Raw genomic sequence first — 57,671 nt, forward strand, 5'->3', positions numbered from 1 at the left:
TGTATACTTATTAAGTTATTTTTTTGGATCCCGCGGTCAAGCCACGGGATGACACTGATAAGGCATAACACAAATGTGGTAAAAATATAACATTTATTAAAACTTTATAAAAAAACTATAGCGATGCTTGTAATTATATACAATGTATAGTATGCTCAGCTCGTAGTTTAGAAACTATTGAAACACAATATTAGGTTATTTCCTTATCAAATGTGGGATATCTTGACTCACGTTTGATAAGTTTGTTTTAATACTAGGTACTAAATTTTAACTTAAATATAGGACAAAAATTATGGCTCAAAAACCAAATTTTCTAAAAAAATTAATTTCCGCAGGGTTGGTAACTGCTTCTACAGCTACCATAGTAGCCAGTTTTGCAGGTTCAGCTATGGGTGCTGCTATACAGCAGAATAGAATAACAAACAGAGCTGCTACAACTGTTGATGGTGTGGGATTTGACCAAAATGCCGCTCCTGCAGATGTTGCAGTTGCTCTAAATGCAGTTATTACTGCTAATGCTAATAATGGTATTACTTTAAATACTCCAGCCGGTAGTTTTAACGGTTTGCTTTTAAATACTGCAAACAATTTAGTAGTGACAGTGGGTGAAGATACTACCTTAGGATTTATCACTCGTGCTGTTAATAACGTTAACTCCTTTAACCTTACGCTTAATGCCGGTAAAACTCTTACTATAACAGGTCAAGGTATTACTAATGCACAAGCTGCTGCTACACAAAATGCTAAAAATGTTGTTGTACAATTTAATAATGGTGCTGCTATTGACAATAATGATCTTAAAGGTGTAGGAAGAATAGACTTCCATGCTGCGGCTTCTACATTAGTATTTAATTTAGCAAATCCTACAACTCAAGAAGCTCCTCTTATACTTGGAGATAATACTGAAATAGTTAATGGTGGTAACGGTACGTTAAATGTTACTAAGGGATTTATTCAAGTTTCAAATAAAAGTTTTGCTACTGTTAAGGCAATTAATATCGCTGACGGTCAAGGTATCATGTTCAATACTGATGCTAATAATGCTAATGCTTTAAATTTACAAGCAGGTGGTACTACTATTAATTTTAATGGAACAGACGGTACGGGTAGATTAGTATTATTGAGTAAGAATGCTGCTGCTACCAACTTTAACGTTACAGGAAGTTTAGGCGATAATCTAAAAGGTATTATCGAATTTAACACTGTTGCAGTAGACGGTCAACTTATAGCTAATGCAGGCCCTGCTAATGCAGTAATAGGTACTAATAATGGCGCAGGTAGAGCTGCAGGATTTGTTGTTAGCGTAGATAATGGTAAGGTAGCAACAATCGATGGACAAGTTTATGCTAAAGACATGGTTATACAAAGTGTTAATGCAGCTGGACAAGTAAATTTTAGACACATAGTTGACGTTGGTACAGACGGTACTACTGCCTTTAAAACAGCAGCTTCTAAAGTTACAATAACCGAAAACTCAAACTTTGGTACTACTGATTTCGGTAATCTTGCAGCACAGATTGAAGTTCCTAATAATATGACCCTTACCGGTAATTTTACAGGTGATGCTAGCAATCCCGGTAACACTGCAGGTGTGATAACTTTTAATGCTAACGGTATTTTAGCAAGTGCTAGTGCAGATGCAAATGTTGCCGTGACAAATAATATTACAGCAATTGAAGCATCAGGTGCCGGAGTTGTCGAATTATCAGGAACACATGCTGCCGAGTTACGTTTAGGAAATGCCGGTTCTGTCTTTAAACTTGCTGACGGTACAGTTATAAACGGTAAAGTTAACCAAACTGCTCCTGTCGGCGGTGCTCTTGCAGCCGGTGCTATTACCTTAGACGGTAGTGCTACAATTACCGGCGATATAGGGAACGCTGGCGGTGCTGCTGCGTTACAAGGCATTACTTTAGCTAACGATGCTACAAAAACATTAACACTTGGTGGAGCAAATATTATCGGTGCTAATGGTGGGACAATTGCTTTCCAAGCTAACGGTGGTACTATTAAATTAACAAGCACTCAAAATAATATTGTAGTTGCTTTTGATTTAGCTATAACTACTGATCAAACAGGCGTTGTTGATGCGAGTAGCCTAACAAATGCTCAAACTTTAACTATTAACGGTAAAATCGGTACTATTGGAGTTAATAATAAAACTCTTGGACAATTTAATATTGGCTCAAGTAAAACAGTTTTAAGTGACGGTAATGTTGCTATTAACGAGTTAGTTATTGGAAATAACGGTGCAGTACAATTCGCTCATAATACTTATTTAATAACAAGAACTACAAATGCTGCCGGTCAAGGTAAAATAATATTTAATCCTATTGTAAATAATAGTACAATTCTTGCAGCCGGTACAAATTTAGGTAGTGCTACAAATCCACTTGCAGAAATTAATTTTGGATCTAAAGGGGCTAATGTTGATACTGTATTAAATGTTGGTAAAGGTGTAAATTTATATGCTACTAATATTACTACTACCGATGCTAACGTAGGTTCTTTCGTCTTTAATGCCGGTGGAACAAATATAGTAAGCGGTACAGTCGGTGGACAGCAAGGTAATAAGTTTAATACTGTAGAATTAGGTAACGGTACTACTGTTAAGTTCTTAGGTAATGCAACATTTAACGGTAACACTACAATTGCAGCTAATTCTACCTTACAAATCGGTGGTAACTATACTGCAGACTTTGTTGCATCTGCCGATGGTACCGGTATAGTAGAATTCGTTAACACCAGTCCTATTAACGTAACATTAAACAAACAAGTTGCACCTGTTAATGCTTTAAAACAAATAACGGTTTCTGGTCCCGGTAACGTAGTGATTAATGAGATAGGTAATGCAGGTAATTATCATGGTGCTGTGACTGATACGATTGCTTTTGAAAATTCAAGTTTAGATGCAGTTGTATTCTTACCTAGAGGCATTCCATTCAATGATGCAGGCAACACAATGCCTTTAACAATTAAAAGTACCGTAGGTAATAAAACAGCTAAAGGTTTTGCTGTTCCTAGCGTGATTGTTTTAGGTGTTGATAGTGTCATCGCTGACGGTCAAGTAATCGGTGATCAAGATAATATCGTAGGTCTAGGTCTTGGAAGCGATAACGGCATAATCGTTAATGCTACTACATTATATGCAGGTATCGGTACTGTAAACAATAATCAAGGTACTGTCACACTTAGCGGTGGTGTTCCTAATACCCCTGGTACAGTTTATGGCTTAGGCACAGGTATTGGCCATTCAAAGTTCAAGCAAGTAACGTTTACTACAGACTATAACAACTTAGGTAATATTATTGCAACTAACGCAACAATTAATGACGGTGTAACTGTTACTACAGGCGGTATAGCCGGAACAGGTTTTGACGGTAAAATTACTCTTGGAAGTGTTAACGGTAACGGTAATGTAAGATTTGTTGACGGTATGTTGTCTAATTCTACAAGTATGATTGGTACTACTAAAGCTAATAATGGTACTGTAACTTATTTAGGTAATGCATTCGTTGGTAATATAGGTGATTCAGATACTCCTGTAGCTTCTGTTAGATTTACAGGTAGTGATAGTGGTGCAGGATTACAAGGAAATATTTATTCACAAGTCATAGACTTTGGTACTTATAGCTTAGGTATTTTAAATTCTAATGTAATTTTAGGCGGCGGTACTACTGCTATTAACGGTAAAATCAGTCTTCTTACAAATACTTTAACATTTGCAAGTGGTACTTCAACATGGGGAAACAATACTTCTATTGAAACTACTTTAACATTAGCAAACGATAATATAGGTCACATCGTTATCTTGGAAGGTGCGCAAGTTAATGCAACAACCACAGGAACTACAACCATTAAAGTACAAGATAATGCCAATGCAAATTTCAGTGGTACACAAACTTATACTTTAATCCAAGGTGGTGCTAGATTTAACGGTACTTTAGGAGGTCCCAACTTTGCTGTAACCGGAAGTAATCGTTTCGTAAATTACGGTTTAATACGTGCTGCTAACCAAGATTATGTAATAACACGTACTAACAATGCAGAAAACGTAGTTACTAATGATATCGCAAATAGTCCGTTTGGAGTTGCACCGGGTGTAGGTCAGAACGTTACAACATTTGTAAATGCAACTAATACTGCAGCATATAATAATCTTCTTTTAGCTAAAAATAGTGCTAATGCTGCTAACTTTGTTGGAGCTATCGTTACCGATACAAGTGCGGCCATAACTAATGCACAATTAGATGTAGCTAAAGATATCCAAGCTCAACTTGGTAACAGATTAGGTGCTCTTAGATATTTAGGTACTCCTGAAACTGCTGAAATGGCTGGACCTGAAGCTGGAGCAATACCGGCTGCGGTTGCTGCAGGTGACGAGGCTGTTGATAATGTAGCTTACGGTATATGGGCAAAACCTTTTTATACTGATGCACATCAAAGTAAGAAAGGTGGTTTAGCTGGTTATAAAGCTAAAACCACCGGTGTCGTAATCGGTTTAGATACGCTAGCTAACGATAACTTAATGATCGGTGCTGCTATCGGTATCACTAAAACTGATATAAAACACCAAGATTATAAGAAAGGTGATAAAACCGACGTTAACGGCTTCTCATTCTCTCTATATGGTGCCCAGCAGCTTGTTAAGAACTTCTTTGCTCAAGGTAGTGCAATATTTAGCTTAAACCAAGTGAAGAACAAAAGTCAGCGTTACTTCTTCGATGCTAACGGTAATATGAGCAAGCAAATTGCTGCCGGTCATTACGATAACATGACATTCGGTGGTAACTTAACAGTCGGTTATGATTACAATGCAATGCAAGGTGTGTTAGTAACTCCAATGGCAGGACTTAGCTACTTAAAGTCTTCTGACGAAAACTACAAAGAAACCGGTACAACAGTTGCAAATAAGCAAGTTAACAGCAAGTTTAGCGATAGAACCGATTTAATAGTAGGTGCTAAAGTAGCCGGCAGTACTATGAACATAACTGATCTTGCGGTATATCCGGAAGTTCACGCTTTTGTGGTTCACAAAGTAACCGGTAGGTTATCTAAAACTCAGTCTGTATTAGACGGACAAGTTACTCCGTGTATCAGCCAGCCTGACAGAACCGCTAAAACATCTTATAATTTAGGTTTAAGTGCAAGCATAAGATCTGATGCTAAGATGGAGTACGGAATCGGTTACGATGCTCAGATTGCAAGTAAATATACTGCACATCAAGGTACTCTAAAAGTCCGTGTAAACTTCTAATCGCTCCCGATTAGCAAGTTTATAAGTTCCTCAAGAAAAAAAGCCCTCTTTGAAAAAAGGGGGGTTTTGTTTGTTCTTTCTTCCCGCCTACATGCCTTGTTGCATGGCTCAAAACCTATTACATCCCCGTGTAGGGCAGGGATCCAGAAAAAAGCGAGACAAATCGAGCTTTTAATTTTATAAACTTATTGTGTATAATCTTTAAGTTACTGGAGTCCTGCTTTCGCGGGAAGGACATAAACGAGCCATACAACAACCCTCCGCCTATGTGAGAATGACATCACCTACTTTTTCCACCCCGTGCAATACCTTCACTAACCTCAAACTTTATTGACTTCTAGTCGAAAAGATATAAATTTTTACAGCTAAGAATTTAATATTAATAAATATTATGAAAAAAATATATATTAGTGATTATTATGCTTCTAATAAGCGGAAGTATATTTGCTCAAAGTCAAATATCCAATTTAGTTGTACCGGTTAGCTATTTTATAAAGCATGTATCCCAATTGGAAAAACTAAAGGAAAATCTTAATAAATATAAGCAATCTAGTGTAGTAGGGGTAAGCGGTATGGGTAAAACGCAGCTTGCTAGAATGTACGCTTATGAAAATAAAGATAACTATAACATAATTTGGTTGATTGATTGTAATCTAAATATAGAGCCGCAATTACTCACATTATATAAAACTATTAATACCGAGGTAAAATCACCGGTGATTTCAGAAGATATGGCAGTGATGAAGAAAGATTTAATGGTTTATCTAGTAAGTAAAGATAAATGGTTATTGGTGTTTGATAATTTAAAAATAGGCGAGAATAAGAAAATAGAGGATTTTATTAATTGGGAGTATAAAGGTAATATTATATTTTGTACCCAAGACGATGAATTATTATCTAACATAATCAAAGCAAACGCTTTCACTAAGCCGGAAGCTGCATTACTTGCAAAAAATATATTGGAAAATAAAAATCTGGAATTAATAAATTGTTTGACTCAAGCATTTGGAGGTTATCCGATTCTCATAGTTCAAGGAGCACAAATATTAAATCAAATACAAGGTTTAAATTTAGAGAAATACAAGAAAAGATAAAAGCCTCTAAGGATAAAATTGAGCTAAATATAAAACTTGTTAGCAATGAATTAAAGCCTAGTGCCAAGAGATTACTAGATGGGATAGCATTGCTTAATAATCAAAGTGTTTCAAAAGAATTATTAAATTCTATTATTGAAGATAAGCATAGTCTAGATGATGATATTTATCAGTTTTCTAAATTTGCTTTGATCTCTAATATTGAACCTAATGAAGTTAATCCAATATTTGAAATGTATGATGGAAAAAATATTACAAATAAATGGAGATAAAGGAAATAAAGAATATCTTAAACGTAGTGTTACTAATCTTTTAAATTCTATACCTAAAAGTTTAGTAAAGGGGCGTATTTTTAGAAATGCTAAAACTATATCGGATTAATTACAAAAAATGCAGAAAAATACGATATATCGATATATAAAATTTTAGAGTTATAAATTTATTAATACAATATGCTAGTTCTTCCGATTTATATAACTCACAAAAATTAGTAAATTGGTTTGATAAAAACGATCAAAAAGGTAAATTTAAATTATGGACAATGAATAATGAAGAAAAATTTGCTTATGCTGCTTAGGACGCATAGGGTGGTATTATAGAACTTGGTCAGATTCTAAAAAAGCAATTGAATAGATACGAAAGCTAAGCAGGTATTTGATGAAGTGAAAGTATATGATTCCATAAAATGTAATGTAGTTTTCGGTTCGGCTATATCCAATATTCAGCTAGGAAATCTAGAAGAAGCAGAAAAAAATATCCAAATGATGGAAGATATGTTCAATCAAAATCTAGTAGATCAAACTGACATAGCAACTATATATTATGCAAAAGCGAAATTTTATTTAATATCCAAGGTAAAAATTATGAAGCATTAAGAAGAATTGACGATACTATAAATGCTTGTATCGAAAACGGGATGAAACCTCAAGATTTATTTCTTACCGGTTCATATCTCATTAAATTAGATGTATTAAATAATCTTAAGAAACATCAGGAAGCTCTTTCTTTATTAGAATAAGTATATGATATGAATAAGTCGAGTAAAAAAGAGGAAAATCAAGTATTTGGACGAATTTTTACCCAAAAATCAAGAGCAAAACTAGGTTTAGGTGATGTTACCGAAGCTCTAGAATAAAAAAGCTAAAGCAATTTTTCTTAATGATCCAACTAGACCTAACAAAGAGATTATTATATCACCGGATATAGATTTGGTAAAAACGTTTGTTGTTGAAGGGGATGCACTAGTGTTACTTAATCAAAATGAGGAGGCGGTAGATACTTATGCTACTGCTGAAAATATATATTGGAATAATTACAAAGAAAATATGAAAAATGTGTATGAAATAAGTAATATGTATTTTGCAGCCGCTAAAGCTAGTTGTACTTTACCTAAGAAATTTTGGTATGAAAAATTCCGTAATAATAAGATAGAACAATTCGGTACTGATCATCCGAATAGTATTAAAATTTTAAACCTTAAATGTGATGGTTCAAATTAGCTAGAATTTTTTCTGATTAGTGCAATAAAAAAACCGGACGCGGTAAGAATAATTCCAAGCCAAACAAAGCTTATCGTTGGCTTGTAATATATTTTAGCATGGATTATATCGCCGTCTATATTACTTAAAACTGCGTAAAGATCATATAATAAGTAAGAGTATATATCACTTTCTTGCGATAAACTCTTTTCAACTATATAAAGTCTATTTTCCGGCTTTAATATAGTTATATTACGGCTATTATCCTCAAGCCAAAATTCAGCGATTTGTCTATAATAATTTTTACCTTGAGCAAACTTAATATTTTGCAATGTTACTTTAAATTCGTTAAATGTTTTACTTGTTCCTACTCTACCGGTAAAATCCATTTCACTTTGTAATAATGTATTCATAGTAATACTAAAACTAATTAGTGCAAAACCAAAATGCCCAAGGATCATACTAGCGTTACTTGCTTTAAGTCTATTTCTACAATAATTAGTTTTAATCAAAAGATAATGAATATTATGAAGCATAAGAAATATAGATGCGATTATAGTTAAAATCGATATAACACTAAATGTTACTTTTAATGATATTAAATAAGTAATTATTAGAGATAATATTAGAATTATAATATGTTTTTTAATAGAGCTTCTGGTAGTAAATAATCCTATGGTACCAAGAATAGGGATAACGAATATAATAAAATTATTAACAAAAAATGTTTCACTAATAATAATAGATTTATCGTCGAATAAAGAGTAAATTGGCGGATAAAGTGTGGCAGCTATTAGCACAATAAGGCTAAGAAGGAGGAATATATTACCGAGGAGTATGGAATTTCCACAATTCGTCATTGCGAAGCCACGAAAGTGGCTGTGGCAATCTCGGTTAGTTTCCTGAGATTGCTTCGTCAATGCTAATGCATTTCCTCGCAATGATGTGGTAGTATACCACCCAATACTACCAATCCCCATAATCAAAAATATCCCAAGCAAGTATATTCCTCTCTCAGGTGAGAATGCAAAAGAGTGAATTGAGGTAATAAAACCGGAACGTACTAAAAAAGCACTAAATATTACTAATAAAAAAGTAATGATGGATAAAATTACTGTCCAGTTTTGCATACGTCTGGTTTTTGTTGTTACAATTATAGAATGATGGAGCATAATTCCGGATAACCAAGGAAATAGTGAAATATTTTCTACCGGATCAAAAAACCAAAATCCGCCCCAGCCGAGTTCTCTATATGCCCACCAAGAACCAAGGCTAATTCCTATGGTAGTAAATAAGATACCGATATTGGAAAATATTTTGAGAAGTCTTATGTCATTAATGGATTCCCGCTTTCGCGGGAATGACATAAGTGGGTATGAGAATGACATAGAGGCACAAACAATAGTAAACGGTACTACATAGCTAACATAGCCTAAATAAAGCAGAGGAGGATGGATGCTCAAAGCAATATCTTGTAGCATCGGGTTTAAGCCTAACCCTTCTTTAGGAACAAAAGAAAACACGTTAAAAGGATTGGAGGTAAAGTAAATAAAGCTGCTAAAAAATAATTGTATGGCTGATAGAATAATAATAGATAAAAATTTAAGACGGTTATCTTTAAGTAAAAATATATAACAGCAACTAACGATTTGTAATAAACAAAACCATAATAACATTGAGCCTTCGTGGCTCGACCAACTACCGGCTATTTTATATATTAAAGGTTTTAAAGTACTGGAATTTAAGAAAACATTTTGTAGTGCAAAGTCAGAGATAATAAAAGCATAGACTAGTGTAAAAAAGGCAAGTATAGTACATGAGGCAGCTATGTAGAAGGGGCAAGTAGTAATGAGGTAGTTGTCATTCCCGCGAAAGCGGCAATCCAGTCTATAAAATAGAGATTTTTTATGGATTCCTGCTTTCGCAGGGATGACATAAAAGACAAAAGACAAACCGATAACCGACAAGTACATCGTTGTTAGCAGTAAAAAATTACCGATTTCACTCACTGCTTATTGTTGCCTCGGTAGTAGGTAATACGGTAATTTTTACGCTATCAATCTTATTGGCAATTTTCTTTAAAATAATTACCTTTAAATTAAAGATTTCAATTACTTCCCCTTGATTTGGAATTCTAGCAATTTTATGGATTATTAATCCTGCTATAGTGTTTGCATCTTCATCCGATAAATTCCAATCAAGTTCTCGGTTAATATCTCTAATAGTCGTAGTTCCTTTTATAATGAACTCGGTATTAGACTTCTTGATAATTTCATTATTAAGTCTATCATGTTCATCAGTAATGGGTCCTACGATTTCTTCTATAACATCTTCAAGAGTAATAATACCTAGTAGAGTACCATACTCATCTACGACACAAGCAAAATGATTATTACGTTCTCTAAATGCATGTAGCTGGTCTACTACAAGTGCATTCTCAGGGATAAACCAAGGTGGGGTTAGAAGTTTATTAATATCAACTTTTTTTGCATCATTATTATTTTCGTATAATGCTTTAAGCAAATCTTTTAGATTGAGAATCCCTATTATATTATCTCTATTATCTTGCCACAAAGGTATACGTGTATGAGCACCCGATAATAAAGTTTTAATTATCACTTCATGAGGTAGGTCGATATTAAGGGCTATAATACTACTTCTGTGAGTCATAATTTCCGATACCGTCATATTACGTATATCTAATATCCCGCCGAGCATATTACGATCAGATTTATAAACTCCGCCTTCTTGATGGTAATGCTCAATCACGCTTCTTACTTCTTCTGTTCCTGATATTTGAGGATTTAAATTAATACGAAATATGAAGCAAAATATTTTTGTAATGTAATCAAGAGCAATATTAATAGGTTTGAAAAGCTTTAAAAATATTACAATAGTTGAAGCCATTTTTAATGCTAATTGTTCAGGTTTAGCAACGGCTATTGCTTTCGGTACTACTTCGGCAAAAACAATAATTATAAAAGCCATAACGCCGGAAGCAACAATAGGTCCATTGTCTCCAAGAAAGCTAATAAAGAGCGTAGTAGCAATAGTGGTACAAACAGTATTGATTAAACTATTACCTATTAATAAAGTTCCTATGACCTTTTCTTTTTTCTTAAGAACCTCTAAAATTGTTTTAGCACGCTTATTACCGGCGATTTTAAGCTTATGAATCTTCCCTGGGGAAGAAGCGGTAATAGCAGTTTCGGTAGCGGCAAATAAAGCAGATAAGGCGATCATTATTATAATAACGATCACAAGTATGATAGTCATTCTTTGTTAAAATATAAATTAACTATAAATAATTATATTAGTAATTATAGATTTTGCCTAATGTTTTTTTGTTATCAACGACTCCTTTCAGTATCTTTTGTTTTTCGGCTGTTAATAAGATTGTGAAATTTGTTATTTGTAGATGATGTCTTGCGTGATTCGTGTCCAATCGCTATTGCTTGTTGCTGTATTAATAATGTATTAGCTTGAGTTTTCCTTAAATTTATACCTTGGTCTTTAGATTCTTCAGTAGTTAGAATTTTTTGCCCTTTAGAGAGTTTGATTGCACTATCGCATACGAAAACTCCGCAATCATATACATTTTCTTGTTGTTTGGTATTTAGGTCTGTTATTTTTGCATCGGGATAAATTTCGGTAATATATTCTGTTACTTTTGGTCGAGATTCCAATGGCTCACCATAGGGATCATTATACATAAAGTTTATATTACCTTTATCATCTTTACTAGCCATTAAGAGTAACCAATGTTTATGTCCTGTATTTAGTGGTATAATTGCAGGCTTATTATCTAGTATTAAATCCTCTACTGTAACACGAAGAGTATCTTTTAGTATTTCCGGCTCTTCTAAAGAGGCATGATGAAATATAGAGAACATATTCTTATCTATATTTGCTTCCAATATATTTTTTATATCATCTTCAGTGTATAAATAAGTAGGTTGTTTTATATTTCCTGTATTATAAACACCAACTTGATCTTCAGTATTTATAACCAGTGATGATTTTTTTTCAGGTATCTGCTGTTTTGGCTCTATTACTGGTTTGGCTAATTGTTGTTCTGCTTTTAGAGATTCCTTATACATTTCCTGTGGAATTCCTAATTTTTCCCATGGTTTTTGATTATTAGCGGGAGCTTGCTGTTGTGGTGGATTTATAGAAGATGCAACAGTGGTTAGTGGTTCTTCTGTTATTGTCGGTTTTGCTTCCGTAGTTGGAGTTGTTGATTCGTGAGTTTTAGGTTCTTCTTTTTTGCCGAATATTGCTTCTTTAAAACTAGTTATTATATCTTTAAAATAGTTAAAAATTCTTTTAAAAAAAACTTGTGGTTGGTTTGCTTTTGGAGGTTCATATGATATTGTTTGTTCTACTTGTATATCCTTAGGTCTATCATTCATAACTTTCTTTGTATTAATAAAATTAAAGTCAATAGGATTTACCTCAGTTTTACCTAAATCTTTTTGAAATTGCCTAGATATTTGTGATACATATTTTTTTAAGTTTTCAGCAGCATTATTTGCATCTTTTAAGATTTCATTAATTTCGAGTTTCAATCCGTAAATTTGATCTTCAGAGGTAATACCGAATTTAGCAGTGATAAGATTTGTTGCTTCGTCTGCAGAAAGAGGCCAAGTTTCTATAATCACTCTACCGTCTTGATTTTTAGCGTTTTTTATTATTTTATCTAGCTTTTCTTTATCAGGTATTGTACTGGAAAGTAATTGATCAATTTTACGATCAGATACAAGATTGTTAAAAACAGATGTTACTAAACTTATATCCGTAATTGTAGTGGCTTTATCTTTTGGTACTATACCATCGGCTATAGATAAATTTTGATCTGCTTCATTTGTAAAAAAAACATGATCAACTTTTTTCATAATTTGCTTCCAATAAGCTTCTAGTTCAGAATTTTGGGGTAATGAATTATATTGATCAAAAGTAATAGTAGTTTTTATATTTAAATTTTGTAAATTAATTAAATCTTGTACCTTAAAAATGGGTTGTATATTATTGTTATTAAGTTGAATATTAAAAATCGGTGTTTTGCCCTTTTTGTGGGATTCTTGTAAGATCTCCGAAAAAATACGTTCTTTATCGGGTATATGTGATGCTTTATTAACTTCTAGCCGGATAATAGGCAGTTTATTTTGAGTTTCCTGCTTGTTTATTTTCTCTAATATCCGATCTTCATCTCCAAGTAAAAGAGTAAATATAATAGGTTCAGCCATTACTAACCTTTATTAAAAAAATATTGGGTTCTGTGAAAATTTCTAATTGATTTGCTATTTTAAGATATTTTTTAGCAAAAATTATAAGGTTTTTGAAGGAATAGTTATTCATATTTCAAAAAAATCTTATAATTTGCAGCAAAAAAGAGCCAAAATTAAATCTTTTTAGAAATCTTCACAGAACCTACATATAATTATTAGAATTTTTTAGCTTTAAATCAAGCTATATTTAATAATCTGTGCTTTAGCTTATATAATTTATCCATTTTATGTGCTAATTCATGGTTATGTGTTACCATAATAATAGCGGTATTTTGTTCTCTTGCTACTTTTAAAAATAAATTAAATACTTCATTTGTAGTTTTGGGATCTAAATTACCTGTCGGTTCATCTGCTAAAATAATTTTCGGCTTATTAATTAAGCTCCGAGCTATAGCGACCCGTTGTTGTTCTCCTCCCGATAATTCTCCAGGCATATTATAGAGTTTTTTCCCAAGCCCTAAATCATCTAATATCTTTGTTGCATCTTCTATTGCTTTTTTTTGATCAAGACCACTAATAAGCCTTGGCATAATAACATTTTCAAGAGCGGTAAAATCTTTAAGTAAGTGATGTTGTTGATAGATAAAACCTAAATAATGAAGACGAATGAGATGATATTTTTGATACTTGCTATTTGGTATGATGACTTGACCTTTTGTAGGTTTATCAAGCAAGCTGGCAATATGTAGTAAAGTTGATTTGCCGCTACCTGAAGAACCTATTATAGCGATTAATTCACCTTCATTAACCGTTAGATTAAGATCATCTAGTACTCTAACAATAGTTTTGCCTTGGCTGTAATGTTTTGAGATATTTTTTAAAATGAGGACTGTATTATTCATATCTTAGGGCATCCACGGGATTTAATTTTGAGGCTCTATAAGAAGGATAAATTGTCGCAAGAAAACACAATATTATAGATAAAGAGGTAATTAAAATAATATCCTCAGCTCTTACTTTTGAAGGTAAACTATAAAGAAAATAAATAGCTGCCTCGAAAATTTTAGTACCGGTTATACGCTCCAAATAATTCTTGATAGTTTGAATATTATAAGAAAAGGTAATACCAAGGATTACACCTAGTGTTGTGCCAAGTAATCCTATAAACATTCCGTTATAGATAAAAATAAGCATTATTTGCTTAGTGCTTGCTCCCATAGTTCTAAGAATTGCAATATCTGAAGTTTTATCTTTAACAAGCATAAATAAGCTTGAAATAATATTAAATGCGGCAACCGTAATAATTAAAGATAGAATAGTAAACATAGCCGTACGCTCAACAGCAAGAGCACTTAAAAATTGTGAATTTAAGGTTTGCCAATTAAATACATATAGGGTTGGACCTAAGAGTGATTGTATTTTATGTGAATATGTGAGAGCTTTATCGGGATCTAGACTATTAATTTCGATTAAATTAATATCGTTGCCGAGAGATAAGAAATTTTGTGCTGCGGTAAGCGGCATTAATATCGTTGTCAAATCATAATCATACATACCGCTATTGAAAATTGCTATAACTTTAAATTCTTTTGATCTTGGCATACTGCCAAAGGTGGTAGAAACTGAATTCGGTGAAATTAATCTAATCTTATCCCCAACGGTTACGCCTAAATTGCTTGCTAATTGTTCTCCGAGTGCTATTACGTTTTTGCCGTGAAAATTATCAAAACTACCAAAATTTACATTTTTAAAAATTTCATTTCTTACACTTAGATCCTTTAATTTCATACCTTTAACAAGCACACCGCTATTATTACTTTTACCAAGAGCCAAAGCTTGACCGTGAGCAATGAATGTTACATGTTTTACATAATCTTGTTTTAGGAGTTTGGCTTTAATCTCTTCATAGTTATCAATACTACCACCTTGCCGATTTATCACTATATCCCCATTTAAGCCGATAATATTTTTAGTAAGCTCTATATGAAAACCGTTCATAACGGACATGACTACTATCAATGCTGCAACGCCGATCATGACGCCCACTAAAGAAAAGGCAGAAATAATAGAAACAAACTTTTCGTTTTTCTTAGCTCTAAAATATCTGAAAGCTATCTTGAAGATAAAATTGTTATTGATCATTTGTTTATTTTTTCTTACATCCGTTTCTAGGTTATTCCTGTGTGAATCAGCTTTTTTGTCATTATGAACAGCCGTAGGCTGCGTGGCAATCTTATGAAATAATAACAAATTCCTGAGATTGTTTCGTCAACACTTACAGTTTTTCCTCGCAATGACGACACAATTGATTACATAAAGACATCTACAGGTTACTAGAAATCTCAAAGACTTTATCATACTTAAATAATTTAGGTAATGTTACTAACCCAAATAGCGTAACACTGGATATAGTAATGCCAAGAGGAGTAAAAGTACCGTTATATAAAAATCCTACTAATTGCAGCCCAAATGCCGTTAAAATCAATCTAGCCACAGTGAAAATAGCCGTCATACGAGCTTTACCGTCCGGAATAGCTTCTAAAAGCAATGGCCATAATATGTTAATCGGATATATCACGCCAAGAGATAATAATAAAGTAACTATTGTTATGGTTAAAGGATTATTAATATTATATACAACTAATATGCTATTGCCTAGTAGGAATAGTATTATAAATATAACTCCAAAATAGAAGCAATTTTTAATACCGAATTTTTTAAAGCAATAACCGCTTGAAAAGCTCATAATTGAGAATAGAGCTGCCATTGCTCCTTGATAAAGTCCGAAATATTCTAAAGTTACACCTAAATCTTGCATATATAAAATAGGAGCAATCCCAATAAATATCCAATATCCTTGTGCAAGAAATATCATTGTAAGTATATAATATATAGCTTTTGGCGATTTGAAGATAGGTATATATTCTTTTAAAGAAATACGTATTTTTTTATTAACTTCTCTTTTTGGAATAAATAATATACCAAGAATTAGGCTGATCAAACCTACTATAAGCAACAAAACAAAATTGCCACGCCAGCCCCAAAATAAATTGACGTAGCTACCTATAACCGGTGCTATTGCCATAGAAAGGGCAATAGTGCCGTTTAAAATGCCCATGAATCTTTGCTGTTCTTGTACCGAATAAATATCGGCAAGAACAATATATACTAGCACTGCAACCGATGATATCCCGCATCCTTGCAAAAATCTTCCAAATAATATAGCTGCATAATTATTTGCAAATACACAAAATAAACTACCAAGATTAAAAATCAGTAAACCGAGTATAATAATCGGTCTGCGTCCGTACCTATCTCCTAAATTACCGACTATAAGCGAAGTAATACAATAAGCAGTTAGATTAACACCAAGTAGTAACTCTGTCATAAAAGTTGAAAGGTTGAATGTATCTTGTATTTCAGGAAAACTTGGAATGAATAAATCTATTTCCGCTCCAGCGAGTATTTCCATGATGATTACGGTAATAATTAATTTCATAAGTAATTGTTAGTTTGAGGTTATTTTAGCAAAGTATTATTGAAGCCGAAAGCCTTGCGCGATGTCATCCCTGCGAGGCATTGTTGTATAGATACCAAGTCGTCACTGCGAGCGAACGTTAGTGAGCATGGCAATCTCAGGAATTCTTCCCAAGATTGCTTCATCAATTTACTATTGTAAATTTTCTCGCAATGATGGAAAAACCGATCCACGCAACAACATTTTTGCGGGAATGACATAAATAAGGACGCAGGAATGGCAGCAAAGCCACACAACAAATTAGCTTTCTATAGTCTTATAGCTTACAATAATTAGTGTATTGTTTTACTAAAGAAATAATAAATGAATATTTATGCTCGTCTAGCAATTTTTTATTTATCAGGAGTATATACATGACACGATAACAGGAAGACTGAAAGGAAGTGCAAGCAGAAACTTTTAGTAATATATGTTAAGAATAATGATTCCTAACATGTGGGACTATTAACAAAAATTTTAAAGCTAATTAAATTTATTTTTACTGCAAATTATAAGGCTTTTTTAAAATAGGATTAACTATTCCTTCAAAACTCTTATTAATTTTCGCTAAAAATTCTTTTTAATTATCAATTAAAATTATTTTGTTAACAGTCCCCTATCAATTTTAAAAATTAATTAAAATATTACTGATTAATTCCTAAAGCTTGTTTTTGAGTATCGGTAGTATTCTCCATTACCCACTTTTGGACATCAGGATTTAACATATTATACTGATCTGCTGTTAAACTAGCAACCCAAGCTTGTTGATCGTCAGTACTCATAGCTTGTATTTGGGTTGTTGTAACTGAAGCTGGGGCAGGCATTTGCATTGATGAAGCAAATACTGAGCTCGCGAAAGTTAGAATTAATAAAATCTTTAATAAATTTTTCATTTTGTAAACCTTTTTTGTTTTGTAATTACAATTATAACAAAGCCACGGCAGCTTTCAAGCTAAATTATATTAAACATTTAAATTTTTTATACTAAGGAACTTTTATTGTAACAAATATATCAATTATATACTTTATTGTCATTCCCGCGAAAGCGGGAATCCAGTAACAAGCGTTCAGTATCATACCGTGGCTTGACCACGGGATCTTGTGTCACAGATTATGCCCTAAGATACCACGCTCAAGTCGTGGTATGACATTAAGGTTGACTGGATTCCTGCTTTCGCAGGAATGACATACCCCTTTATATTGTTAACTGCTCTCTGCAAATATTTCGATAAATTTCTGAGTTTTTAGATAAATCATTATGTGATCCTTCAGCGACTACTCCTCCTTTATCTATTACTAAAATATAATCAGCTGATTCTATACTACTAATTCGATGGGCAATTGATATAATAATGTTCCCTCTCATTATTTTTTTTATAGACTCTAGTAATTTCTGTTCGCTCATCGTATCTAAAGCACTCATTGCCTCATCAAGAAGCAAAATTTGCGGCATGCGTAGTAATGCTCTAGCAATAGCTATTCTTTGTTTCTGTCCTCCTGATAATCTAACCCCTCTTTCACCGATTTTAGCATTTATACCGTCATGAAGTTTAGCAGCAAATTCTTCTATTCCTGTAATTTTTATTATCTCATTTATTTCGTCGTCGCTTGCTTCATTATTACCGAATATAATATTTGATTTTATAGTGCCGGAAAAAATGCTAGCCTCTTGAGGAACATAGGCAATTAATTTACGAATTGCAGCAGGATTTAAAAGAGTTATATCTTGATTGTTAATAAGGATAGTGCCGTTTTCTTGCCGGTAAAAACGCAGCAGTAACTGTATCACAGTGCTTTTTCCTGCACCTGATCTACCTACAATACCAAGAAACTTATTGGCATTTATCTTCAAAGACATATTATTAATAATCCTTAAATTAGGTCTTGAATGATAGGTAAAATCAACATTTTTGAATTCTATCGAGATTGGATCGGAATTATTTAATTCTAAATAATTATTATGTGCTATAGGTGTCTTATCTATAATTGTAATTATTCTCTCAAGGGCTGTAACAGGTAAATGCATTTCGCTTAGTAGCTCAAAAATACCGCCACAGCTAACTCCGGCGATAATCGCATAATAAATAAACGAGATAATTTGTCCCGCAGATAAATGACCTTTCACTATATCTGAAGCTCCGATCCAAACGACTAAAGTAATCGCAAGAAATATAACGGCTATTGAAATCGCAAAGAATAAAGCACGAATTTTTAAACGGGTTTTGCAGTATATTAAATAGTTTTGTAATTTAGTGTCAAAATCGGCAATTTTGTTTATTTGATGGTTAAAAGCATAAATAGCTCTAATATTATTAAAAGTTTCATCAATATCCGATGCTAAAAGTGACTTAGATTCTAGAGCTTTTTTAGATAAAACCTTAACATGCTTGCCGAATTTAATTAAAGGAATTAATAAGATAGGAATGGTAATAATTACTATAGAAGCGAGTTTAAAGCTTTCAAAAAACATTAATGTAATGCTGCCAATTAGCATCACCGAATTGCGAATAAAAAAAGATAAGAAATTAACGATGAGAGTAGATATTTGATCTATATCATTTGTTAGGCGTGAAATTATATCGCCGATTTTTAGTTCTTCAAACTCTTCAATTTCATAATTAATTAAATTACTATAAGCTTCTTTTCTTATTTGATTAACTGCCTTTTCAGCAACATTATTGATAAAATATGAACGAAAAAAACTAGCAATACTTAAGATGATAATTAATAAACAAATATATAATATAGATTTATCAACCGATAAAATATGGTCTTTGCTCAAGCCTTTATCAACTAAATTTCTAAAAACACTACCGATTAGTAATAATGAAGCTGATACGCTAAGTAAAGAGATCATAACGATGATCAAATCTTTTTTATAGAACCTTAGATATTTAGCTAGTCTATATAAAAGTTTGATATCCATAAGAAAAAAATGTCATTGCGAGCGACTGTAGGCGTTGTTGCATGGATGTCAAATCGTCATTGCAAGGAGCGAAGCGACGTGGCAATCCAGAAAAATAACAAAAAAGTACTAATTTTAGCATTTTTTACTGGATTGCTTCGTCAATTACTTTGTAATTTTCTTCGCAATGATGATTTTGTAACCACACAACAATTCCAAAATATGGGGCGAGTGACGGGATTCGAACCCGCGACCCTCAGAACCACAACCTGATGCTCTAACCAACTGAGCTACACCCGCCATAAATTAACAACATAAATTTAGATTATCAGAAGGAGTTAGTCAAGAATATTTATTGTATTAACATATATTATTTGACTTATATATTATAACTATATATAGTTACAACATGAATCAGTATATAAAACTTATAAATAAAGAAAGCTAAACAAAATCCTAAAGGATTAAGTTTCTCTGATTCATACTTTAATGACTAAGTGCGGTTGGGTTAAAGATAGGCAAAAAGGTAGCCATCAGATTTGGTACTTGCCCAAAGGAAATAGGTTATCTATTCACACTTTTGGAAATATGGCAAAAGAATATCAAGTTCGACCATTTTTAAACTTTGCAAAAGGAAATGAAGATGAAAACAAATGATACATTTGATGGGTTTACTATAGAACTTTTTAAAGATACGGATGGAGATTGGCTAGCAAGGTTTGAAGAGCTACCGAATGTATCAGCTTTTGGCAATTCGCCTGAAAAAGCACTGCAAGAATTACAACAAGCTTGGACTTTAATGAAAGAAAGTTATATAAGTCATAATCAATCTATCCCCTTAGCTCCGTCTAGGAAAGAGTATAGCGGACAGTTTAATGTTAGAGTAGATAAACGTGTGCATCGAGCTTTAGTACTTGAAGCACTTAGAGCAAAAATTAGTTTAAATGCTTTAGTATCTCAAAAATTAACTTTATCGGTAAAACAATGAAAAAAAAAGCAGTTATTTTATTAAGCGGTGGACCTGATTCTACTACGGTTCTTGAGATAGTTAGCAAAACGGATTATGAAATTTATGCTCTAAGTTTTAATTATCATAGACGCAATAGTCTGGAAGTCCAAAAAATCCAAGGATTAATTAAAGATTATAATGTAAAACAACATAGGGTTATTAATATTGATTTGCAGTCATTGATCGGTTCTGCATTAACTGATGATAATATAGATGTACCAAAATTTAAAAACACAGATCAATTACCAAGTGACATACCGGTTACTTATGTACCGGCACGTAATACAATATTTTTAAGCTACGCACTAGGAGTTGCTGAGGTTATAGGAGCTAGAGATATTTTTATTGGGGTACACACTAATGATTATACTAACTATCCTGATTGTCGTTCTGAATATATAAAATCTTTTGAAGCAATGGCAAATTTAGCAACTAGGGTAGGAGTAAATGGAGAAAAATTTACTATCCATGCTCCTTTAATAAATATGACCAAAGAGCAAATAATTAAAAAAGGGCTTGAGCTTGGAGTAGATTATAGTAAAACAATATCATGTTATGATCCAACAGAAGACGGTTTATCTTGTGGTCAATGTCTATCATGTATTGCACGACTTGATGCTTTTAAAAAGAATAATGTACAAGACCCGATTAAGTATGTATAATTATAGATATATACTCATAAATAAAATTAATAATAAAATAATATGAAGTAAATTTGTATACAAGGTGGAAACCGTTGTTCACCTTGTATACTCATTATTTAAAAATCTTCTGCATAATATTTATATTATACAGAAAAATAGTTAGTATATATGATAAATAGAGGACATTTATATGCCCCTTTTCCTGTGCTTGATTTAAACGATATAGTTTTACGAGAGTTAGTCGCGGAGGATGCACAAGATTATTTTAATTATATGAGTAAGCCGGAAATGGCTATTTATATAACTGATAGCAATAGGCCTAAAGACGTAGAAGAAGCCGGAGAGGAAATACGTTATTGGTCTAGTTTATATAAAAATCATAGAAGTTTTTATTGGGGAATTGCCATTAAAGACGATAATAAATTAATAGGTACTGCCGGTTTTAATATAATAAATCTAGAGCATCATAGAGCAGAAATAAGTTATGATCTAGATCCTAATTTTTGGGGTCAAGGTATGATGTTAAAATCTATAAAGAATATTTTAAAATTTGCTGATTATATTGGTATTATAAGAGTACAAGCAACAGTAATTACTGATAATTTTCGTTCAATTAATCTTCTTGAGAGATGCGGTTTTGCTAGGGAAGGAATTCTTAAAAAATATGAAATAGTTGCAAATGAGCATAAAGATTATTATATATACGCAAGAGTATTATAGTAAGAATTGTTAAAATAAACATAAAAAAGAAAGTTAATGGTAGTAGAAGCTGATAAAAAAGCATTGATTTGTTCGTTTTGTAGTAAAAAACAACATGAAGTAAAAAAACTGATAGCAGGTCCTGCAGTATTTATTTGTGATGAATGTATAGATTTATGTACAGATATTATGAAAGAAGAAAATAAAGTTGCTTTAAAGCAAATTACTTCTTCAATTCCAACGCCGCAAAAAATATGTGGCATTCTAAATGATTATGTAGTTGGGCAAGATCAAGCGAAAAAGATTTTAGCAGTAGCGGTTTATAACCATTATAAGAGGCTTGAATATGTACAATCCGGCAATAATGACGTTGAGCTTAATAAGTCGAATATCTTACTGATCGGTCCTACCGGTTCAGGAAAAACTTTACTTGCTCAAACGCTTGCTAAAATTTTAGACGTACCTTTTACTATGGCGGATGCTACTTCTTTAACGGAAGCCGGGTATGTCGGTGAAGATGTTGAGAATATATTACTACGTTTATTGATAGCATCTGAGTTTAATATAGCAAAAGCACAAAAAGGTATAATTTATATTGACGAGGTTGATAAAATTGCCCGTAAATCGGAGAATCCTTCTATTACACGGGATGTATCGGGTGAAGGAGTACAGCAGGCATTACTTAAAATTATGGAAGGAACAGTTGCTTCCGTGCCTCCTCAAGGCGGTAGGAAACACCCACAACAAGATTTCGTACAGTTAGATACTTCAAATATCTTATTTATTTGTGGTGGTGCTTTTATGGGGATTGATGGCATTATAACCTCAAGAACTAATCATAGTTCTATAGGCTTTGCAGCTAACGTAAATATAGATAAAGAGAAAAATAATAGTGAGATTCTTAAATCCCTAGAGATTGAGGATTTAACTAAATTCGGTTTAATTCCTGAATTTATCGGTAGATTACCTATCGTTACTACTTTAGATGAGTTAGACAAAGAAGCTTTAATTACAATTTTAACTAAGCCTAAGAACGCCATAGTAAAGCAATATCAGAAACAATTTGAGCTTGATGATGCTGAGCTTGTAATTGATGATTCAGCCTTAGAAGCTATTGCTGAAAAAGCTCTAGCTAAAAAGACGGGAGCAAGAGGAATTCGTTCAATACTGGAGCATCTTTTGCTTGATAGTATGTATAAAGTTGCCGAGCTAAAAAAACAGCGTGTTACTATTACAAAAGAGGTAGTTAACGGCTTAGTCGAACCGATAATGACTTCTCTCATTTCTACAAAATCAAACAAAAAACAACCGATTATTGCAGATATACCGGCGTAAATATTATTTCTTCTCTATGTCATTTCCGCGTAGGCGGGAATCCAGAAAAATAACTTCAATATTGATGTAAGAAGTTACACATGTGATAAAGTAAACATATACAACACAAGTTTTTTATATGTTTTACTGGATTCCTGCCTACGCGGAAATGACATAAACAAGCCTGCAACAAGACCTACGACTGCTCGCAATGATGGGTGGGTATCCACACAACAACGCCGGCCTTGACCACGGGACAATACTAATTTAGTATAAAATTTATCCTAAACTAGTATTATAGCGGTTTAAATACCATTAAGAAAAAAATAATACTCAAACTGATAAATACCGGCCAGCCTAGGTAGAATCATAATTTAAATAATTTATAATATTTTTCCGGTAGGGGAATTCGCGGTTTTAATGCTTCAAGTGCCATATTTCGTAGTGGAATTTGAATCCATACCACCAGAGGCCAACAACTACCGGCGATTATGTATCCGATATAAGTTAAGGTAAGCCATAAATCAAAATAATTATAGCCAAGCATATTTACTAATATTATGCCGCTAACCGGTTGAATTATCACAGTTGGAGTAGTAGTAAAAAGAAGATCAGCTATTGTAGTGCGAGCTGCATATGCCGTTGCATTCAAATCACCGGTTTTATTTGCCCACCACATAAAAAAGCAGTACCAATTCCAGTACCAAATAAAGTGGTAGAGCTAATAATAGGCATAGTTTTTATAAAAAGATAATCCATTATTTATCTCGTTCTATTGCCATGAATACTAAAGTCAGTAATATTACTGGAATATTTTTAAATATCGGACCAAGCGGATCTAGCCACAATATTGGCTTAAGATATGTTAAGAGTATAAGCTAGTATTATAGTATTAATAAAATTTGTAAACTACATATCCTATTTATTTTATTTTTGATAATTAGTAGAATTCTAAGAATAATATCTGTAAAGCAGCTTCCATATAATATGTAAGGTGCTATTTGTTTATCAAATCCTAGTGATATTATAATTTGCATACTAGCATCATAAACAAAAATGCTTGAAATAATTCCTGTCATTACCCAAAGTAGTCCTAAGACAATTTTTATTATAGGTTTTAAAAAATAAAGCCTAGCGTGCCATATGGGTTGTACGGTTAAAGGTTCGGTTGCAAAACCTTGTTGCAAGTTTCTAGGGATTATAGAAGTAAAATCGATAAAATCTTTTTTATCAGCAATATTAGGTTGAAGTAACATATTATACGCAGTAGAATTAATGGGTCCTATTTTTAGACAATCCCCTAATTTAGCTGCTATTTTAATGAATATTAAAGGAATTTTTATTAGTCTTCCATGACTCCAAGCCATCTTCTGAATCCAAGCAAGATATCCTTCATGTTCACTATGTCTGGTCCAACTATTTTTAATAATGTGTGGATTTTTCCTTCCCTTTCTATACAGTGAATCATTACTTTCGTTAAATCATCAATATGAATAGGTTGAAATTGTTGTAAACCATCACCTATTAAAGGAATAAAATACGGTAATGTTGCAAGAGCCCTAAATAGCGAGGTACCACCATAACAACCGCTTGCGTAAACAAGAGACGGTTGTAAAATTATACAGTCTATATTTCTAATTTTTGTACATATTCTTCAGCTGCTTTTTTAGTTAAAGCATAAGCAGTGTTTTTTTCATCATCTATTCCAAGAGCTGAAATATGAATAATTTTTTGTACGTTAGTAAGGGTGCAAGCCTTAAATAGAGCCTTTGGATCATTGACATGAACATTGCCAATATTATTGCATGACTAGACGTTAACACACCTGATACATTAATAACTATATCTATGTTATTTAATCTATTTATCCAGCTTTGTGGTGTTAGGTCTATATTAAAATCACAGTATATCAATTCTGCAGTAGGGAATTTTTCCTGGTCGATTCAACATCTCTAACACAGCATATTACTTTATAATTATTCTTTAATAATTCAGCTGTAATATATGATCCAATAAAGCCGTTAGCTCCTGTTACTAGTATTCTCATTATAATATAAACGATTCAGATACTGACATTTTTTATATCATTAATCAGATCCTGTTGCCAATAGAAGATAAAAAAGGATATGTTATGTCCACAACTATTGTTTTTTTGGTTAAAAACTTTTATAACCCAATCCTCTTCTCTCTTATCATAAACTGGGGTTGCTCGTGTGTGACTTTAATGTTAAAATAATTAAAGATTATAAAAGATTTGAATAAATATTAAGAGATGTTTATATTTTTAATATTTATTTAATTGAAATTATGAGTAATAAACTAGAAGTAATAATACAATATTATAATGATATATCAAATTTAGGCGTAAGATTATGGAAAACTACTACAGCACTTGCTAGTTTTAATTTAGGTGAGGTATGGAAAATATGGTTCTGTGATAAAAATTTTAAAGATCTACTGATACTAGATCAAAGTTTAATTTATACTCAATCTTTAGAAACAATGTTAAGTAAAGTAGCTGCTACCGGAAAGTATCAAGATAATAATATTGATCATTCTCAATGGAGCCATTGTTTTGAAGAGCTAAATAATCGAGATCATTTTTTATGTATAAAGCTACAGAAGTTAATAGGAGTAGAAAACAAGAATATCATTGATGCTATGCTAGATGATATAGGGGATATAAATTCATTAGATTTTAGTACCCTATAGTTACTAAAGTCCAAGTGTTTTTAAAAAATGATTTAGATCAATCTGAACACTTGATTAAAGCAGCCAAAGAAATCGATGCTATGGCATATCCTCTGACGAGAGAATATTTTTTATATCGCTATATAGCTAAAGCAATATTACTTACAAATACTTTAAATGCGCCTTCCTCGTATGAAAACGAGTTTAATATAGTAAAAAAAGCTCATTTAAATTTTGCAAATTATCTTAATTCATTAGAGCAAAGTCTTACTAGAATAGAAAAAGCTAGTGATAAGCATAATGAAGATTACAAAATTGCTTCTTGGTTAACCGAAAAATCAGCTTTAGTTAGTAATCATTCAGGTAAAATAGCAATTACTTATGTTGCTCTTATAGTGGGTGTAATTGCTTTACGTTCATATGTAATTGACGAAAAGGATCCTTGGTATGAATTATGTGCTTTACCGACCACTAACCTTGCGATGCTACAAATTTTATTATCTTTCCTGGTACGGTCTTATCAAATAGACAAACTAAAGAGATGAATAATAATATGTTTCAAGCATTAGAAAATAACAATGACAATGCTGAAGATATTAAATTTTTATTTGATCATACTCCAAGCTTTGCTAATGATGCCGTAAATACAACTGTGATTTGTTTTAGATATGCTGCTAATTTAGGGTTGCAGCCTATTAATCGTATAATTGTATATACGGGCTTTACTATGGTATACAGTTGCAGGAGTAGTAGAAGAACAAAGTAAAGTTACAAATTTTATGCACAATAAATTAATTAAATTTTTGCATGATAAAATTGTACCGGCTTTAATTGAACATAAGCAATTTACAGCTGAAGAAATTAAACCATATTTTCAGTTACTATATAAACATTCCAAAACAGATAAGAATACGCAAATAAAACTTCAGGCAATATATAATAAACTTACCAATCAAGATATAGATTTTAACAATATTGAATCAGACATTAGTATCTATCATGGATGGAAGAGTACTGCTATATGTTCGGCAATAGCCACACTGATTTTGGATTATATCTGTTTTTATTTTCGTAATCCAGCATTAGAATTTTATGAAGATCCAATGTTTTATGCATCAACTTCTGTTAAATGCATGCGTCTTGCTTCTTTTAGTATCAACATATTACGGCAATAAAGTTATAGAAAATATCACCAACAAAACATCTAATGATGTGTTTTTTCAAAAGTTTTATTACTATAATGATGCGGCAAGATTGACTGTAGCGATAGTACCTTTAATAATGTTTGAGTCTATTAAAGATTTAAAATTCTTAAGTTTTGCAACTTTAATAGATGTTTTAACAACTGTTATATCGGATTTCAATGTCGGCAAGGCAATTAGTAGTGTAGGCAAGAATATTGCCGAGAAAACCGCTACTACCCTTACTTGGCTTAATAAGGTTACCTCAGGCACAAACGATGATACAGTTATTGATATTGATCCTACAGAAGAAGTACCATGCTTAGAGGTTTTGTGGACACTGCTAATTGATTTGCTATTTTGCAGCAAAAAATAGCCAAAATTAAATCTTTTTAGAAATGTCCACAAAACCTCGATTAAGGTTGTAAAATTTACGTTATTTAATGTGCTCTTCCCATTTCAAATATTGAATCTTTAGAATTAAGTGTTGCATATATTAAAAAAGGCGAGGTGACATAGGACTGCACTTCGCTATGCATAAAAGCTTGGTACATTATCAATCTCTAAAGTAACGTTTTTGCTATATTCAAGAAGTTTTTGAGCAGCTTTTAAGTGTATCAAATAACCTGTAGTTGTATTAAAGTAACCACCATCACCTATCTTCTTTAAATACGGATTATTGTAAATATTATAAAATATTTTATTTTTAGAATGTGACAAGGACAAATAAATTAAATCCCAGTCGGTAGGTAAATGCTTAAGTATTGTTAAAAATTTATTACGGAAATCGTCATTTAGTATAGCATCATCTTCTATTATTAGGGCATAAGGTACATTGTCTTTAACCATTTTAAGCCAAATTTCTCTATGGTTACAATAACAACCGAGTTCACCTGCCGTTAAAGTATGATTTAATATTTTGCTATCGGAATAATAATTTATATTTCCCGAAGGACAAAGTACAGTATAACCGTTATTAAGTGATAAAAGAGCAGGGTTATTTTTTACATCTAATCCGGTAAATCTTTTTCCTCCTGAATCCCTGAATCTGTTATAGATAAATTATAACCGTCTACTGCAAAACCTTTCATAGAATAAATTATTATTGTCGAATTGTTTACTAATATTGTTATATCTATCAGTGCTGCATAGGAGGTTTACTATAAAAATTTTAATATCTTTTTCTTCAAGTGGAGCAAGAACCTATTTGATAAGTTTTTAAAAATATAAAAAGCAATGATAAACAAATAATTATAATTGATATTATAAAAATAGTTTTTAATTTGTATTTAATAAAGGTAATTATTTTCTGAAGCCGGTACAATCTTATTATTATATATCTTATAATATTTTTCATCATCTTTATCAACAGAAATAATTATATAAATCTTCTTCTGAATAATCTTTAGCAAATATTACTGAATTAGGGTTTACATCTTTTATATAACTTTTATCTGCATAATATATAATAGGTACTGGCTAAATAAGCTTGAAAAGGTTTTGCAGTAATATACCCCTCATATGTTTTATTTTCAAAAGCAATAACAAATTTACATTTAGATAACCATTCACGAGTTTTTTCTTTTGGTATAATTGTAGATTCAGTATTTAAATATTTACTGCCGCTTACTACTTTTTTATACAGCGACAATTTATGAAAAAATCGATTTCTTGCTATGCAGTCGTTGTTCTCAGGATTCTATACCATTAGAGACTAAGAAACAAGCAAAATACGTTTTGTTCGGATTGTATTTTGAGTGTTTATATTCAAGTACTGATGTCATTAGTACAATACATATAATATAAAGGTATTCTTATATAATTTGGATGATCTATATAATCAAAACCTATAGATATATCATAATTTGCTAGCTTTGGTCTAACCGATTCACCGGTAAAAAATATCTTTATACTATCTTTATTACTAATAGTTCTTTGACCAAAAACACTATCAATAATAAGGTCATAATTGTTATGATCTATAACAATTGTTCGTCCGTTTTCTTCAATGATTTCTTTTATCATCGGTAGCTCGTCTATTGTAAAGCCCGGCCACGTATTAATAAAACTCACTCTTATAGCATGTTTGTTTTTTTTTAGGAGCTTTAATCTTATATGCTTACACATAGTAACAATATGGCTATACACATTATGGAAAGTTTTTTAACATTTAAATTACCTATTACGAGAAAAATTTATTTATAATTTTTCTGCTATTTGTGGTGGATTTTCTGCTTCCACTTCAATAATCTCAGATTTAGAGGAAACGATTTGATAACGCTCTAAGGTAGCCGGCATGGCTTTATTCCCTGAATCAATACCGAGTTTTTGAATATTCTTTACTCTTGACATAAAATTACGATTAAACGAGGCAGCAAATTTATCGTAATTAGTAACCATATTATGCAGGTTATTACCGATCTTTTGAGAATAATCTGTCATAGTACCGATGGAGCTTAATAACTTTCTCACTTCTTCAATGATTACCTTATAATTTTCTGAGCGGCGATGATCGGTAATTTGAAATTTTGCAAATGATAGCATATTCATAAGTCCGCTAGGTCCTACCGGAAAGATATTACAGCCCCAAGCTTTTTGTAAAAATTCAGGGTCGGCTGCAATAACTTTCTCAACCGCTTGTTCAGTCGGCAAAAACATTAAAGTAATAACATTGTTAAAGCTCTGATCCTTTTTGTTTAGATTAGTTAAAATATTTGCGGCATATTCTTTATTCGCCAAAGATTTTAAATGGTAATTCATAGTTTTATTAAGACTCATGTTATTATCTTGCTCGTCTACAAGAAACTTTGAAGCTTTAGAATCAATAACCATTAAATTACCGGAAGGAAGAAAAATGAGCGCGTCAGGTCTTAGCTTTCCGCTATCTAATGTAGTTAGACCGTATTGCATAATGAAATCTAAATTAGGACGTAAGCCCGAAGATTTTAAGATATTCTCAAGGGTAATCTCAGCAAGTAGTCCCGCCCCGATCGGAGAAAGCAGAGACTGTTTTATCAAATCAACCGTACCTTTTGATTGCTCTATATCTTTATTTAATGCTCCCACCATCGTAATTAACCGTTCAAACTCACTATTAAATTTTCCTGAAGCAGTAGCGATATTTTTCTCGGCTAGCTCTCTTGCCGCCGTGTTTTCCATTTTATGTATCGCTATTAATTGTTTAGACAAATCTTGACCTAAATCAAATAACGCAGCTTTAGCCGATGAAAATGACTCTTCTCTTATTTTTTCTGAATCCTTAATAGTCTGTGCTTGATATTCTATTTTACACTGCAATTGCTCAATTTTCTGTAAATATCCTATCTTTTCTTGATTTAATAATTGGTTGTTATTGCTAATTTCTAGATTTTGCTCTGATAAAAATTGTAGCTGTGTCCTTAAGGTTTGAGTTTTTACATAAAACCAAATTATTAGCGCTAATAAAATAAGTAGCGTAGTTATAATAGTGGGTAATAAATAAGGCATAGAATGAAGCAAAGTTTAATGTTAAATAATACTAAAGTACCGTATAATTTGCACTAATTATTTTGGCATTGCCTAGAAAAGGTTGATATAGTCATTGTGAGTTACTGCAGGTGTTGTTGCATGGCTCGTTTTATGTTATGCCTGCGCAGGTCTTGTTGTGTGGACCGAAAAACCCGTTCGGTGTTATGCCGTGGCTTGACCACGATATCCAAAAACACAACTTCAAAATACTAAAATTTTAATGTTTTAAACTGGATCCCGCGATCAAGTCGCGGGATGACAGTTAGGAAACTGGTCCACGCAACAAAGCATTCCCGCTTTTGTGGGAATGACATCGGAAGGCTAAACTATAAAACAACTTTTTCTAGGCAATGCTCAATTTCAATAATACAAGTAAGACTATTTCGATATTAGCCTATAATATTTTTATAAACTTATAGAAATATTATAATGGATAGGTTATATAAAAAGCAAGTTGAAGAATATCTAACAAATTACGGTAAGCTTGTATTTATAAGCGGAGCAAGGCAAATAGGAAAAACTACAATATCAAAACAAGTAATTAAGCCTAATCCTAATTCAATTTACCTAAATTGGGATTATCTAGAAGATAGAAATAAAATCTTAAACAAACACACCGAACTTTTTAAAAATCTACTTTCTACTATATCCGATAAGAAACCGTGCTTAATATTAGATGAAATCCATAAATATAAAGATTGGAAAAATCTTGTAAAAGGATTTTATGATAAATTCGGAGAAAATATTGAATTTATTATAACAGGTAGTGCCAAATTAAATATATATAAAAAAGGCGGTGATAGCCAATGGGACGTTATATAAGTTTAACCGTGCATCCGTTATCGGTATCTGAAATAGCTAAAAATTTTGATAATGACATTGATTATATAAAAAGCCCCCAAAATATCACTATAGATGAATTTGAAGCTTTAATAAATTTTGGAGGATTTGCAGAAAGTTATTTAAAAGCAACTGCTAAATTTCATAGAATATGGAGTAATCAAAGATTCGAGCAATTATTTAGAGAAGATGTAAGAAATACTGAAGATATCAACAATATTTATGCGTTAGAATTACTTGCTAGCATTATAAATGAGCAAGCAGGCTCATTAATAAGCTATACAAACCTTGCTAACAAAGTTAGAGTTTCAGACCAAACAATAAGAAGATGGCTCTCTTTGCTAGAAAAGCATTATTATTGTTTTGCTATCAAACCTTGGTCTAAAAATGTTGTAAAAAGTTTGATAAAAGAGCCCCAAATTTACCTTTGGGATTGGTCGCAAATAAAAGATATAGGAACGAGATTTGAAAATCTTGTAGCTTCTCACCTTTTAAAAGCCGTATATTTTTCGAACGAAACAGGGCTTGGTGATTTTTGTTTATACTATCTGCGTGATAAACAAAAACGTGAAGTCGATTTAGTAATAACAAAAGATAACCAACCGTGGATTTTAGTGGAAGCAAAAGTAAGTGACTCAACCTTTTCGTTAAGCTTAAAATATTTTCATGAATTACTTAACCCTGAGTTTAGTTTTCAAGTCATTCAAAATAAACAAGCTATTATTATACCGGCTATTACTTTCTTATCTCAACTTGTTTGATATGAATTTTTGCAAAAAAGGTAATCTAGGTAAATCATATGACTATTTCGTTGCTTATATCGAAATAGTCATTACCAATTCGACATTTAATTATAAGCTGTATCCTCGCACATACCACTAAATGTAGCTGAATTGACTATATTCACTTTATCTTCTAGCGGTCCGAGTGGCTGAGCCGGTTTTAACAATTCAGGCGTTAATATAAATTTAGTTTTTTTCTCGATATTCGATAAAAAAGGTAAATGTAAGCTATGAGGGCTGTATATTATTGCATATTTATCCCATTCTGGATATTGCCTATTTAGATTTCCTATAGGATCAGCGGGACCGTAAACCTCTATACTACCAAATTTATATTTTTTTAAAGGATATAGCTCATAATCATAAAAAAAATCATTTGGATATTTATTACGCATACTTTGATTAAAATGAACAAATTTATCATTTTCTTTATGAAATACGAAAATATCTAAGCATCTTTCTCCGCAAATTACATAAATTTTATTATGTTTAACACGATATCCTAATTGTTCAAATTGCGGTAATATTTGTTGCAAACGTATTTCGTCTTCATGCATAATGCCGATATCTAAATCATCGTCAAAAGGAATTATGCCTTGATGTCTAACGGCTCCAAGCAGAGTGCCGCCGTCTATCCAATAATTAATATTATTCTTACCAAGTAGCTCATGAGTGTCTTTCATTAACTGATAAAGGGTAATAGCTTTTTTCTCGCTAATCCTGTATTTTTTTACTTGTTCATCACTTAAGGTTACATATCGCCAATTATGTTCTAGTAGATAAGCATAACACAATATACCGACGAAAATAGTAAGGATTAAGCGTAAAATATTTTTAAAGGATAATATTGACTTTAATTTTATCATCTTGAATCTTAAATTACATTTCCCCTGCTGATATAATATTTTTAATCTATATAAAACAATCGGTTATGACTTTTTTATCTCAATTTGTTTAAAAGTTTATTCTATCCTCTAAAGGACTAAAAGGCTGAGCCGGTTTTAACAATTCAGGCGTTAATATAAATTTAGTTTTTTTCTCGATATTCGATAAAAAAGGTAAATGTAAGCTATGAGGGCTGTATATTATTGCATATTTATCCCATTCTGGATATTGCCTATTTAGATTTCCTATAGGATCAGCGGGACCGTAAACCTCTATACTACCGAATTTATATTTTTTTAAAGGATATAGCTCATTATCATAAAATGAACTCTTCGGATACTTATTTCGAATCGCTAAATTAGTATATATAAATTTGTTTTGTTCTTTATGAAAAATGAAAATATCTAAACAAGCTTTTTTGCATATATTATAAGTTCTCTTATAGGAAACAGTATAACCGAGTTGCTCAAATTGCGGTAATATTTGTTGCAAACGTATTTCGTCTTCATGCATAATGCCGATATCTAAATCATCGTCAAAAGGAATTATGCCTTGATGTCTAACGGCTCCAAGCAGAGTGCCGCCGTCTATCCAATAATTAATATTATTCTTACCAAGTAGCTCATGAGTGTCTTTCATTAACTGATAAAGGGTAATAGCTTTTTTCTCACTAATCCTATATTTTTTTACTTGTTCATCACTTAAGGTTACATATCGCCAGTCATGTTCTAATATATAAGCATAAAAAAATATCCCGGCAAATATAATTAATATTAAACCTATAATATTTTTAAAGGATAATATTGACTTTAATTTTATCATCTTTCATCTCAAATTGTATTTCTTCTGCCGATGTGACGTTTTTTAAATCTTCTGCTAATTCTGCAGATAATACTATGCCGCTAACTTCAAGCAATTTTATTGGAGCTTTTATAGATAGATTCTTCTCAGCTTTGAATTTTCTGACGATATCTAGTATTTCAAGCAGCCCTTCTGCTCCCTTTGCATTGATTTCATAATTTAAGTCACTGTAATTAACCCAGCTACCTTTAACATGAATAGAATTTTCACTATATAATATTTGGTATAATTCTTCGGTAATATGCGGTATGAAAGGTGCAAATAGTTTCAGTAAAGTTTGCATAACATGATATAAAGTTAATATGCTACTATATTGTCCTTGTGGATTTTTGTGTTCCTCATCATAGCTTCTTGTTTTGCTTATTTCTAAATAATTATCACAAAATACCACCCAAAAGAATTTTTCCGTCAGATGCATAGCATTTGCATATTCGTAGTTTTGTAATTCATTTGTAGCTAGCTTAACTAATTCCACTAGCTTATTAACCATCCATTTATCAAATTCGTTAGTGATTTTTTCTTTAATATCGAGTAAACTCGCTTTTTTATCTTCACTTTTCAGTTTATCAAAATGTATAAAAACAAATTTAGAGGCATTCCATAGCTTGTTAACAAGCCTTTTGCCGTTTTTCATAACGTCTTCAGAATAGGCGGTATCAGCACCTAGCTTTGAATTTGCCGACCAATAACGTATCACGTCGGAACCATATTGTTCTAATAGTTTTTCAGGAACTAAAACATTGCCCTTAGATTTTGACATTTTACTTCGATCTTCAGCTAAACACCAACCGCTTATCATGATGTTTTTCCACGGCAAAGTATTTTGGTGTAAATGAGCTTTTAAAATAGTATAGAACGCCCAAGTTCTGATAATTTCATGTGCTTGAGGTCTTAAATTCATCGGAAATAATTTATCGTGCCTATCTTTATTAAAAGCGAAATCGTCAGAAATCCCATGAGTAGAAAGTTGAGGCGAAACGGAACTTGTTGCCCAAGTATCCATTACGTCATAATCAGGTTCTACTTCTTCTTTACTATAACCCATAGGTAAATCTTTTAACGGATCGATAGGTAGCTGCGTAACATCGGCATATAAGATTTTTCCTTCCTCACCTACTCTTTTAGAGTACCAAACAGGGAAAGGCACACCAAAATAACGCTGCCTACTTATACACCAATCCCAACTAATGGCATTAATCCAATTCTCTAAACGAATCTTCATATTTTTAGGATGCCAATTTAACTCATTCGCTCTTTTAAGCAATTCTTCTTTATGTGATATAGTTTTAACGAACCATTGCGGTACAGTTAGTATCTCAAGAGGAGCACCTGACCTCTCGGCACATTTAACGGTATGAGTGATGTCTTCTTGTTTAATAAGCAACTCTTGTTCTTTTAAAATATCTATTATTTTTGTTCGAGCTTCTTTAATTTTCAACCCATCTATAGAAGTTTCATGTTGGAAGTCTATTGTACCTTTTTTAGTGATAATAGTTTTTAAAGGTAGATTATGCGTCTTCCACCAAGTAATATCCGTTTGATCACCAAACGTACAGCACATTACCAGTCCCGTACCTTTATCTTGTCGTACTAAAGGGTCAGCAAGCAGTGGAACTTGCTCATTAAAAAGTGGGGTTATAGCTGATTTACCTGCTAGATGCTTATAACGTCCATCGTCAGGGTGATAAAATACGGCTACGCAAGCCGGTAATAACTCAGGTCTGGTAGTGGCTATAGTAAGCGAGTCTCCTTGCTCGGTTTTAAACGTAATATAATTCATGAAAGAGGTTTTTTCCTTATCCTCAATATCGGCTTGGGCAAGAGCTGTACCATCTACTGGATCCCATAAAATCGGTTGATTAGTACGATAAATTTCTTCTTTTTGTACTAAATCAAGAAAAGACATTTGTGATATTTTTCGTGATAACGGACTAATAGTTTGGTACTCTAAACTCCAATCAACCGATAAAGCTATTTGGTTAAATAGACTTCTAAACTTTTCTTCTTCACTTTCTACTACCTCTTCGCAAATTTTTATAAATTCAGATCGATCCATATTATAAGCTTTGATCTGTTTCTGCTTTTCAACAAGTCTTTCGGTCGGTAGCCCGTTATCGTCAAAACCCATAGGATAAAAGATATTTTTACCCATCATACGCTGAAAACGTACAATAAAGTCGGTTTGCGTATAGCTATAAACATGACCGATATGTAACTGTCCTGAAACTGTCGGAGGCGGAGTATCGATTACATAGGTTTCTTCTTTTGCAACGTTTGGATTATAAGCATAAATTTGTTTCTCTTGCCAAATTTGCTGCCACTTTTTTTCATTTTCGGTAAAATTATAATTTTTTGGAAATTCTTTCATAGATTTTGTAGTTGATTCAAGAATATTATTATAAAGGTTATATGTGATTATGACAATAGATGCTTTTCTTTGGGAGGATATGGATATTTAGGATTTGTGCAAGTGGTGCTTGCATGATTAATTACTTATTTACAATTGAGCGAACGAAAGTTTCTTGAAGACCTGTAATTTTGGCAATAACAGGAATTTTAAAGCCCTGACTGAACATTTCCTTCACTATAATTACTGCCTTATTATGTTCGCCCTCAGCTTTGCCTATCTCAATACCCTGCACCTTTCCTTCATCTATATATGTATCAGCGATAGTTTTCATAATAGTATCCTTATCTTGCGGTAATAGATGTGTATCCAATACTTCTACTAATTCCAGTTGTTTTTGTTTTGATAATTTTGTGTTAGTATACCATAAGAACGATCTTAGGTAAATATAACCTTTTTCTTTATCCAATATTATAATATGCTTAAACTCTGTTAAAAACTTCTCCCATAGTTTTATCATATCCTGCATATTGGATATGCTGCATCATATATTCTAGCATATAGCATACCTAAATGTTTTTTCTTGACGATTTCATCATCTGTCATAGCTTGCAAATCTACTAATTGATAATCTTCCGCCATTAATTTCTTTGCCATCACACTATCAGTAAATACACTCCACAGATTTCTTGGAGCATTATAAATTTCTTTACCGTTGTAAATAACTAAATTATAGACTAGCGGTAATTTATCCTTTCCTTGCTTATGTCTTTCACATAATAATAGTGTATATTTCCATAACCGCAAAGCCGTCCAATAATCAATTGTTGATTGGGCCTCTACTAATACATAAACAAATGCTTCTTCTTTATTATTGCTGCTAATTTTATATATTATATTACTATATTTCTTATTTAAAGATTCCTCAATGTAGCTTTCTTGTTCTACCATTATTTTAAACTCTTAAAATCATCGGGTAAATAATATTCCAAAAATTCTTGTGCTGCTACCGGGTCGTTCATTATTATTTTTACTAATGAATCATGTTTTAATTTTTTAGCCATAAAAATCTAGTAGCTTTATTTCGTGGCGTATTTTATCTTAAATTATCTATAATATCCATATTTATTTAAATCTAAAGTTTAATATGCTAATTCTAGACAAGCTTTTGCTTACCTTAAAATTAATGCGTGCAGATAAGCTGGTAGCTTATTTGCTGGTTTTTTTTCCTGCTTTATTTGGGTTACTGCTTGCAAACCCCTCAAGAACGGAGTTAATACATTTATTACCGTTATTTATTTTAGGTAGTATAACAGCTAGAAGTAGCGGGTGTATTATTAACGATATATTTGATAGAAAATTTGATAAGCATGTCGCAAGGACTAAAGAGCGACCTTTAGCTAGCAAGGCTTTATCTGTTTCTTATGCTATTTTGATACTCTTTATTCTTAGCGTTATCTCACTTTGTATTTTGCTACTTTTAAACAAAACAGCTATATATATAGGTTTTTTTGCCGTAATAATGATTAGCCTATACCCGTTAATGAAACGTATTACTTATTTCCCGCAAATCTTTTTGGGATTTACCTTTAAGCTAGGGGCCTTAATAGCTTATGCGGCAGTTCAGGATACACTTGATATAGCAGCGATTATTATGTATTTAGCATGCTGTTTTTGGGCCATCGGTTATGATACGATTTACGGATATATGGATATAAAAGATGATAAGAAAATAGGAGTGAAATCGTTAAGTATATATTTAGAGAACAAGCATTCTAAGCTTTGGCTTTATATATGTTATATAGGTTTTATATTGTTATTTATTCTAGCAACAAAAATGGCTAACCATAATATCGACTATTTACCTATTTTAGCTGCTTTAATTTTACTGATATTACAAGTAGCAACTCTTGATATTGAAAATCCTGCCAATTGTATGACAAGATTTAGAGCTAATAATTATATCGGATTAGTTTTGAGTATGGTGTTTTATTAAATTCTTTTCCTAATAACAGTCTTGTTAGGGATTAGATAATGTTCTTGATGTCATTCCTGCGAAAGCAGGAATCCATAAAAATAACATTAATATTGCTGTAAGTATTACATTTCTAGTAAAAAACATATAAGAATTTAATTTTTATATGTTTTACTGGATTCCTGCTTTCGCAGGAATGACATTGACCCGTGCAACAACTCCTCTAACAGCCCATAAAGTGACAATCGATATTGCGGTTATATAAACCGCAATTGATAAAGAGTTGCCGGTTACATACCATAGCATTAGGCAGATTGACGGAGTAAGACGTCCGATTAATGAAGCACCTATACTACTGCCGATACCGACTAACATATATTTATCGGCAGTTTTAAATAAATCATTTAGCCAGCAGTTCAAAGGTGCCAAGAACCCGACACCGAGTATTATAATCCAAATACGTACAAAATTAATATACCATATAGATGCATTATTCAAGCAGAGCCATAAAGGAATTATGCTTAAACTCATTAAAATAAGACTACCGTTTAGTATTTTAAGGTAATGTAGCTTTTTTGTTAGATGCCCTATTATCGGAATCATAATCATATCAAAAATCAGAAACTCAGTATTAAATTTCATCATTATTTCGAGTGATATATCAGTGATAAGCGGAATAAAACTATTCAAAAAGACGAAAGGTACTATATAAGTCATATATGAGAAACCTATGGCAAAACTAATGCGTAAGATACTTAGTTTACAGTTCCAAATTGTAGTTAAGTCTTGTAATAGTGATGATACTACGTCATTGCGAGGAGAGGACCCAGGTGTCATCCCGTGGCTTGACCAGAGTATCCAAAGATTACGTAAAGTAATTTTATCTTTTTTATTGGATCCCGTGGTCAAGCCGCGGGATGAAAATGAGGGCTTGACTACAATATCCTCGCGCTTTCTTAAAAAATAACCTATCAGTGCTGTAAGTCCGCCAAATATGAAACATAAACGCCAATATGTATTATACTCTACATTTAAAACTATAGTACTGATAAATGAAGCAAGAATAATACCGACCATAGTAGATGTTTGATAAAGGTAAGACGCTTTAAACGCTTTTTTTTCTTCTTTATTCTCTAAAATAAATAATTTAGCAATGGCACATTCACCCTCGGAATATACTCCTTGCAACGTTCTAAGCAACACTAATAATAGCGGTGCAAGCCAGCCTATTTGAGCATGTGAAGGTATTAAACCGATTAGGCTAGTTGTTAAAGCAACGCCGATTAAAGAGTAAGATAAAGCAAAAACACCGCCGTATTTTTTAGCAATTACGCCAAAAAAATAAGAGCCTATGGGACGTGTAAATAAAGACGCAGCAAGAACACTATAGGTAAGTATTAAAGCAACGACTTTATCATGATTCGGAAAAAAAATACCAGCAAGTAGTGGAGCAAGAAACCCATAAAGTGCAGTATCGAAATGATCCATCGCATTACCGATTAGGATCGAAAAATCCCTTTTACTTAATGCATTATTCATATAGTAATAATTTAAAATTTATAATGGATTATACTCGATGAATTTGGAACATTGGTGACAATGTCTTTGTAAGTCCTCGGATGCTGAACGTTTAATATACGCTCTGCTCCTCGGCTTACAGACTGATTACTCTTTCCCAAGTTGATCTTCGTATAACAGCGCTTCGTTTTGTAGGAGTATATAAGTATGTAATCTTCCTTGTAAATATTTTTTTAAGAGATATGATTATAAAGTTATAGCTTAAAGTCATTGTAATGAATGAATAATTTGAAACAAGGAAAGTTTATTACATTTGAGGGAGGGGAAGGGATAGGCAAATCTACTCAATCTCAAATGCTCTATGAATATTTACAATCTCAAAATACTCCCGTTATTTTAACGCGTGAAGTCGGTGGTACTATTGTAGCCGAAAAAATGCGTGAAATTCTAGTACATGAAGAATTACTACCCATGTCCGAGCTATTACAAGCTATGGCAGCACGTTATGATCATATGGCACGGAAAATTATACCAGCTCTACAAGAGGGACATATTGTAATATGTGATAGGTTTATTGACTCAACTGTATGTTATCAAGGATTAGAGCTAGAAAACGGCATAGATTTAGTTTATAATCTGCACAAAACTTTAATGCCTTCTCTTATGCCGGATATTACGTTTTTTATTGACGTAGAGCCGGATACTGCTATTAAGAGAGTCAATTCACGAAATATGAACAATAAATTTGACATAAGAGGTATAGATTTTTATAAAAAAATCTATTATTGCTTTAAAGAATTAAGTAATAGATTTCCTGAGAGAATAAAAACAATTAAAGCTTCAGATTTAAGTCCACTTGAAGTACATGAGTTAATAAAAAAGCATTTATGAACAATACTTACTATATTACTACCCCTATATATTATGTTAACGATATTCCCCATATCGGTCATGCTTATACTAGCGTTGCAAGTGACGTAATCGCTCGTTTCATGCGACTTCGAGGTTTCGATGTAATGTTTTTAACAGGTACTGACGAACATGGGCAGAAAGTAGAAAAAGCAGCTATTAATAAAAATATTGACCCACAAAAATTTACCGATCAAACATCCGAGAGTTTTCGTCATCTGATGACTGCTATGCATATTTCCAATGATGATTTTATCAGAACAACGGAACACAGACATAAAGAAGCTGTAGCTGTTTTTTGGCAGAAATTACTAGATAATGGCACTATTTATGAAGGCTTTTATGAAGGGTGGTATGCAGTGCGAGATGAGGCTTTTTTTGATGAGTCGGAACTTACGAGGGACGGTTTAGCACCGACGGGTGCTCCAGTTGAATGGGTTAAAGAGCCTAGCTATTTCTTTAATCTTTCAAAATGGCAGGATAAATTGCTTGAGTTTTATGAAGCAAACCCTGATTTTATCAGACCTATATCAAGGCGTAACGAAGTAATTAGCTTTGTTAAATCGGGTTTAAAAGATTTATCGGTATCGCGTACTACTTTTAACTGGGGAATAAAAGTGCCAAATAATGAAAAACATGTAATTTATGTTTGGCTTGATGCACTGGCTAATTATATTTCAGCACTCGGTTATCTTGACGAACAAAGTAATTACGGTAAGTTTTGGCCGGCTGATTTACATGTAGTCGGTAAAGATATCTTGCGTTTTCATGCCGTCTATTGGCCTGCTTTCTTAATGGCTGCAGAAGTTCCGCTGCCGAAAACAATTATGGCTCATGGCTGGTGGACGAATGAGGGGCAGAAAATCTCTAAATCTCTTGGTAATACCATTGATCCGATTAAGTTAATTGATGAATTCGGTGTTGATCAAGTTAGGTATTTTCTGATGCGTGAAGTAACTTTTGGTGCGGACGGCAATTTTGTTCGTAGTAATTTAATTACCCGTATTAATAGCGAGTTGTCAAACAAAATAGGTAATTTATTACAGCGTACTACATCTTTTGTTTATAAGAATAATGACGCCAAAGTGCCTTTGCTTACGCAAGGTGTTATAGATAAAATATATGAGCTACCGATTTTAAAAACCGCAAGTAAATTTGTCGAGCAGAATATTTTATTGATGGACAAAACAGAGATTAATAAAATTCTTGAAAATATTATTAATTTGGCCGAAGAGGCAAATATCTATATTGATAGCGAAGCACCCTGGAATTTGAAAAAAACCGATCCAGATAAAACGTTAGAAGTGTTATACGCTTTACTAGAAGTTTTACGCTATATTGCGATAATGCTTCTGCCTTTTATACCGAGTTCAGCAAATAAAATGCTTGATCAGTTAGGGGTAAATAAAGAAGAACGTCTATTTAAGCATTTAATACGTGATTATACTTTAACAGCGGGTAGCAATATTTTAGAACCTACCATAATATTTCCAAAATTTGAATAGTGTGTCATACCGTGGCGAGACTGCAGTATGACACACCTACTAAGAGTATAATATGTTAATAGATTCACATTGTCATCTTAATTTACGTAGTAACTTGTCATCCCGCGACGCGATCGCGGGATCTAGTGAGGGTATTAAAACAACTAATATTAGTTGTTTTCTAGATACCGTAGTCAAACCATGGTATGACGCAGTGCTTTTAGATTCTGTCATTCAAAGAGCATTAGAAAATAATGTGCAGTATATGCAAACTATCTGCACTAAAATTGAAGATTTACCTATTATTTTAGAAATAGCTGAAAAATATGAAAATGTTTTTGCGAGTGTTGGGGTGCATCCGTGTGAAGTGAATTCTTTTATCAGTCATTGCGAAGCACTGCAAGTGCTGTGGCAATCTCAGGAAGCTTGGACAAGATTGCTAAGTCAAGACTACGTCTTCCCGAACTCAGATGCTGAGGCAATTATTATGCTAACCCAGCATCCGAAAATTATCGGAATCGGTGAAACGGGGCTTGATTATTATCATCAGCCTTACGATCAAAAATTACAAAAAGATTTGTTTGTAGCACATATACATGCGGCGTCTAGTACACGCCTGCCTGTTATTGTTCATACAAGAGAAGCAGACGAAGATACTATTGACATTTTAACCTCAGAAATGCGTAACAGCACATTTCCAGGTTTAATACATTGCTTTACCTCTTCAAAAAATCTAGCGGCAAAAATGCTAGATATCGGTTTATATATTTCAATGTCAGGGATTATAACTTTCAAGAATGCTACTGATTTACAAGAAATAGTCAAATATATACCGCTTGATAGGTTATTAATAGAAACCGACACTCCTTACTTAGCTCCTACGCCTATGCGAGGCAAACAAAACGAACCGGCATTTGTTAGGTATGTCGCTGAAAAAGTTGCCGAACTCAAAAATATAACATCAAAAGAAGTAGCAAATGTTACTACTCATAACTTCAAAACATTATTTTCTAAATTTGAAAAATATATAAATAATACTTTATAAAAACAGCAAGTTTGATAATTTAAAGTTGAAATTTTTAAAATAATATGTATATTTTATAGTATTTCAATTATTAGTATATTTGATATGGAATTTAATCGCAAAAATACCATCATTGGTTTTTTAAAAGCACATGAAGATCAGAAATTTACCTCTTATGGTATAGCTGAATGGCTTGTAGAAAATCACATTGACGAAGCAAGACTCAAGAAGAAAAAGATAAGGAGATTATAGGAATTGATGCAGGTGAAATTAGCAGTAGTAAGATTTCTGCTGAACGAAGACAAGAAACTAATATTAGAATAGAGCTAAAACCTAAGCTAAAGTTTTATTATTCGCAAAACCCTGATTACTATGTCAATAATGAACAAGTCACAGAACCTAAAATAAATGCAAATAAAGAAGATAAAATAACCGCAGTGCAAGTATGTGATGCACTGGCATTATATCTTCAAAACAAATTGAAGATTCATAATATGCCTATTAAGCATAATTTTTCTTCAAATAAACAAGGCACTAAAGGTAATAATAATGGTTACCCCAGATTGGGTAGGTATGGAAGTTCTTAATGAAAAGTGGAGTTTACTAATTAAAGATTGTGCTAAATATTATGCATGAAAACAAGCAAGGCTTTGGTCTTTTGAAGCAAAAAAAATTATCAATCGTAGTAATTTACGAGAATCTTTTTTTCAGGCTTTATCAAATTCCTTATGTGCACATTATGGTTATTTAGTTGCTGCTGATTTAATTGAAAGTAGATAAAATGATACTAGGCATGGTATAGGATTGATTTTAGTAGATATAGAAAATCCTGAAGATAGTAAAATATCAATTCCTGCTAGAGAAAGACCGGAAATAGATTGGAATATGGCTAATAGGTTAGCAGAAGAGAATAAAGATTTTGAAAATTATATAAATAATATTGATACATTCTATAAAAAACAGAAAGTAAATGATAGTACTTGGTTTAATATTAATGACCACGTAAATAAAATTCCTAAGCAAAATAAGAAGAAAAAATAAACATATTTATATATAGACCATTATTATCACGCATTTATAAAAATTTGAGCAGTGAGTTCTAAAATTAATGTACTGAGAATTTTTAGTGTTAAACTAAATTTTAATTATTTTTAAATTTGTGGATAAATTATGATTAACTGTGATTTAAGTACTAATTATACATATTATATGTTAGAGGGGCTTAGAGCACAAATTGCTCAAATGCATTTAGGTATAAAAATTCTAAAAGAAGCATATTAACATTAGATAACGGTTTTGCAAGAATTATGCATGCTTATTTAACGCTTTGTGAACGCATGACTAGAAAATATGAAAAACCCGAATTTAATAATCCTTGAAACAATTATTGATGATAAAACCTATAACATTAATGAAAAAGTTATACTAAAAAAGTCTTTTTGTGAACTAAGGCATTTTCAGAAAATAGGTTTTAAAAAAGAATTACCTCAATTATTAATAGTAGCACCCATGGCGGGACATCACGCTACTTTACTTAGAACAACAGTACAAGAATTATTACTGTACACCGGTATTTATATTACAGATTGGACGGAAGCCAGTTATGTGCCGCTTGAAGCAGGGCATTTTGATATGGATGATTATATTGATTACGTAATGGAGTTTATCAATTTTATAGGACCGAATGTTCATACTATGACAGTTTGCCAACCTACTGTTCCATTGCTTGCCGCCATTAGCTTAATGTCGGAGAGTAATAGTCCAAATGTGCCGAGTTCGATGATTTTGATGGGCGGCCCTATAGATGCTAGAAAAAATCCCACGGCAGTTAATGAATTCGCTCAAAGTAAAAGTTTAGAATGGTTCTGCCAAATGGTTACAATGTAGGTGCCGCCAAACTATCCCGGACATGGTAGAAAAGTATATCCCGGTTTCCTCCAACTTGCCGTCTTTATGGGTTTAAACTTATTTCGTCATATAGATTCACATTTAGAATTATGGCAAAGTTTATTAAATTCTGACTATAAAAAAGCCGATCATACTATTAAATTTTATGATGAGTATTTAGCAGGTATGGATATACCGGCAGAGTTTTACTTACAAACTGTATTCTAACAATTTTCGTTAGCAACAGGTAAATTAGTTTCTGAGAAGCGTCCGATCTAAAACATATTACTAAATGTGCTTTACTCGGTATTGGAGGGGAATTAGATGATATTGCAGCGGTAGGGCAAACAAAAGCTGTTTTAAAACTTTGTTCAAATATACCTGAATCAATGCAAAGATACCATTTACAAAAAGGGGCAGGGCATTACGGGGTATTTAGCGGAAGTAAATTTAAACAGTTTATAGTGCCTATTATCAAAGATTTTATCTATTATTTTGATAAAACTAATTTCAAGCAATCTAAACTTAAGGCAGCATAAAAATAGTCATTACGAGCGGGCATTGCATGTGTGGATTGTTTTTTCCGTCATTGCGAGGAAATTACGTAAGTAATTGATGCAGCAATTCAGTAACAAATGCTGATTTACAGCATTTTTTTGTTATTTTTTCTGGATTGTCACGCTCCTTTCAGTCGCTCGCAATGACGGGGTGGTATCCACGCAACAATACCTTGCTGGAATTATATCGCAGCCATACAACAAGATCATAATTAAAGGAGAAGTGTGGTAATCTAATATTCAACTCTTATTAGTCTTTTGAATTTCTTGTTGTTGCTGTTGTCTGTATTCTTCCGCTTTTTCTTCGATGTAATTAAAAAAGAAATAAGTAAAAGTTAAAAAACCGAATAATACCAAATGTTATTAGTATTGCTTTAAGTTGCTTTCGTGAATCTTCTGCTTTTAACCTTTTCTCTTCTTCATCTATGTCTTCATCATTTTTGACTTCAGATATTATTGTTTGTTCTTCTGTAGTATTTTCCATGTTGTAACTCAACTAAAATCAACCGCTTTATTACTAAGTTGTTCCTATAACTTACAGATTTTTGAAGTTTATAAGATTAGCTATATTTGAATGATGAGGTTTAAACTCATAAAAATAGGATATATAAGCAATAACTCTATGTCAATAGCCTTGAATATTAGCGGTGTTCAACCAAGGTTATACATATTATTATAATTTGGGTCTCCTAACATTGAAGTATTTAAAGTATCGGAGTAAGCAGCTGATAATATAGCATCATCAAAAGTGATATTAAGTTGTCCTATATAGTCTTGAATAAAATTGTTAACAGTAGATTCAAAGTTTGTATATTTTATAGGATATGAATAAACAAGCTGTGTGCATTCTGTATTTCCTAATTTACTTCCAATCAATGTTAATAACATATTATATTCATCTTGGGGGTGTTACGATTAATTATTTCGTAAGTTTTAGCAAGAATATAACAAGCTTCGTTATTTCCCTTCATAATTTCTAATTTTATTTCTTCAGAAGATAAAATATTATTTAGAAAAGCTTTTTCATATATTTCATAATTTGGTGATGAATCAGATTTTCCGTTAAAAAGAGCAGTAAATAGGATTTTAGCTTTCTCTAGATCATTCATTTTTGATGTATCGGCAACCAAAAGACCGTTTTCATAGTATCGATAATTATGAAATTGTCAAGACCTTAATTTATTATTAGAACTAATGAAAGAGTTTGTAGTATTGCTTGTTACTACGTTTCCCTCGCAATAATTATCGTTTATATTCCGGTGTTTTACCTGTAATAAGGAATGCCAAGTACCAAGATCGTTCCAAGCAAAATCGGCTTTTATCATGACCATTCCCGAAATATATTCCATTATGGTATTGTCTATAGATAATTGCTGCGATTTTATTATAAGCCTCATTGTCTATGGCCAAACTATTCTCATTTTTTACGGCAGTATTAAATGCTTTTTCTGCAATACAGAATAAATCAGGTTGAAGGTTCATTGCTAAGTTTAAGAAGAAGTTAACATCGTATACACAAATTCCTGAATTCCAAAAATATTCATTACTTTGAAAATGTTTGTTTGCTTGCTCTAATATAGGTTTTTCAATTAAATGATCAACTAGATAAACATTTTCTGCAATTGATAATCCTGTATTTATATAGCCATACTTGGCACTTATAACATTTATAGGAATATAGTGCAAATGCCGAATTCATGAACATAATGTAAAGCTTTATTTATAGTATTAAGATAATTTATATCATCCGCTATATGATGGTTTGAAGGTAGTAACACTACAATATCAAATCCTAGTGCTGTAGCCGATAATGCCGTAATAATGGCACAAACTGCAGTATTTTTTTGTAAAGGCTCGGTAATTAATGCTATTTCTACATCTATTTCTGCTGCTTGTTCTTTAGTGATTGATTCATATTTTTTGGAAGTAATAATAGTAGGTTGTCCTAAAAATTTATTTCGGTTTAATGTTTGCTGAAGTAAAGTTAGATCACTCAATATTTTTTTAAACCGTTTCGGTTTAGCCTTAGATGACAAAGGCCATAGTCTTTTACCGTTACCTCCTGCCATAATCACCGGTTTTATTAGACTCCTTGCATAACCTCCTTTAAAGGTAATTTGTATACCTTTGATACTTCAAGATTTTGGTACGTTAAATTTCAGGATTTGCCTGTGCTCAGGTATTTTTATACGCTGTACAGGCTCACCACTTATTTGACTCCCAACTTCTGAAGTATCTGCGATATACGTCGATCCAATACTCGCATCCTCACTTACCTTTTTGTACGCTGCGGTGCTGCGTTTCATGTCTCCTTCAAATTCCTCTTTATAAGATAGGTTATGTAAGGAGTCTACTTTCATATATTTTACAACTATTAATTGAATTAAATAATAAAGAGCTTTATAAATAGTTTTAAAAAATATGTCAAGTGAATTAACTATATTGGCAAGTTTTACAATAAAAAGTACTTCTGCCTGAATGCTTTATCTTGATAATAGTGCTAGAGCAGCTTAAACAACTTTGTCCCTCTCTACCGTAAACCTTAAGTTGCTTAGTAAAATAACCAGGTTTGTTATCGCCGTTTACAAAATCTTTAAGAGTAGTACCGCCGGCAGTTATAGCTTTAGTTAACACATCTCTAATCGCTTTAATTAACTTTTCTATTTCATCATCCCTTAAATCGCTACCTGATTTATCCGGATGAATTCTAGCTAAATGCAGACTTTCGGAAGCATAGATATTACCGACTCCGACTATAACTCTATTATCCATAATCAAGTTTTTGATTGGTATTTTTTTAGTTTGTAGCTTATCTTTTAGATATTCTAACGTCAATAAATCAGAAAAAGGCTCTATGCCTAAATCATTAAAAAATTCTTTTTCTAAGAGATCAGTCTTAAAACTATAAATCATACCGAATCGTCTAGTATCGTTGAAAATTAACTTTGCGCCGTTACTTAAATCAAAAATCACATGATCGTGTTTTTGAGTTTTATAATTAGCAGATTGCAGAGTAAATCTGCCGCTCATGCCTAGATGAAATATTAAAGAATAATTATTATTAAAATCTATAATTAAATATTTTGCACGACGCCTAACATCCAGTATATTAGTATTTAAGATTTCTGTAGCTAAAAGCGGGGATAGCTTATAACGTAAATTATCTCTTTTTAACTCTACATTTTCTATAATAAGCCCGATTAGCTTATCTTTTAGAGAGTTTTTAAGAGTTTCTACTTCAGGAAGTTCCGGCATTTGATACTAATATTTATAATAAAAAACTATGAACCAAACAAATTTTGGCTTTAAAAAAGTAGACTACACTAAAAAACAAGGTTTAGTAAATAACGTTTTTTCTAATGTCGCTGATAAGTATGATTTAATGAATGACTTAATGAGTTTGGGATTACATCGCTTATGGAAAGATGAATTTATTAGGCAAATTCCAAATCTTAACTCGCATATATTAGATGTTGCGAGCGGTAGCGGTGATATTGCTTTAAAACTTGCTAAAAAAGCAAGAGATAGAGTTAATAATATCTCTTTAAATTTAAGTGATATTAATGAAGAAATGTTAAAGCAAGCTAAGAAAAAAGCAATAGATCTGAATTTATTTCAAAATCTTAAATTTACTGTAGCAAGTGCTGAAGAACTACCATTTCCGGATGATAGTTTTGATTATTATACTATAGCATTCGGTATTAGAAACGTACCTGATATAAATAAGGCTTTAAAGGAAGCATGTAGGGTTTTAAAGCCAATGGGTAAGTTTATATGTCTTGAGTTTTCAAAAGTAAAGGAAGGGTACATAAAAGATTTCTATAAATTCTACTCATTTAATATTATACCGAGTATTGGTCAAATGATAGCGGGTAATAAAGAGGCATATGAATATTTGGTCGAAAGTATAGATTTATTCCCCTCACAAGACGAGTTTAGAATAATGATTAAAGACGCCGGTTTTGAGGAAGTCGGTTATAAAAATCTAAGTGGCGGAATAGTTGCTATCCACAGTGCGTATACTCGATGAACTTCAAAAATTGGCTACGTCGTTCTACAAGATCTGCGGTACTTACGTATTTAAGTATACGCTCCGCTCCTCGACTTGTGAACTCCTTGCTCTTTTTGAAGTTGATCTTCGTATACTATTCTTTATTTTACTTCGGAGTATATAATAGATGATAAGTAATTTTTTTAATTTAATACGTATTTTTCGTATCATCAGTAAAAAGCAAATCTTAATTGATTCAAGAAGCCCTAAATATTGCAGGTTTATCGGTTATATATTAGCCTTATTTTTTGCTCCGGTCTCGTTAATAAAAAAATCACGGGAAGATTACGGCAAACGCTTAATAGATTGTTTAAGTGATCTTGGACCTATTTATATAAAATTTGGACAAACTCTTTCGACAAGAGCCGATTTAGTAGGAGCAGAGATAGCAGGTTATTTAAGGTTACTGCAAGATAAGCTACCTCCGTTTGATGGTGGGGTGGCGAGAAGGTTGATAACGTCATTGCGAGGAGACATTTATGTCGACGAAGCAATCTCAGCAAGCAAACAAAAGATTGCCACGCAGTCTATGACTGTGAGCCATGACGTCCTCCCTTTCTTACACCTCGACGATACCCCCATCGCTGCCGCATCAATTTCGCAGGTACATAAAGCACAACTTATAACCGGTGAATATGTTGCGGTAAAAATTTTGCGTCCGGGTATTCATAAAAAATATAACAGAGATATTAAGCTGCTATATTTTCTTGCAAAAATTATCTCAAAATTTTCTAAAGCAAAAAGGCTCAAACCGATTAAAGTAGTCGATAAATTTCATGAAACTATGAAATTTGAGCTTGATTTACGTTTAGAGGCGGCAGCAGCTTCTGAGCTTACGGATAATATGCGAAATGATATTAACGTGATAATCCCTAAAATATATTGGGAGTTAACATCAGAAAATATACTAACCACCGAGTGGTTAGATGGCACTTCTATATATGATACTTTGCTACTAAAGGAAATGGGGTTAGAGCCTGCAAAAATATCTCAGGATTTTGCCGTAATGTTTTTCAATCAAGCCTATAGAGACGGATTTTTTCATGCTGATTTACATGCAGGGAATATTTTAGTGAATAAGCAAGGTAAAATAATTTTACTTGATTTCGGTATTATGGGCAGACTTAAAGAAAAAGATCGTTTAGCCGTTGCCGAAAGTCTATTTGGCTTTTTAAGGCGTGATTATAAATTAGTTGCTAAAGTACATTTAAGAGCCGGCTATATCCCATCAAATACCGATTTAGCTTTATTCGCTCAAAGTTGTAGAGCAGTTACCGAGCCTATAGTAGGGACGCCCATAAAAAATATTTCCATAGGTAAGCTGCTTGCACATTTATTTAAAATCACGGAAGATTTCGGCATGGAAGTACAACCGGAGTTGTTGCTATTGCAAAAGACTTTAATAATGGTGGAAGGGATAGGCAGACAGTTAGACGGTAATGTTAATATGTGGCAGCTCGCCGAACCTTGGATTAAAAAATGGGCCGTGAAAAATCTAAGCCCTGAAGCGAAGTTGTTACGATTGGTAAAGCATGACCTAGATAGTCTAGAGGATATTATTTGACATATAAAAAATTAGCCTTATATTTTAAGAAATTTTTTATTATGAAACTAAAAGATTTATTTATTAAATATCCTATTACTACTCCTTTTTTGGTTGATTGTAAAAATGATAAATTAGTATTTCCTTCAGATAAAGAACAAAAATATAAAAGAGACCTAAAAGAAAAAATAGGAGAGGAAGAGTTTGCAAAATTAACGGCTTTAGATAAAATTGTTTAATACCCCGAAAACTTAGAAAATATAGCTTTAGTAAGTATAGAAAGACATCTCGATAAACCATTTATAGTAGCGAAATTGCTTAATGATGTACAACGTGAATATTATAAATCCATATAGATCCCGATAATAATATTAAATCGATTTTGCATTTCTCAGAAATATATTTTATCGGTGATGTAGGGTGAATGCCGGCTGAAGTTTTAAAACGCAAGTATAATGTCGGTACTATACAGCAAAAATCTTTACCGAAAATCATGGAATTATGGCCTGACCCTTACTATTACAACTGGATTCAGAAAAATAAAGAGTATAACAACCCGGATATAGATCCTCAGGTAATGGAGAATATTGTTTTATTGTGTGGAGAGGTTAGTATGGATTTACCGGTAAATGAAAAATTATAGTAAAAAACCATTGCAAGATAACCATGACTTTTAAAATTAACAAAAATTAAAAAGTAAAATTTTATAAACCTTTAAATTATATAAAGGTATTTAAATGTCTAAAAGCCGAGAGCAAGAGCAGGAATCCATTGATAATATAAGGCAACAGTTTGATGAAGAATATAAAAATCTTTCGTGGGTTCAAGTTGGATATTTAGCTCTTGGAGCTGACACAGGTAACAAAAAATATGATGAGTTAAATAAATAAACGATATCTAGATCTTAATAAAGATAATTTAGGTATAATACAAAGTGTTATCCAAGCAGTCGGGCATGTTCCTAGTGCATTGCAGTTTACCTGGGAGGCTTCTCAAGTTTTACCTGATCTTGCATTGGAGCTTAATAACCTCAGAAAAGCGAGAAGTGCTACCACTAGTGTAGGTTCTATTGACGCTGGTTGCAAGATGATAGCAGATGCAGCATCGCTTATAAAAAAATGTGCCTCTGTTTTACATTTCGAAACTATTATCCAATAGTTCAAAAGAAACTCTTTTACAGTCTAAAGTTATCCCATATCTTCTCACGCCTATTTTAAATAAGAGGCTTAGCAAAATAACAAAAAACTTTCAAACTTCCGAAACAGAAAAAATAAATGTATTAGACAAAATAAGTCCTAAATTTATCAGAGAATTATCTACACTAGGAGTAGATTTAATATCTAAAGCACTAGAAAGCGATTTAAACCCAAAAGTACAAGAAATATATAAGAATATTAAACAAAAAAACGCGTCATCTCAAGGTGCTATATTAAAAATATACATGACATTTAAAGCACAAAAAATCGCTAAACCTGAATTAATTGCAAATACAGTAGCACTACTTGTAAATTCTAGCGAAAAATTAATTGAAAGTACTCCTTCAGCTATAAAAGCTTATAGTCAGCTTAAAGCAAATCAGCGTTGGACTAAAATTAACCTAAATATGGAAGGGTTAGATACTGAAACTAAAAAAGAGTTATTAAAAGGCAAAAAACCTCAAATAGTAGAGTTAGTTGAAAATGCCAAAAAAATTATTGATGATTTATCTCCTGTTTTAGCAAAAAATTACCGCGATATTTAGATAGTAATAAACAGGATATATTAGATGTTTTAAAACATCCTAAAGTAACGGAAAGAATAGAATCACAAGGGAAAGATCCGGAGTTTATACATAAGGCATTAGATGCATCTACGTCTTTTTTAAAAGATGCTCTGCCGTCAATTACTAAACTTGCAAGCCTCGCTCTTCCCGATAGCGATAAAGTTGCTGATACAAAAATTTCAGTTAATTAAGCCACTTCCAAAGGAAGAGAAATCAAAAGAAGTAAAAGAGGTAAAGGAATTGATTAGTCCTTTGATACAAATTAAAAACCATAATCCGGAAATAAGAAAAATAATTGAAAAAGACCTTCCTGAACTATTAACAAAACATGCAAGTAGTTTAGGACCGGTTGTAGATGAGTTTTGAAATACAACACCTAAGGGTCAAAAATTAAAATGAGACGGTGAAAAATTAGTAAAGATAGCCGGTAAGTAAACATGCACCTGAATTAATTCAAATTGCCGATAAATTTAGCAAACATGAATACGGTAAAATTATTATCAGATCCAAAAGTGCTAGGAGTAGTAGCAGAAACTATAGTTAATTTAGGAAAAAGTAAATTTAGTAAAGATAAAGAAGCGGTAGGACCGCATACAAGTAAGGTATTAGAAGAAAGACAAAGAGAGATAGGAAAATCTGGTAGAGGAGCCTAAGTCCTGTGCACTTTTAATAGAATAATCATAATTATGGCTCTTTTTAGTTGGAAATTATCAAATTTTTTTGAAATATGCATAACTATTCCTTCAAAAATCTTATTAATTTTCGCTTAAAAAGATCTAATAATGATAATCATTAATCAAAAGTGCACAGGACCTAGAAACATCTTGTTATTATTTGAGTAAAATTATATTGTAAATTCAAAGTGTCATTATGAAATTACAAGAATGATAGACAGAAATTATTATTTAACACATATCACAGGTGCCCTTGAGATATTCCCTATTTGTGCTATTCTTGGTCCAAGGCAATGTGGTGTAAAACTACTTTAGCTTACGCTTATATTAAACAGCTTAAAGAAGATGCAAAGAGCTACTTTTTTGACCTTGAGGATCCAGCTCACTTAGATCAATTTAAGAATCTTAAAATAACTCTTGAGCCTTTAAACGGTTTAATAGTAATTGATGAAATTCAAAGACAACCTAAAATTGTTCCTTATTTAAGAGTTGTTGCTGACTACTCAAACAAAAAATTTTTAATATTAGGTATTGCTTCTGGAGAATTATTGCGACAATCTTCAGAATCATTAGCCGGCCGTATTGAATATACGGAGCTTACTCCGTTCAATTTAATAGAGATAAATGATTTTAGGGAGTTATGGTTAAGAGGTGGTTTTCCTAAATCATATTTAGCAAAAAATTATGTCCAAAGTCTTAGATGGCGTAATAGCTACATCACTAGTTTTATTGAGCGTGATTTGCCTAGTTTAGGAATATTTCTTAATGCACATGTAATGAGGTAGTTATGGATGATGCTTGCTCATAATCATGGGCAATTATTAAATTATAGCGAGCTTGGAAGGTCGCTCGGTTTAACGGATATGACTATAAAACGTTATACTGAAATATTAGAGCAAACTTTTATGATTCGGCTATTAAAACCTTGGTATGAAAATATCTCAAAACGTCAAGTGAAAGCACCAAAAGTCTATATACGAGATAGCGGAATACTACATGCATTATTAGGGATTCACGAACATGATTGGTATGTTCATCCAAAACGTGGTCTTTCATTTGAAGGGTTTGTAATAGAGGAGTTAATACGTAAATTTAAAACGGATGCAGAGTATTTTTTTTGGCGAACGCAAACAGGAGCAGAATTAGATTTATTAATTATTAAGAATGGTAAGAAATACGGCTTTGAAGTAAAAAATGCTGATGCTCCTAGTATTACTAAATCAATGCATATCGTTCTTGCCGATTTGCAGTTAGAACATTTATATATTGTTACCGCCGGGAATAATACATATAAAAAAACAGAAAAATAAGTGTATTTGGAATAGCGAACTTATCTAATTTACAGCTTGGTTAAAGTATATAAGTTACCATATTTCATTACCTTTAGTCTTATCATTACTTAATAAATTCATGATGACAATTAGAATCAGTAATATTATCTAGTAATATATCTAATTCAGATTTTTCGGTGCTAATAACTAAACTGTTATTAATTAATTTTAAACTACACATACGGGTTTTTAGTTTTTACGTAAATGAATCTAATAGGAACGCCCGGCATGTCAAAAGCCTCACGCATATTGTTTACTAAATACCTAGTATAGCTATCGGTAATTTTTTCCGGATTATTGGAGAATAGCTTGAAAGTAGGGGGGCGGGTTTTTGTTTGAGTCATATATTTTACACGCACTCTTCCTCCTTTTTGTAAAGGCAGCAGATGTGCTTCCGTAGTAAAATTAAGCCATTTATTTAATTTGCTAGTAGTTATTTTCTTATTCCAAATTTTATAAATTTTAAGACAAGCATCTAGCACTTGTTCAATATTTTGTTTATTTATTGCTGAAATGAATAGAACGGGGATACCTTTAACTTGAGGTAGATGAGTATTTATCTGATAATAAAATTCTTCCTGAAATGCTTCTTTTTCGGATTCTTTAACTAAATCCCATTTATTCACTACTATAACTATACTTCTTCCTTCATTTACCACATGGCTTGCAATATTTAAATCTTGCTGTTTTAAAGGAGCTAAAGCATCAATCATTAAGATTACGGTATTAGCAAATTTAATACTGTTAATAGTATCCGATGCCGATAATTTTTCTAAAGACTCTGTAATAGTAGATTTCTTGCGGAGTCCTGCTGTATCAATCAATTTAATATGATTATTTTTATATTGCCAATCAATTTCAATTGATTCACGAGTAATGCCGGCTTCAGGACCGGTTAATAATCTTTCATCATTAATAAGAGCGTTTATAAAAGTAGATTTTCCGGCGTTAGGTCTGCCACTAACTACTATCTGCAAACAATCTCCTTTAATTGGATCGGCTATATTTGTCTCGATTGATTCTTCTTCAGGTAACTTGGCAATAATTTCGTCATATAAAGCAATTAAGCCTGTGCCATGTTCGGCAGAGATAGCTATCATACTATCAAACCCTAATTTGTAGTACTCTTTATCAAAATCAAAAGCTTTCTCGCATTTATTAACTACCAATATAGCAGGCTTATTATATTTTCTAACAAAACTACTAAGTAGCTTATCATCAGGTAATATTCCGCTTCTACCGTCAACCATAAAGCAAATTAAATCTGCCTCTAAAATTGCTTTAGTAGTCTGCTCAATTAACCTCTCTCCCATACTATTAGGATTCTCGTCAAGTCCTGGGGTATCAATTAACAAAAATTCAAAAGAGCCGATTTTGCCGTCTGTATATTTTCTATCTCTAGTGACGCCTGGCAAATCGTGAACGATAGCTTTTTTACGTATGCTTAATCTATTGAAAAGCGTTGATTTGCCTACATTCGGACGGCCAACTAAAGTAATGATTTTCTTAGTCATTATTTAATATATTATTATGGTTAAGAGAACTAATAATGCCCCGATAAAACCTACTATATTTGCTATTATAATAGGTGTATTTTTTATTAATATGCCGTATATAAGCCAACTACAAAGAGCAATAGCACTTATAGTAAAGGCGGGCATAGAAACAGAAGCCGAAGATTGGCAGGTGAAAATCTTATGAGCCTGTATATAGAACATAAAATTGCCGATTGTACCGACAATCGTCATATATTTTTCGTAAAATGTTATGAATTTTGGAGACATATATTTATTTTTAAAAAGTGGTCTATGTCATTCCTGCGTAGGCGGGAATCCATTAAAATCATATAAAAACTTGTTTTTATATGGTTATTTTATCAAATTATGTAACTCCTATATCAATATTAAAGCTATTTTTTTGGACTCCCGCCTACGCGGGAATGACATACGGCATCCTAAGATAGCAACATTCCACATTGACTATCCCTTAAAACTCGCAATTACCGGTATATGATCTGAAGGTTTTTCTTGAGTCCTTAAATTATAATCCATATAGCAATTTTCTAAATAGTCAATAGTATTATTACAACCAAGAATCATATCAATCCTCATACCTTTATTTTGTTCAAAACATCCGGCTCTATAATCCCACCATGAAAATTCTTGTTTACTCGGATGCATTAATCTGTATAAATCCTCAAATCCGGAATTTAGAATAGTACGTAATTTTTTTTGTTCAACCTCAGTAAAACAAGTAGTTTCAGCCAGTAGCTTAGGTGAATATACGTCTATATCGAACGGTGCAATATTGAAATCACCGCCTATGATAGTTTTTTCGTCAAAAGATTTTGTAGTTGATAGATAATTGATAAAATTATCATAAAATGCTAGTTTTGCTACAAATTTATCGCTACCGACAAATGAACCGTTAGGAGCATAGAGCGAGATTATATTACAAAACCCTATAGGTAATGATAATTTTATTTCTAAGAATCTTGCTTGATCACTGCAGTAATTATTCGGAAAATCCTTAATTATTTCATCGGCAGGAAATTTTGAAATTATAGCAACGCCGTTATATGATTTTTGTCCGTGAACATAATAATTATAAGGTAGATCGGATAATGCATCAAAAGGAAATTTTGCGGTTTCGCATTTTATTTCTTGCAATAATAAAATATCCGGATTTTCTTTAGATAAAAAATTACGCAATAAATT

The 57,671-nt window shown here is 32.2% G+C and carries 56 protein-coding genes, 1 tRNA gene and 6 pseudogenes (1 of these 63 running past the window's edge); 33 read left to right on the forward strand and 30 right to left on the reverse strand.

The window, feature by feature from the left end:
- Positions 1-292 precede the first annotated feature (292 nt).
- From ompB to WSW_RS1000000112085, 5 genes are all read left to right on the forward strand, one after another.
- On the forward strand, positions 293-5,257 hold the full coding sequence (gene ompB / locus WSW_RS0105410) for an outer membrane protein OmpB (RefSeq protein ID WP_016917367.1): 4,965 nt from the start codon (positions 293-295) through the stop codon (positions 5,255-5,257).
- A gap of 509 nt (positions 5,258-5,766) precedes the next feature.
- Complete coding sequence (locus tag WSW_RS1000000113205; RefSeq protein ID WP_238528526.1) at positions 5,767-6,351, forward strand: hypothetical protein; 585 nt, start codon at positions 5,767-5,769, stop codon at positions 6,349-6,351.
- Between the two features lie 237 nt (positions 6,352-6,588).
- Positions 6,589-6,732: a hypothetical protein gene (locus WSW_RS1000000112075; RefSeq protein WP_167316253.1), complete on the forward strand. Its 144-nt coding sequence runs from the start codon at positions 6,589-6,591 to the stop codon at positions 6,730-6,732.
- A gap of 281 nt (positions 6,733-7,013) precedes the next feature.
- Positions 7,014-7,226 carry a hypothetical protein gene (locus WSW_RS1000000112080; protein ID WP_016917371.1) on the forward strand — a complete coding sequence of 71 codons (213 nt, stop codon included), beginning with the start codon at positions 7,014-7,016 and terminating at the stop codon, positions 7,224-7,226.
- A gap of 333 nt (positions 7,227-7,559) precedes the next feature.
- A complete protein-coding gene (locus tag WSW_RS1000000112085) occupies positions 7,560-7,850 on the forward strand; it encodes a hypothetical protein (RefSeq protein WP_016917372.1) in 291 nt (96 codons plus the stop codon).
- On the opposite strand, the gene WSW_RS0105445 is transcribed toward WSW_RS1000000112085, so the two are convergent.
- The 9 genes from WSW_RS0105445 to WSW_RS0105485 form a co-directional block, all read right to left on the reverse strand.
- Positions 7,847-9,838 carry a heme lyase CcmF/NrfE family subunit gene (locus WSW_RS0105445; RefSeq protein WP_083832957.1) on the reverse strand — a complete coding sequence of 664 codons (1,992 nt, stop codon included), beginning with the start codon at positions 9,836-9,838 and terminating at the stop codon, positions 7,847-7,849. The genes WSW_RS1000000112085 and WSW_RS0105445 overlap by 4 nt on opposite strands.
- Complete coding sequence (locus WSW_RS0105450; protein WP_016917374.1) at positions 9,831-11,105, reverse strand: HlyC/CorC family transporter; 1,275 nt, start codon at positions 11,103-11,105, stop codon at positions 9,831-9,833. Before WSW_RS0105450 ends, WSW_RS0105445 begins: the two co-directional genes overlap by 8 nt.
- Positions 11,106-11,179: 74 nt before the next feature.
- Entirely contained in the window at positions 11,180-13,075 is a 1,896-nt protein-coding gene (locus WSW_RS0105455) for a Ulp1 family isopeptidase (protein WP_016917375.1), read from the reverse strand.
- Positions 13,076-13,293: 218 nt separating this feature from the next.
- Positions 13,294-13,959, reverse strand: a complete 666-nt coding sequence (locus WSW_RS0105460) for an ABC transporter ATP-binding protein (protein ID WP_016917376.1) — start codon at positions 13,957-13,959, stop codon at positions 13,294-13,296.
- Positions 13,952-15,199 (reverse strand): lipoprotein-releasing ABC transporter permease subunit, encoded by a 1,248-nt coding sequence (locus WSW_RS0105465; protein ID WP_029375010.1) that lies wholly within the window; start codon positions 15,197-15,199, stop codon positions 13,952-13,954. The genes WSW_RS0105460 and WSW_RS0105465 overlap by 8 nt, the downstream gene beginning before the upstream one ends.
- Before the next feature lie 181 nt (positions 15,200-15,380).
- Positions 15,381-16,556, reverse strand: a complete 1,176-nt coding sequence (locus tag WSW_RS0105470) for a multidrug effflux MFS transporter (RefSeq protein WP_016917378.1) — start codon at positions 16,554-16,556, stop codon at positions 15,381-15,383.
- Between the two features lie 662 nt (positions 16,557-17,218).
- A complete protein-coding gene (locus WSW_RS0105475) occupies positions 17,219-17,467 on the reverse strand; it encodes a DUF2673 domain-containing protein (protein WP_016917379.1) in 249 nt (82 codons plus the stop codon).
- Positions 17,468-17,769: 302 nt separating this feature from the next.
- Positions 17,770-19,500, reverse strand: coding sequence for an ABC transporter ATP-binding protein (locus WSW_RS0105480; RefSeq protein WP_016917380.1), 1,731 nt, complete (start codon positions 19,498-19,500; stop codon positions 17,770-17,772).
- Between the two features lie 202 nt (positions 19,501-19,702).
- A tRNA-His gene (locus WSW_RS0105485) sits at positions 19,703-19,779 on the reverse strand.
- A 189-nt stretch (positions 19,780-19,968) separates the two neighbouring features.
- On the opposite strand from WSW_RS0105485, the gene WSW_RS1000000110960 reads away from it, so the two are divergent.
- From WSW_RS1000000110960 to clpX, 5 genes are all read left to right on the forward strand, one after another.
- Positions 19,969-20,136, forward strand: coding sequence for a type II toxin-antitoxin system HicA family toxin (locus tag WSW_RS1000000110960; protein ID WP_016917381.1), 168 nt, complete (start codon positions 19,969-19,971; stop codon positions 20,134-20,136).
- On the forward strand, positions 20,123-20,467 hold the full coding sequence (locus tag WSW_RS0105495) for a type II toxin-antitoxin system HicB family antitoxin (protein ID WP_012151206.1): 345 nt from the start codon (positions 20,123-20,125) through the stop codon (positions 20,465-20,467). The genes WSW_RS1000000110960 and WSW_RS0105495 overlap by 14 nt, the downstream gene beginning before the upstream one ends.
- Entirely contained in the window at positions 20,464-21,150 is a 687-nt protein-coding gene (gene queC / locus WSW_RS0105500) for a 7-cyano-7-deazaguanine synthase QueC (protein WP_016917382.1), read from the forward strand. The genes WSW_RS0105495 and queC overlap by 4 nt, the downstream gene beginning before the upstream one ends.
- A 150-nt stretch (positions 21,151-21,300) precedes the next feature.
- Positions 21,301-21,852 (forward strand): GNAT family N-acetyltransferase, encoded by a 552-nt coding sequence (locus WSW_RS0105505; RefSeq protein WP_014363222.1) that lies wholly within the window; start codon positions 21,301-21,303, stop codon positions 21,850-21,852.
- A gap of 36 nt (positions 21,853-21,888) precedes the next feature.
- Positions 21,889-23,166 carry an ATP-dependent Clp protease ATP-binding subunit ClpX gene (gene clpX / locus WSW_RS0105510; RefSeq protein ID WP_016917383.1) on the forward strand — a complete coding sequence of 426 codons (1,278 nt, stop codon included), beginning with the start codon at positions 21,889-21,891 and terminating at the stop codon, positions 23,164-23,166.
- Positions 23,167-23,512: 346 nt separating this feature from the next.
- On the opposite strand, the gene WSW_RS0105515 is transcribed toward clpX, so the two are convergent.
- The 3 genes and pseudogenes from WSW_RS0105515 to WSW_RS1000000113215 form a co-directional block, all read right to left on the reverse strand.
- Entirely contained in the window at positions 23,513-23,824 is a 312-nt protein-coding gene (locus WSW_RS0105515; protein WP_016917384.1) for a DUF2269 family protein, read from the reverse strand.
- Positions 23,825-23,903: 79 nt separating this feature from the next.
- A pseudogene (locus WSW_RS1000000113980) lies at positions 23,904-24,512 on the reverse strand (DoxX-like family protein).
- Between the two features lie 542 nt (positions 24,513-25,054).
- The gene (locus WSW_RS1000000113215; RefSeq protein WP_238528527.1) at positions 25,055-25,192 is read right to left on the reverse strand and encodes an NAD-dependent epimerase/dehydratase family protein; all 138 of its coding nucleotides are present in this window, start codon (positions 25,190-25,192) and stop codon (positions 25,055-25,057) included.
- 260 nt (positions 25,193-25,452) lie between these two features.
- On the opposite strand from WSW_RS1000000113215, the gene WSW_RS1000000113220 reads away from it, so the two are divergent.
- Genes WSW_RS1000000113220 through WSW_RS0105545 form a run of 5 tightly spaced genes read left to right on the forward strand, consistent with a single transcriptional unit; the run spans position 25,453 to position 27,393 of the window.
- Complete coding sequence (locus WSW_RS1000000113220) at positions 25,453-25,857, forward strand: hypothetical protein (RefSeq protein ID WP_016917386.1); 405 nt, start codon at positions 25,453-25,455, stop codon at positions 25,855-25,857.
- Positions 25,858-25,871: 14 nt separating this feature from the next.
- A complete protein-coding gene (locus WSW_RS0105530) occupies positions 25,872-26,381 on the forward strand; it encodes a hypothetical protein (RefSeq protein WP_016917387.1) in 510 nt (169 codons plus the stop codon).
- Positions 26,378-26,602 carry a hypothetical protein gene (locus tag WSW_RS1000000112095; RefSeq protein ID WP_016917388.1) on the forward strand — a complete coding sequence of 75 codons (225 nt, stop codon included), beginning with the start codon at positions 26,378-26,380 and terminating at the stop codon, positions 26,600-26,602. The genes WSW_RS0105530 and WSW_RS1000000112095 overlap by 4 nt, the downstream gene beginning before the upstream one ends.
- A gap of 13 nt (positions 26,603-26,615) precedes the next feature.
- A complete protein-coding gene (locus WSW_RS0105540; protein WP_016917389.1) occupies positions 26,616-27,011 on the forward strand; it encodes a hypothetical protein in 396 nt (131 codons plus the stop codon).
- On the forward strand, positions 26,977-27,393 hold the full coding sequence (locus tag WSW_RS0105545; protein WP_016917390.1) for a hypothetical protein: 417 nt from the start codon (positions 26,977-26,979) through the stop codon (positions 27,391-27,393). Before WSW_RS0105540 ends, WSW_RS0105545 begins: the two co-directional genes overlap by 35 nt.
- Positions 27,394-27,548: 155 nt before the next feature.
- On the opposite strand, the gene WSW_RS1000000113225 is transcribed toward WSW_RS0105545, so the two are convergent.
- The 4 genes from WSW_RS1000000113225 to WSW_RS0105570 form a co-directional block, all read right to left on the reverse strand.
- Entirely contained in the window at positions 27,549-28,076 is a 528-nt protein-coding gene (locus WSW_RS1000000113225; RefSeq protein ID WP_338000721.1) for a glycosyltransferase family 25 protein, read from the reverse strand.
- A gap of 391 nt (positions 28,077-28,467) precedes the next feature.
- Complete coding sequence (locus tag WSW_RS1000000113230; RefSeq protein WP_016917392.1) at positions 28,468-28,668, reverse strand: glycosyltransferase family 10 domain-containing protein; 201 nt, start codon at positions 28,666-28,668, stop codon at positions 28,468-28,470.
- A 116-nt stretch (positions 28,669-28,784) separates the two neighbouring features.
- The gene (locus WSW_RS1000000112110; protein ID WP_032850284.1) at positions 28,785-29,042 is read right to left on the reverse strand and encodes a hypothetical protein; all 258 of its coding nucleotides are present in this window, start codon (positions 29,040-29,042) and stop codon (positions 28,785-28,787) included.
- Positions 29,043-29,216: 174 nt separating this feature from the next.
- A complete protein-coding gene (locus WSW_RS0105570; RefSeq protein WP_016917394.1) occupies positions 29,217-30,503 on the reverse strand; it encodes a DNA recombination protein RmuC in 1,287 nt (428 codons plus the stop codon).
- A gap of 450 nt (positions 30,504-30,953) precedes the next feature.
- Here WSW_RS0105570 and WSW_RS1000000112425 point away from each other — a divergent pair, with 450 nt between their 5' ends.
- Together WSW_RS1000000112425 and WSW_RS1000000112430 are read left to right on the forward strand one after the other, a co-directional pair.
- The gene (locus tag WSW_RS1000000112425) at positions 30,954-31,346 is read left to right on the forward strand and encodes an ATP-binding protein (RefSeq protein ID WP_238528528.1); all 393 of its coding nucleotides are present in this window, start codon (positions 30,954-30,956) and stop codon (positions 31,344-31,346) included.
- Positions 31,331-32,125, forward strand: coding sequence for an ATP-binding protein (locus WSW_RS1000000112430; protein ID WP_238528529.1), 795 nt, complete (start codon positions 31,331-31,333; stop codon positions 32,123-32,125). The genes WSW_RS1000000112425 and WSW_RS1000000112430 overlap by 16 nt, the downstream gene beginning before the upstream one ends.
- A gap of 86 nt (positions 32,126-32,211) precedes the next feature.
- On the opposite strand, the gene WSW_RS0105580 is transcribed toward WSW_RS1000000112430, so the two are convergent.
- The 4 genes and pseudogenes from WSW_RS0105580 to WSW_RS1000000113235 all read right to left on the reverse strand — a co-directional run bounded on the left by WSW_RS0105580 (position 32,212) and on the right by WSW_RS1000000113235 (position 37,303).
- Positions 32,212-33,012 carry a LicD family protein gene (locus WSW_RS0105580; protein WP_016917395.1) on the reverse strand — a complete coding sequence of 267 codons (801 nt, stop codon included), beginning with the start codon at positions 33,010-33,012 and terminating at the stop codon, positions 32,212-32,214.
- A gap of 88 nt (positions 33,013-33,100) precedes the next feature.
- Entirely contained in the window at positions 33,101-33,853 is a 753-nt protein-coding gene (locus WSW_RS0105585; RefSeq protein WP_016917396.1) for a LicD family protein, read from the reverse strand.
- Positions 33,822-36,260 (reverse strand): valine--tRNA ligase, encoded by a 2,439-nt coding sequence (locus tag WSW_RS0105590; RefSeq protein ID WP_016917397.1) that lies wholly within the window; start codon positions 36,258-36,260, stop codon positions 33,822-33,824. The genes WSW_RS0105585 and WSW_RS0105590 overlap by 32 nt, the downstream gene beginning before the upstream one ends.
- Before the next feature lie 121 nt (positions 36,261-36,381).
- Positions 36,382-37,303, reverse strand: a pseudogene (locus WSW_RS1000000113235) (Rpn family recombination-promoting nuclease/putative transposase).
- Positions 37,304-37,386: 83 nt separating this feature from the next.
- On the opposite strand from WSW_RS1000000113235, the gene ubiA reads away from it, so the two are divergent.
- Positions 37,387-38,235, forward strand: a complete 849-nt coding sequence (gene ubiA, locus WSW_RS0105600; RefSeq protein WP_016917398.1) for a 4-hydroxybenzoate octaprenyltransferase — start codon at positions 37,387-37,389, stop codon at positions 38,233-38,235.
- 150 nt (positions 38,236-38,385) lie between these two features.
- Here ubiA and WSW_RS0105605 read toward each other — a convergent pair whose 3' ends face one another.
- Complete coding sequence (locus WSW_RS0105605; RefSeq protein WP_016917399.1) at positions 38,386-39,753, reverse strand: MFS transporter; 1,368 nt, start codon at positions 39,751-39,753, stop codon at positions 38,386-38,388.
- A 258-nt stretch (positions 39,754-40,011) separates the two neighbouring features.
- On the opposite strand from WSW_RS0105605, the gene tmk reads away from it, so the two are divergent.
- The 6 genes and pseudogenes from tmk (at position 40,012) to phaZ (ending at position 45,575) form a co-directional block, all read left to right on the forward strand.
- Positions 40,012-40,623: a dTMP kinase gene (gene tmk, locus WSW_RS0105610; RefSeq protein WP_014364945.1), complete on the forward strand. Its 612-nt coding sequence runs from the start codon at positions 40,012-40,014 to the stop codon at positions 40,621-40,623.
- On the forward strand, positions 40,620-42,146 hold the full coding sequence (metG, locus tag WSW_RS0105615) for a methionine--tRNA ligase (protein ID WP_016917400.1): 1,527 nt from the start codon (positions 40,620-40,622) through the stop codon (positions 42,144-42,146). The genes tmk and metG overlap by 4 nt, the downstream gene beginning before the upstream one ends.
- A gap of 52 nt (positions 42,147-42,198) precedes the next feature.
- Positions 42,199-43,170, forward strand: coding sequence for a TatD family hydrolase (locus tag WSW_RS0105620; RefSeq protein ID WP_016917401.1), 972 nt, complete (start codon positions 42,199-42,201; stop codon positions 43,168-43,170).
- An 84-nt stretch (positions 43,171-43,254) separates the two neighbouring features.
- Complete coding sequence (locus WSW_RS1000000112125; protein ID WP_016917402.1) at positions 43,255-43,401, forward strand: hypothetical protein; 147 nt, start codon at positions 43,255-43,257, stop codon at positions 43,399-43,401.
- 552 nt (positions 43,402-43,953) lie between these two features.
- Complete coding sequence (locus WSW_RS01000000108545) at positions 43,954-44,190, forward strand: hypothetical protein (RefSeq protein ID WP_016917403.1); 237 nt, start codon at positions 43,954-43,956, stop codon at positions 44,188-44,190.
- 129 nt (positions 44,191-44,319) lie between these two features.
- A pseudogene (gene phaZ, locus WSW_RS1000000111735) lies at positions 44,320-45,575 on the forward strand (polyhydroxyalkanoate depolymerase).
- 258 nt (positions 45,576-45,833) lie between these two features.
- Here the strand turns inward: phaZ and WSW_RS1000000109600 are convergent.
- The 6 genes and pseudogenes from WSW_RS1000000109600 to mutM form a co-directional block, all read right to left on the reverse strand.
- Positions 45,834-46,077, reverse strand: a pseudogene (locus WSW_RS1000000109600) (RP671a family tick cell line-upregulated protein).
- A 167-nt stretch (positions 46,078-46,244) separates the two neighbouring features.
- Positions 46,245-46,481, reverse strand: coding sequence for a hypothetical protein (locus WSW_RS1000000112370; RefSeq protein ID WP_029375013.1), 237 nt, complete (start codon positions 46,479-46,481; stop codon positions 46,245-46,247).
- Positions 46,472-46,702 (reverse strand): hypothetical protein, encoded by a 231-nt coding sequence (locus WSW_RS1000000112375; RefSeq protein ID WP_032850272.1) that lies wholly within the window; start codon positions 46,700-46,702, stop codon positions 46,472-46,474. The genes WSW_RS1000000112370 and WSW_RS1000000112375 overlap by 10 nt, the downstream gene beginning before the upstream one ends.
- Positions 46,703-46,835: 133 nt before the next feature.
- A complete protein-coding gene (locus WSW_RS1000000113660) occupies positions 46,836-47,279 on the reverse strand; it encodes a sugar phosphate nucleotidyltransferase (protein ID WP_274378116.1) in 444 nt (147 codons plus the stop codon).
- Positions 47,261-47,953, reverse strand: a pseudogene (locus WSW_RS1000000113985) (sugar phosphate nucleotidyltransferase). Before WSW_RS1000000113985 ends, WSW_RS1000000113660 begins: the two are co-directional and overlap by 19 nt.
- Before the next feature lie 73 nt (positions 47,954-48,026).
- Entirely contained in the window at positions 48,027-48,848 is an 822-nt protein-coding gene (gene mutM / locus WSW_RS0105670) for a bifunctional DNA-formamidopyrimidine glycosylase/DNA-(apurinic or apyrimidinic site) lyase (protein ID WP_016917406.1), read from the reverse strand.
- 28 nt (positions 48,849-48,876) lie between these two features.
- Here mutM and ubiE point away from each other — a divergent pair, with 28 nt between their 5' ends.
- The 9 genes and pseudogenes from ubiE to WSW_RS1000000113990 all read left to right on the forward strand — a co-directional run bounded on the left by ubiE (position 48,877) and on the right by WSW_RS1000000113990 (position 54,977).
- Positions 48,877-49,623, forward strand: a complete 747-nt coding sequence (gene ubiE / locus WSW_RS0105675; RefSeq protein ID WP_016917407.1) for a bifunctional demethylmenaquinone methyltransferase/2-methoxy-6-polyprenyl-1,4-benzoquinol methylase UbiE — start codon at positions 48,877-48,879, stop codon at positions 49,621-49,623.
- Positions 49,624-49,771: 148 nt separating this feature from the next.
- Positions 49,772-51,208 carry a 2-polyprenylphenol 6-hydroxylase gene (ubiB, locus tag WSW_RS0105680; RefSeq protein WP_016917408.1) on the forward strand — a complete coding sequence of 479 codons (1,437 nt, stop codon included), beginning with the start codon at positions 49,772-49,774 and terminating at the stop codon, positions 51,206-51,208.
- On the forward strand, positions 51,205-51,426 hold the full coding sequence (locus tag WSW_RS0105685; protein ID WP_016917409.1) for a hypothetical protein: 222 nt from the start codon (positions 51,205-51,207) through the stop codon (positions 51,424-51,426). The genes ubiB and WSW_RS0105685 overlap by 4 nt, the downstream gene beginning before the upstream one ends.
- 185 nt (positions 51,427-51,611) lie before the next feature.
- Positions 51,612-51,830, forward strand: a complete 219-nt coding sequence (locus WSW_RS0105690) for a hypothetical protein (protein WP_016917410.1) — start codon at positions 51,612-51,614, stop codon at positions 51,828-51,830.
- 94 nt (positions 51,831-51,924) lie between these two features.
- Positions 51,925-52,077, forward strand: a complete 153-nt coding sequence (locus WSW_RS1000000113250; protein WP_016917411.1) for a hypothetical protein — start codon at positions 51,925-51,927, stop codon at positions 52,075-52,077.
- A gap of 230 nt (positions 52,078-52,307) precedes the next feature.
- Positions 52,308-52,928 carry a hypothetical protein gene (locus WSW_RS1000000113255; protein WP_016917412.1) on the forward strand — a complete coding sequence of 207 codons (621 nt, stop codon included), beginning with the start codon at positions 52,308-52,310 and terminating at the stop codon, positions 52,926-52,928.
- A 126-nt stretch (positions 52,929-53,054) separates the two neighbouring features.
- Positions 53,055-53,315 (forward strand): hypothetical protein, encoded by a 261-nt coding sequence (locus WSW_RS1000000113260; RefSeq protein WP_016917413.1) that lies wholly within the window; start codon positions 53,055-53,057, stop codon positions 53,313-53,315.
- 113 nt (positions 53,316-53,428) lie between these two features.
- The gene (locus tag WSW_RS1000000112135; RefSeq protein ID WP_016917414.1) at positions 53,429-53,602 is read left to right on the forward strand and encodes a hypothetical protein; all 174 of its coding nucleotides are present in this window, start codon (positions 53,429-53,431) and stop codon (positions 53,600-53,602) included.
- Positions 53,603-53,833: 231 nt separating this feature from the next.
- Positions 53,834-54,977 (forward strand): annotated as a pseudogene (locus WSW_RS1000000113990) (ATP-binding protein).
- Between the two features lie 150 nt (positions 54,978-55,127).
- On the opposite strand, the gene der reads toward WSW_RS1000000113990, so the two are convergent.
- From der to xth, 3 genes are all read right to left on the reverse strand, one after another.
- On the reverse strand, positions 55,128-56,468 hold the full coding sequence (gene der, locus WSW_RS0105720; protein ID WP_016917415.1) for a ribosome biogenesis GTPase Der: 1,341 nt from the start codon (positions 56,466-56,468) through the stop codon (positions 55,128-55,130).
- 3 nt (positions 56,469-56,471) lie between these two features.
- A complete protein-coding gene (locus tag WSW_RS1000000112380) occupies positions 56,472-56,738 on the reverse strand; it encodes a SemiSWEET family transporter (RefSeq protein WP_016917416.1) in 267 nt (88 codons plus the stop codon).
- A gap of 195 nt (positions 56,739-56,933) precedes the next feature.
- Positions 56,934-57,671: the 3' portion of an exodeoxyribonuclease III gene (gene xth, locus WSW_RS0105730; RefSeq protein ID WP_016917417.1), read on the reverse strand. The gene runs 45 nt beyond the window's last position; 738 of the gene's 783 nt are visible here — the last part of the coding sequence; the start codon falls outside the window, past its right edge; the stop codon is at positions 56,934-56,936.

Origin of the sequence: Rickettsia honei RB, from assembly GCF_000263055.1 — a bacterium.
Taxonomy (GTDB): Bacteria; Pseudomonadota; Alphaproteobacteria; order Rickettsiales; family Rickettsiaceae; genus Rickettsia; species Rickettsia rickettsii.

What these genes read in the sequence shown, in the direction of transcription:
- tmk (WP_014364945.1), top strand. Translation starts at nt 40,012, where the DNA reads ATGAATAATTTGAAACAAGGAAAGTTTATTACATTTGAGGGAGGGGAA.
- WSW_RS0105450 (WP_016917374.1), bottom strand. Translation starts at nt 11,105, where the DNA reads ATGACTATCATACTTGTGATCGTTATTATAATAATGATCGCCTTATCT.
- WSW_RS1000000112430 (WP_238528529.1), top strand. Translation starts at nt 31,331, where the DNA reads ATGGGACGTTATATAAGTTTAACCGTGCATCCGTTATCGGTATCTGAA.
- WSW_RS1000000113220 (WP_016917386.1), top strand. Translation starts at nt 25,453, where the DNA reads ATGAGTAATAAACTAGAAGTAATAATACAATATTATAATGATATATCA.
- WSW_RS0105455 (WP_016917375.1), bottom strand. Translation starts at nt 13,075, where the DNA reads ATGGCTGAACCTATTATATTTACTCTTTTACTTGGAGATGAAGATCGG.
- WSW_RS0105475 (WP_016917379.1), bottom strand. Translation starts at nt 17,467, where the DNA reads ATGAAAAATTTATTAAAGATTTTATTAATTCTAACTTTCGCGAGCTCA.
- WSW_RS1000000112095 (WP_016917388.1), top strand. Translation starts at nt 26,378, where the DNA reads ATGAATAATAATATGTTTCAAGCATTAGAAAATAACAATGACAATGCT.
- WSW_RS1000000112375 (WP_032850272.1), bottom strand. Translation starts at nt 46,702, where the DNA reads ATGAATGATCTAGAGAAAGCTAAAATCCTATTTACTGCTCTTTTTAAC.
- clpX (WP_016917383.1), top strand. Translation starts at nt 21,889, where the DNA reads ATGGTAGTAGAAGCTGATAAAAAAGCATTGATTTGTTCGTTTTGTAGT.
- WSW_RS0105580 (WP_016917395.1), bottom strand. Translation starts at nt 33,012, where the DNA reads ATGATAAAATTAAAGTCAATATTATCCTTTAAAAATATTTTACGCTTA.
- WSW_RS1000000112135 (WP_016917414.1), top strand. Translation starts at nt 53,429, where the DNA reads ATGAATACGGTAAAATTATTATCAGATCCAAAAGTGCTAGGAGTAGTA.
- WSW_RS0105470 (WP_016917378.1), bottom strand. Translation starts at nt 16,556, where the DNA reads ATGAAATTAATTATTACCGTAATCATCATGGAAATACTCGCTGGAGCG.
- WSW_RS1000000112370 (WP_029375013.1), bottom strand. Translation starts at nt 46,481, where the DNA reads ATGTTATTAACATTGATTGGAAGTAAATTAGGAAATACAGAATGCACA.
- WSW_RS1000000113215 (WP_238528527.1), bottom strand. Translation starts at nt 25,192, where the DNA reads ATGAGAATACTAGTAACAGGAGCTAACGGCTTTATTGGATCATATATT.
- WSW_RS1000000113250 (WP_016917411.1), top strand. Translation starts at nt 51,925, where the DNA reads ATGTCTAAAAGCCGAGAGCAAGAGCAGGAATCCATTGATAATATAAGG.
- WSW_RS1000000112125 (WP_016917402.1), top strand. Translation starts at nt 43,255, where the DNA reads ATGGAATTTAATCGCAAAAATACCATCATTGGTTTTTTAAAAGCACAT.
- WSW_RS0105590 (WP_016917397.1), bottom strand. Translation starts at nt 36,260, where the DNA reads ATGAAAGAATTTCCAAAAAATTATAATTTTACCGAAAATGAAAAAAAG.
- WSW_RS0105585 (WP_016917396.1), bottom strand. Translation starts at nt 33,853, where the DNA reads ATGATAAAATTAAAGTCAATATTATCCTTTAAAAATATTATAGGTTTA.
- ompB (WP_016917367.1), top strand. Translation starts at nt 293, where the DNA reads ATGGCTCAAAAACCAAATTTTCTAAAAAAATTAATTTCCGCAGGGTTG.
- WSW_RS0105690 (WP_016917410.1), top strand. Translation starts at nt 51,612, where the DNA reads ATGCCGGCTGAAGTTTTAAAACGCAAGTATAATGTCGGTACTATACAG.
- WSW_RS0105570 (WP_016917394.1), bottom strand. Translation starts at nt 30,503, where the DNA reads ATGCCTTATTTATTACCCACTATTATAACTACGCTACTTATTTTATTA.
- WSW_RS0105605 (WP_016917399.1), bottom strand. Translation starts at nt 39,753, where the DNA reads ATGAATAATGCATTAAGTAAAAGGGATTTTTCGATCCTAATCGGTAAT.
- ubiB (WP_016917408.1), top strand. Translation starts at nt 49,772, where the DNA reads ATGATAAGTAATTTTTTTAATTTAATACGTATTTTTCGTATCATCAGT.
- WSW_RS0105540 (WP_016917389.1), top strand. Translation starts at nt 26,616, where the DNA reads ATGCACAATAAATTAATTAAATTTTTGCATGATAAAATTGTACCGGCT.
- metG (WP_016917400.1), top strand. Translation starts at nt 40,620, where the DNA reads ATGAACAATACTTACTATATTACTACCCCTATATATTATGTTAACGAT.
- WSW_RS1000000112110 (WP_032850284.1), bottom strand. Translation starts at nt 29,042, where the DNA reads ATGATAAAAGAAATCATTGAAGAAAACGGACGAACAATTGTTATAGAT.
- mutM (WP_016917406.1), bottom strand. Translation starts at nt 48,848, where the DNA reads ATGCCGGAACTTCCTGAAGTAGAAACTCTTAAAAACTCTCTAAAAGAT.
- ubiE (WP_016917407.1), top strand. Translation starts at nt 48,877, where the DNA reads ATGAACCAAACAAATTTTGGCTTTAAAAAAGTAGACTACACTAAAAAA.
- queC (WP_016917382.1), top strand. Translation starts at nt 20,464, where the DNA reads ATGAAAAAAAAAGCAGTTATTTTATTAAGCGGTGGACCTGATTCTACT.
- WSW_RS0105620 (WP_016917401.1), top strand. Translation starts at nt 42,199, where the DNA reads ATGTTAATAGATTCACATTGTCATCTTAATTTACGTAGTAACTTGTCA.
- WSW_RS0105515 (WP_016917384.1), bottom strand. Translation starts at nt 23,824, where the DNA reads ATGTGGTGGGCAAATAAAACCGGTGATTTGAATGCAACGGCATATGCA.
- WSW_RS0105480 (WP_016917380.1), bottom strand. Translation starts at nt 19,500, where the DNA reads ATGGATATCAAACTTTTATATAGACTAGCTAAATATCTAAGGTTCTAT.
- der (WP_016917415.1), bottom strand. Translation starts at nt 56,468, where the DNA reads ATGACTAAGAAAATCATTACTTTAGTTGGCCGTCCGAATGTAGGCAAA.
- WSW_RS0105495 (WP_012151206.1), top strand. Translation starts at nt 20,123, where the DNA reads ATGAAAACAAATGATACATTTGATGGGTTTACTATAGAACTTTTTAAA.
- WSW_RS0105460 (WP_016917376.1), bottom strand. Translation starts at nt 13,959, where the DNA reads ATGAATAATACAGTCCTCATTTTAAAAAATATCTCAAAACATTACAGC.
- WSW_RS0105465 (WP_029375010.1), bottom strand. Translation starts at nt 15,199, where the DNA reads ATGATCAATAACAATTTTATCTTCAAGATAGCTTTCAGATATTTTAGA.
- WSW_RS1000000112075 (WP_167316253.1), top strand. Translation starts at nt 6,589, where the DNA reads ATGATGGAAAAAATATTACAAATAAATGGAGATAAAGGAAATAAAGAA.
- WSW_RS0105505 (WP_014363222.1), top strand. Translation starts at nt 21,301, where the DNA reads ATGATAAATAGAGGACATTTATATGCCCCTTTTCCTGTGCTTGATTTA.
- WSW_RS1000000113260 (WP_016917413.1), top strand. Translation starts at nt 53,055, where the DNA reads ATGCTCTGCCGTCAATTACTAAACTTGCAAGCCTCGCTCTTCCCGATA.
- ubiA (WP_016917398.1), top strand. Translation starts at nt 37,387, where the DNA reads ATGCTAATTCTAGACAAGCTTTTGCTTACCTTAAAATTAATGCGTGCA.
- WSW_RS1000000110960 (WP_016917381.1), top strand. Translation starts at nt 19,969, where the DNA reads ATGACTAAGTGCGGTTGGGTTAAAGATAGGCAAAAAGGTAGCCATCAG.
- WSW_RS1000000112425 (WP_238528528.1), top strand. Translation starts at nt 30,954, where the DNA reads ATGGATAGGTTATATAAAAAGCAAGTTGAAGAATATCTAACAAATTAC.
- WSW_RS1000000112380 (WP_016917416.1), bottom strand. Translation starts at nt 56,738, where the DNA reads ATGTCTCCAAAATTCATAACATTTTACGAAAAATATATGACGATTGTC.